The organism is Pseudomonas sp. V98_8, assembly GCF_029967975.1.
Taxonomy (GTDB): domain Bacteria; phylum Pseudomonadota; class Gammaproteobacteria; order Pseudomonadales; family Pseudomonadaceae; genus Aquipseudomonas; species Aquipseudomonas umsongensis.
In genome coordinates this window covers 1-56,623 of record NZ_JASCAE010000032.1, presented here as the reverse complement: position 1 = coordinate 56,623, position 56,623 = coordinate 1, and the positions used below count along the sequence as shown (strand labels likewise).

Genomic DNA, 56,623 nt, shown 5'->3' with positions numbered 1-56,623 from the left:
GCTGCGATCTTTTGATCTTGCTTTTAAAGATCAAGATCAAAAGATCGCAGCCTGCGGCAGCTCCTACAGGAATCGTGTCGTTTGGAAATGTTGTGCATTTACTCTTCAGGCTTGGGGGTAAGCGATGTACCACGGGGAAAGATTGAACGCCTGGACGCATCTGTTCGGGGCGGTGGCGGCGTTTGTCGGTGGAGTGTGGCTGATCGTGGCCGCCAGCCTCGACGGCGATCCGTGGAAAATAGTCAGCATGGCGATCTACGCCTTTACCTTGCTGGTGTTGTACAGCGCATCGACCGTGTACCACAGCGTGCGCGGACGCAAGAAGGCGATCATGAAAAAGGTCGATCACTTTTCGATCTACCTGTTGATCGCCGGCAGCTACACGCCATTCTGCCTGGTGACCCTGCGCGGGCCTTGGGGCTGGACGTTGTTCGGGATCGTCTGGGGGCTGGCGCTGATCGGCATCCTGCAAGAGATCAAGCCCAGGTCGGAAGCGCGGATCCTGTCGATCGTGATCTACGCGGTCATGGGCTGGATCGTGCTGGTGGCGGTCAAACCCTTGCTGGCGGCGCTCGGCAGCGCCGGATTTGCGTGGCTGGCGTCGGGCGGGATTTTTTATACCGTGGGGATTATCTTCTTTGCCCTCGACCATCGCCTGCGCCATGCCCACGGGGTCTGGCATCTGTTCGTGATCGCCGGGAGTTTGCTGCACTTCGTGGCGATATTCTTTTACGTCTTGTAGGCGAAACTGCCTTGTAGGTTTCAGGGTCAGCAGAGGCGATCCAATTGCTCCTGGGCTTGGCGGCCGAACACCTGCAACAGGTCGTTCAACGTGTGGGGCGGGGGTTCGGCGGCGCGGGTGACTGCGTACAGGGTAATGGGCAACGGCGGCGCCAGAGGGCGAATCGTTGTGGTGTCGGGAGACGCACCAAGGGCGGTGAACGGATCGATCACCGCCACACCCGCGCCAGATTCCACCATCGCCCGTGCCAATGAGTAGGTCTGCACGGCGATGCGTACGCGAGGAGGTGGTTCGACGGCTTCCAAGTAGCTGTCGAGCCGTGCGGCCAGAGGATCGGCACTGGATAAACCGATCAGCGGCGCATTCGCCAGCGCCATAAGCGGTAACGGCCTGCCTGCCTCTTGCGGCGGCCAGTAACCAATCGGCGCCAGCGCCACCAGCACGCCGCACGCCAGGGCTTGGGCCTTGAGTCCCGGGTGATCCGGGCGTTGCAGGGTCAGGGCGACATCCACTTCGCGCATCAACAGGTTCTGGACCAGTTCGCGACTGTGGGCGCTGGACAACTCGCAGACGATGTCCGGGTAGCGTCCGGTCCATTCGTGAATGGCCGGCGGCAGCAACGACAGGGCCAGTGCCGGGGTCGCGCCGATGCGCAGGCTGTGCCCCGGCTCGCGACGCAGGCTCTGGGCCAGGCGTCGTACGCCTTGCAGGCTTTCACTGACCTTGTCCACTTCGCGCTCCAGCTCCAGCGCTTCCGGTGTCGCCTGCAACTTGCCGCGCACCCGCAGGAACAACGGGAAGCCCAATTGCTGCTCGGCGTGCTGCAACACCTTGCTCACCGCCGGCTGCGAGACGTGCAGCAGCTGTGCGGCGGCGCTGATCGAGCCGGTCTGGCGGATGGCCTGGAAAATTTCGATATGGCGAAGACGCATGGCAAGTCCATAACCTTTGTTTATGGGTTTGACATATTTATGCATTGTTCAACGTCTGTCACCTGGCTCTAACCTCGGCCTTGTCTTCACAACGGTTTTAAGGACGGACATGGCTCAGCGTGTGTGCATCATCGGCGGTGGCGTGATTGGCCTGGCTACGGCGTATGCGCTGGTGCGCGACGGCTTTGAGGTCACGGTGGTCGAGGCTCGGGACTCATTGGGCAGCGAAACCAGTTTCGCCAATGGCGGCCAGTTGTCTTATCGCTACGTCGCACCCCTGGCCGACGCCGGTGTGCCATTACAGGCCATCGGCTGGATGTTGCGCGGCGATTCACCGCTGAAGCTGCGCCCGCGCTTCGACCTGGCGCAATGGCGCTGGATGGCATCGTTCCTCGGCGCCTGCCGCCGTTCGGTCAACCGCGCGAACGCCGCCCATTTGCTGCGCCTGGCGCTCTTGAGCCAGGCCACCTTGAAGTCCTGGCGCGAGGACGATGGACTGGCGGGTTTCCAGTGGCGGCGCAATGGCAAGCTGGTGACGTTCCGCCAGAACAGCAGCTTCGAACATGCGCGCCAGGGGCTGGCCGACCCGCAACAACAGCAGGTGTTGTCGGCAGCCGAATGCGCGCAGCTGGAGCCGGCGCTGATGGATGCACCCTTCGTCGGGGCGATCTACACCCCGGACGAAGAGGTCGGCGATTGCCACGGTTTCTGCCAACAACTGGCCGCCCGGCTGCAAGCGTCCGGTCGTTGCGAGTTTCGTCTCGGGCAAGCAGTGACCGGGATTCGCCATGACCACGGCAGCGTCAACGCCATCGAGTTGGGCGAACACCTGCTGCCGGTCGAGCAACTGGTGATCGCTGCCGGCCACCGCAGTCCGCTGTTGGCGCTGCCCGGGCTGCAACTGCCGCTGTACCCGCTAAAGGGCTACAGCTTGACCGTGCCCATCGGCGTCGGTCACCGGGTGCCCGACGTGAGCATCACCGACTACGACCGCAAGATCGTCTACGCCCGCATCGGCGAGCAATTGCGCGTGGCGGCGATGGTCGACATCGTCGGCTTCGACCCTGCGCTGGACCCCAAGCGCCTGGCACTGATCAAGCGTCAGGCCCAGGACACCTTTCCAAATGCCGGCGCTTATGACCAAGCCGTCGAGTGGGCCGGCATGCGCCCGGCCACCCCCAGCGGCGTACCGTTGCTGGGCGCGACGGCCTATCGCAACCTGTGGCTCAACCTCGGCCACGGTGCGTTGGGGTTCACCCTGGCGTGCGGCAGCGGGCGATTGCTCAGCGAGTTGATCGCCGAGCGTCCACCTTCCATCGACCTGCAGGGGTTCAATCACCGGGCCGCCTGAATAGCCATTTCTGAAGAGGACACTGCAATGAGCATTACCCGACTGCACAGCAACCCGCGCCTGTCAGGCGCCGTGACTTTTGGCGACCTGGTGTTTCTTTCCGGGCAAGTACCGGGCGATGCCCTGGATGCCAGCGGACAGACCCGGGAAGTACTGGGGAAAATCGACGCCTTGCTGGCCGAGGCTGGCAGCGACAAGGATCATCTGCTCAGCGCGACCATTTACCTGAAGAACATCACCGAGGATTTCGCCGCGATGAACGAGGAATGGTCGGCCTGGCTATCGCCGGGGCAGGCCCCGAGCCGCACCACCGTGCAGGCCGAGCTGGCTCGCCCGCAGGTGCTCGTGGAAATCACCGTCATCGCTGCACGCGTCTGATCAACCAACACCCACAACGGAGAATAACAATGCAAAAAATCACGTTGCTCGCTTGCAGCCTCGGCCTGTTGCTTGGCAGCCAGGTACAAGCCAATGAAACGCCGCTGACCGGCACCCTGGGCAAGATCGCCAGCACCAACAGCATTACCCTGGGTTATCGCGATGCGTCTGTGCCGTTTTCCTACGTGGGTGATCACAGCGGCAAGCCGATGGGTTACTCGGTGGATCTGGCGGGCAAGATCGTCGAGCGCATCCAGCAGCAACTGGCACGGCCTGACCTGAAGGTGAAGTACAACCTGGTCACCTCTCAGACCCGCATTCCATTGGTACAGAATGGCACCGTGGACCTGGAATGCGGTTCCACCGGCGTCACTGCCGAGCGGCAGAAGCAGGTGGCGTTCTCCTATGGCTTCATCTACGTCAAAGGCCAGCTGCTCACCGCCAAGGACAGCGGTATCAAGGGCTTCGCCGATCTGCGCGGCAAGAACGTGGTGACGACCGCCGGCACCACCAACGAGCGCTTCCTCAAAAGCTACAACGTCGATCACAAGATCGACATGTTCGTGATCAGCGCCAAGGACCACGGGGAAGCCTTCCAGATGCTGCAATCGGGCCGGGCCGCGGCGTTCTACATGGACGACGCGCTGCTCTACGGCGAGCGTGCCAAGGCCAATGACCCGCACAAGTGGGTGGTGGTCGGGGAGGAGCAATCGCGGGAGATCTACAGCTGCATGGTGCGCAAGGACGACCCGCAGTTCCTCGCCCTGGTCAACGGTGTATTGGCGGATCTGTACAGCTCGGGCGAGATCAATGGCATCTACCAGCGCTGGTTCGAGCAGCCAATCCCGCCGAAGGGTTTGAACCTTGAGTTCCCGATGACCAGCGAACTCAAGGCGATCATTGCCAAGCCGGTGAGTGATCCGGTGCAATAAAATCAAAAGATCGCAGCATTCGGCAGCTCCTACACGGGATTGCGCTCCAGCCTGTAGGAGCTGCCGCAGGCTGCGATCGTTTTAGAAATCCCCCCAGAGCTGCTGGGCAACCGCCAGTGCAACCACCGGCGCGGTCTCGGTGCGCAACACTCGCGGGCCGAGGCGGGCGGCATGGAAGCCGCTGGCCTTGGCCAGATCGACTTCGGCATCGGCCAAACCACCTTCCGGGCCGATCAGAAAGGCCAGGCTTGAAGGCTTGGCATGGCTGACCAATGGCTCGGCCACCGGGTGCAGCACCAGCTTCAGTTCAGCCTCAGTCTGTTTCAACCAGTCGGCCAACAGCACCGGCGGATGAATCACCGGCACCCGTGAGCGCCCGCATTGTTCGCAGGCACTGATCGCTACCTGGCGCCAGTGCAGCAGGCGTTTGTCGGCGCGTTCGTCCTTGAGTCGCACTTCGCAGCGCTCACTGAAAATCGGCGTGATTTGCGTGACCCCCAATTCGGTGGCTTTCTGGATCGCCCAGTCCATGCGCTCGCCACGGGACAAGCCCTGGCCGAGGTGGATCTGCAACGGCGATTCCACCTGGCCGGCAAACTCCTCATGGATCTGGACCACCACGCGTTTTTTGCCGACTTCAACGAGCGTAGCCCGAAACTCATGGCCGGAACCGTCGAACAGTTGCAACGCATCACCCTCGGCCATGCGCAGCACGCGCCCGATGTAATGGGCCTGGGCTTCGGGCAATTCGTGCTCGCCGGTGCTCAGGGGGGCGTCGATGAAGAAGCGGGACAGTCTCATGCTAAATCTCTGTAGTTGGATCGTTCCCACGCTCTGCGTGGGAATGCCTCATCGGACGCTCTGCGTCCGCTTTTGGGACGCGGAGCGTCCCGGGCTGTGTTCCCACGCAGAGCGTGGGAACGAGCAGGCGAACGCTAGCCCGGATCGCGGAAACCGGGGTGGAAGTCCTTCGGCACCGCCACGCTGACGCTTTCGCGGGTGGCAATGTCGATGCCCTCACTGGCGACCTCGGCGAGGAAGTCGATTTGCTCCAGGGTGATCACGTACGGCGGCAGGAAATACACCACACTGCCCAACGGCCGCAGCAAGGCACCGCGCTCCAGTGCATGCTGGAACACCTTCAGGCCGCGGCGTTCCTGCCAGGGGTAGGCCTCTTTGCTGGCTTTGTCCTTGACCATCTCGATGGCCAGCACCATGCCAGTCTGGCGCACTTCGCTGACGTTCGGGTGGTCGACCAGATGTGCAGTGGAGGAGGCCATGCGCTGCGCCAGGGCCTTGTTGTTCTCGATGACCTTGTCTTCTTCGAAGATATCCAGCGTTGCCAGGGCCGCCGCGCACGCCAAAGGGTTGCCCGTGTAGCTGTGGGAATGCAGGAAGGCGCGCAGGGTCGGGTAATCGTCGTAGAAGGCGCTGTAGACGTCATCGGTGGTCAGGCACGCCGCCAGCGGCAGGTAGCCGCCGGTCAGGGCCTTGGACAGGCAGAGGAAGTCCGGCCGGATACCCGCCTGTTCACAGGCGAACATCGTCCCGGTGCGGCCGAAACCGACGGCGATTTCGTCATGGATCAGGTGCACGCCATAGCGGTCGCAGGCTTCACGCAGCAGCTTGAGGTACACCGGGTGGTACATGCGCATGCCGCCGGCGCCCTGGATCAGCGGCTCGACGATCACCGCGGCGACGCTGTCATGGTTCTCGGCCAGGGTCTGTTCCATGGCGGCGAACATGTTGCGCGAGTGCTCTTCCCAGCTCATGCCTTCGGGGCGCAGGTAGCAATCGGGGCTTGGCACCTTGATGGTGTCGAGCAGCAACGCCTTGTAGGTTTCGGTGAACAGCGGCACGTCGCCCACCGACATCGCCGCCATCGTTTCGCCGTGGTAGCTGTTGGTCAGGGTAACAAAGCGCTTCTTGTTCGGCAGGCCGCGGTTAAGCCAATAGTGAAAACTCATTTTCAGCGCGACTTCGATGCAGGACGACCCATTATCGGCGTAGAAACACCGGGTCAGGCCCTCCGGCGTCATCTTCACCAGGCGCTCGGACAACTCGATCACCGGCTGATGGCTGAACCCGGCGAGGATCACGTGTTCCAGTTGATCAACCTGATCCTTGATGCGCTGGTTGATGCGCGGGTTGGCATGGCCAAACACGTTCACCCACCAGGAGCTCACCGCGTCGAGGTAGCGCTTGCCTTCGAAATCCTCCAGCCACACGCCTTCACCGCGCTTGATCGGGATCAGCGGCAGTTTTTCGTGATCTTTCATCTGGGTGCAGGGATGCCACAACACCGCGAGATCGCGTTGCATCCACTGATTGTTCAGGCCCATGTTCAGTCTCCTCGAGGCGGTCCGTGTCGTGCGCGGACATACAATCGCGCAAGCCTATGCAATGCGTGCCTCGGGAACAACCCATTGTGTTGTTTGAGCTACTTTGTATAGGACGGTAGACGTTGCTGGCGGGCGTCTGACGGCTGACGTATCCTTCGCGGTTCTGGAGCCGCCTGGCTCGCAAAAACCGCTATTTTTCCTGTATTTCCGGAGTTCGCTGAATGTCTGTCGGTTGGCTGCGCGCCTGTGCGCTGGTGATGTTGGGGCTGTTCAGCGTGTCTGCGCTGGCCAAGGATAAAACCGCGATCGTGATCGGCGGCGGGGTCTCGGGCCTCACGGCTGCTTATGAGCTGCAGAACAAAGGCTGGCAGGTCACGCTGCTGGAAGCCAAGCCAGGCCTGGGCGGCCGTTCCGGCATGGCCACCAGCGAGTGGATCGGCAACGACAAGACCCAGCCGGTCCTGAACAAGTACGTCTCGACGTTCAAGCTGAGCACCACGCCAGCACCTGAATTCGTGCGCACCCCGGGCTACCTGATCGACGGTGTGTATTACACCGCGGCCGACCTGGCCACCAAGGATCCAACCACTGCCGAAGCGCTCAAGCGCTACGAAAAGACGGTGGACGACCTGGCGCGCTCGATCGAAGACCCGCAGAACCCGTCAGCCAACAACACGCTGCACGCCCTGGACCAGATCAACGTGTCCAACTGGCTCGATCGCCTGAGCCTGCCGGCCACTGCCCGTCAGTTGGTGAACCAGCAGATTCGCACCCGTTATGACGAGCCTTCGCGTATCTCGCTGCTGTACTTCGCACAGCAGAGTCGCGTTTATCGTGGCGTTTCCGACCGTGACCTGCGCGCGTCGCGCCTGGTCGGTGGCAGCCCGGTGTTGGCCCAGGCCTTCGTCAAAGAACTGAAAACCATCAAGACCAGCTCCCCGGTCTCGGCCATCACCCAGGACAAGGACGGCGTCACCGTCAAGGTCGGCAGCGTGGGCTATCAGGCTGACTACGTCGTAGTGGCCGTGCCTTTGCGCGCCCTGAACAAGATCCAGATGACCCCGGCACTGGACGCCCAGCACCAGGCTGCCATCAAGGGCACCAACTACGGTTGGCGCGACCAGATCATGCTGAAGTTCAAGACGCCAGTGTGGGAAAGCAAGGCGCGCATGTCCGGTGAGATCTACAGCAACACCGGCCTGGGCATGTTGTGGGTCGAGCCGGCGCTGAAGGGTGGCGCCAACGTGGTGATCAACCTGTCCGGCGACAACTCGCGGGTCATGCAGGCGTTCGGCGACAAGCAGATGGTCGATCAGGTACTGATCCGCCTGCACGCGTTTTACCCACAGGCACGCGGTTCGTTTACCGGTTATGAAATCCGTCGCTACAGCACCGACCCTTCGATGGGCGGCGCTTACCTGGCCTTCGGCCCTGGTCAGATCAGCAAGTTCTGGCGCCTGTGGGAGCGTCCGGTTCAGCGTGTAGCCTTTGCTGGCGAACACACTGACACCCTGTACCCGGGCACCCTGGAAGGCGCGTTGCGCACCGGTCAGCGTGCGGCCAGCCAGGTTGAAGACCTGGCGGCGGGCAAGTCGTTTGACCCGGCGAAAGCCGCTCCAGTAGCCGCTGCAGCTGCAGCCGGCGCGGTGGCAGCGAAGAAGGGCAACTTCTTCAGCAACCTGTTCGGCGGCTCGGATGACGAGAAGAAGCCAGAACCGGTCAAGGCACCTGAGCCAGTCGCACCGGCCCCTGCACCAGCCCCGGCACCGGCGCCTGCACCTGCTCCGGTCGAAGCACCGAAGCCTGTGGCACCGGTGAAAGCCGAGCCTGCGAAGAAAGCACCGGCAAAAGCGCCAGTGAAGAAGACCGAGGCGAAGAAAACGTCGGCCAAGGCACCGGCGAAAAAGGCCGAACCGACCAAGAAGCCAGCGGTGACCACGGTTACCAAGGCCCAGTAACGTTCAGGCGTAAAAAAACGCGGCTCACGGGCCGCGTTTTTTTTTGCCAGATCTCGGCGTTGTCTCCCGTCCTACATGCGCCAGCGATATCAGAGACTTCCCACAAGCGAATCAGAAGGGGGTGATGGGTAGAGCTTGATCTTGGGCCCATGCTCTTCAAAAACTGGAGAGCATATGAAAGAACTGACAGTAATCATCATATTGATAACCCTTTTGGGTTGTGCAAATGCGGAGATATTTCATGAGGGATATCGCCGCGGATACGGGCATGAGCTGGCCTATAAATGCGATATGGATCCGTACAATCCTGACTGTCTGCAGCCCCTTCCGTGTACCACAATTAGGAAGTGCGATATCGCCCCGCTAAGTCTACGTAGCGTTCAAGCACAAACAAGCGCGGTTCCAGGCCGCGTTTTTTTACGCTTGAAAAAATGAGGCAAGAAGTCGAATAAACCTTTTGATACAGGTGTTCTCTGCTTTGTATTCACTTTTTTTCACAATTTCGACTTTAATCTTTCCTTAACCCGCGTGATTTAGGCTTTTGATCGCATTTCTCGATATTTCAAAGCGAAATTTTCCGCTTTAATCCGATAGATAAATCGATAGTCTTGGGCCAGCACTTACAGGGATCTGGGCAATGCAGCTACGAAATTCAACTTCCCGCTACGGCTGGGTCAGCATTTTCATTCACTGGAGTGTGGCGCTGGCGGTTTTTAGCCTGTTCGCGTTGGGGCTGTGGATGGTCGGGCTCGACTACTACAGCACCTGGCGCAAAGACGCGCCGGACCTGCACAAGAGCATCGGCCTGGTGTTGCTGGGTGTGATGGTGTTGCGGGTGGTGTGGCGTTTCATCAGTCCGCCGCCGCCGACCCTGTCGAGCTACAGCCGGATGACGCGCCTGGGCGCCAAGTTCGGCCATGGCTTTCTGTATCTCAGTCTGTTCGCTGTGATGATTGCCGGTTACCTGATTTCCACCGCAGAAGGTGTCGGTATCCCGGTGTTTGGCTTGTTTGAAGTGCCTGCGCTGGTGTCCGGGCTACCGGACCAGGCAGACACCGCGGGTGTGATTCACCTCTGGCTGGCGTGGGTGCTGGTAATTTTTTCCGGCCTCCATGCGTTGGCAGCATTGAAACACCACTTTATCGACCGTGATGTGACCCTCAAGCGAATGCTGGGTCGCAAAGCCTGAAGTTCAACCTCGACTCCAAAGGAAAACAAAGTATGTTGAAAAAGACTCTGGCCGCTCTGGCAATCAGTTCCGCCCTGTTGTCCGCCGGTAGCGTCATGGCCGCTGACTACGTGGTCGACAAGGAAGGCCAGCACGCCTTCGTTGACTTCAAGATCAGCCACCTGGGCTACAGCTTCATCACCGGTACTTTCAAGGACATCGACGGCAAGTTCAGCTTTGACGCTGCCAAGCCTGAAGACAGCAAGATCGAGTTCAACGTAAACACCGCCAGCGTGTTCACCAACAACGCTGAGCGCGACAAGCACATCTCCAGCAAAGACTTCCTGAACGGAAGCAAAGCCACCTTTGTTTCCACCAGCGTCAAGCCAACCGGCAAAAACGCCGCTGGCAAGGACACTGCCGATGTGGCTGGCGACCTGACTATCCTTGGCGTGACCAAGCCAATCGTGGTCAAGGCTACCTTCCTGGGTGAAGGCAAGGATCCGTGGGGCGGCTACCGTGCAGGCTTCGAGGGTACCTTCAGCCTCAAGCGTTCCGATTTCGGCAAGCAGAAAGACCTGGGCCCATCGTCCGATGCTGTTGAAATGTACGTGACCTTTGAAGGTGTCAAAGCGAAGTAATGCTGAGACTGTAGGAGCCGGCTTGCTGGCGATGGCGTCTTTTGAGACACAGCAGAAACCGAGTCGCCCCAATCGCCAGCAAGCCGGCTCCTACAGGTACTACGCATAAAAAATGCCCCAGACCTTTCGGTATGGGGCATTTTTCATTTCAGCGATGACTCAGCGATTGCGGGTCAGCAATGCCGGTTTTTCGCCACGAGGACGGCTTGGCAGTTGATCCAGTTGCTCAGGTGTCGGGAAGCGATCGGCCTTCGACTCCTTGTGCATGATCTTCGGCGCCGGACCACGCGGGTTCTGCACGGCCGGTTCCGAACGCGGTTGATCGTCACGGGCCGGACGGCGGTTACGGGAGTCTTCGCGACGGGCCTGGCCATCACGTGGAGCGCCGCTGCGTGGACCGCTGCGCTTGGCTGGCGGGGTGCCGGTGCTGGCGCCATCGCTGTTGCGCGGACCGTTCTGGCGACCGCCCTGCGGCTTGCCGCCACGTGGAGCGCCTGCGGCTGTGCCTTGAGCCGGAGCACCCGGACGACGGCCGCGGCCTTGGGCCGGTTTCTGCTGCGGAACGTAGTCGACGCGGTTACCGAAGTTATCGATATCGTCGTCCAGGAACTCGTCCGGCGCACGATCAGCTGCGGCACGCGGCGGCTGGCTTGGCTGACGCTGTTCGCGGGCCGGGGTGCCTTCACGGGGCTTCTGCTGACGGGCTGGACGCTCACCGCGCTCACCCGCCGGTTTTTCCTTGCCCTTGTCCTTGCCTTTGTCCTTGCGACCGCTACCACCACCGCCGCCATTCGGACCATCGCCACGCGGGCCACGTGGATTGCGCGGGTTGCGCATGTCCGGACGCTCGCGAGCTTCGGGTTTCTCGGCTTCCACGGCGCTGGCATCGAAGCCCATCAGGTCGCCGTCGGCGATTTTCTGCTTGGTCATGCGTTCGATGCTTTTCAGCAGTTTTTCTTCGTCCGGGGCCACCAGCGAGATCGCCTCGCCCGAGCGACCGGCACGGCCAGTACGGCCGATGCGGTGCACGTAGTCTTCATCGACGTTCGGCAGTTCGAAGTTGACCACGTGTGGCAACTGGTCGATGTCCAGGCCGCGAGCGGCGATGTCGGTGGCAACCAGGATGCGCACGGTACCGGCCTTGAAGTCGGCCAGGGCTTTGGTACGCGCGTTCTGGCTCTTGTTGCCGTGGATCGCGACGGCGCTCAGGCCGTGTTTGTCCAGGTACTCGGCCAGGCGGTTGGCGCCGTGCTTGGTGCGGGTGAACACCAGGACCTGTTCCCAGGCGCCGGCGGTGATCAGGTGCGCCAACAGCGAGCGTTTGTGGCTGGCCGGCAGGCGGAATACGCGCTGTTCGATGCGCTCGACCGTGGTGTTCGGCGGCGTGACTTCGATGCGTTCCGGGTTGTGCAGCAGCTTGCCGGCGAGGTCGGTGATGTCCTTGGAGAACGTCGCCGAGAACAGCAGGTTCTGACGTTTGGCCGGCAATCGGGCGAGGACTTTCTTCACGTCATGGACAAAGCCCATGTCGAGCATGCGGTCGGCTTCGTCCAGCACGAGGATTTCCACGTGGGACAGGTCGACACTGCCTTGGCCGGCCAGGTCGAGCAGGCGGCCAGGGCAGGCCACCAGCACGTCTACGCCACGGGACATGGCCTGAACCTGCGGGTTCATGCCGACGCCACCGAAAATGCAGGCGCTGACGAACTTCAGGTCACGGGCATAGACCTTGAAGCTTTCGTGCACTTGCGCCGCGAGTTCGCGAGTAGGGGTCAGGACCAGTACGCGCGGTTGGCGCGGGCCGTGACGCTGGGATTTGTCCGGGTGACCGTTGGGGAACAACCGCTCCAGGATCGGAAGGGCGAAGCCGCCGGTTTTACCAGTACCTGTCTGTGCCGCGACCATCAGGTCGCGACCTTGCAACACGGCGGGAATGGCCCGCTGTTGCACCGGAGTAGGCTCGGTATAGCCCGCTGCCTCGATGGCGCGGACTAAAGCCTCGGAGAGACCGAGGGAAGCAAAGGACATGAGTAATCCTGTTTTAAGTTAGGGCTTGGCCCAATGGGAGTCTTGCCTGGCGCGAATGGCGTTTATGAGGAACGCAATCCCGTCCGGTCCTGCTTCGGTCACGAAGGCTCGTCTGGAGCGCTCGCGCGGGCTGAAAAGCTGCGCTGTAGCGGGTTCGAGATGCCTTGAACGGTTCCGAGCGTCCGGGCGTGAGCCTGGCGGGAAGGCCGGAGTATAACAGAGCAATCACTGCGCGCCGCTTTCCTGCTGCTCAACGGTTTTTTCCGTGTTGGCCGTGGTCCGCCCGACGTTGATCGTAGCGGCCGGCGCGGCGCCATATCGGGCGCTGAGCTCGGCGTACGCGGGTTCGCGCTTGAAACGTTTGAGCTCGGCGCCGAAACGTTGCACCAGCAAGTCCATGCCGGCATTGCGGCGCACCGCCAGAAACTGGCTCTGTTGACTGATGACCGTGGGGTTTTCGGTAATTATGTTGCGGATATTCAGTTCGTCGAGCAAGTGCTGGCCCACCCTGCGGTCGGTGATCAGCAGGTCGATCCGCCCACGCACCAGTTTGCCGAAGTTCGCTTCGTGGCTCGGTGCCGGTTCCCGGGTGAACAGGGTCGAGTCCCTGAAATCCTGGCTGTACAGGTAGCCAGGAGAGATGCCGATGGTCAGGCCGCGCAGTTCGTCGAGGGTGCGAAACGGATGGGGCCTGGCGTTGGCGTAGAACATCACGAACTGGACATCGGAGAGCGGTTCGCTGGGGTAGAGCAGGGTCGCATCGCGTTCATCGCTATGGAAAATGTCCAGCGCGCCATCGGCCTGACCTGTTTCCAGCATCGACAGGCAGCGTTTCCATGGCAGGAATTGCCATTCCACTTCGATGCCCAGGCGCTTGAAGACGATGGCGGTGGTTTCGTAGTCCAGCCCCAGGGCCTTGCCGTTCTCCTCGTACACGTAAGGTGCCCAGGGTTCGGTGACAATGCGCAGCTTCTCGCCCCTAGCGGCAAAGCTAAGGCAAGTGAAAACAAGCAGGGCGACGAACTGCGTGATCAAAGGCATGGGCTTGAGATTACGACGAGAAACGCGAAAGAGCCAGAAACTGGCAGCAGATGCTCTAACTCCGAGTGTTACATCACAGTAAACGTGCGTTGAATGCAAAAGATCGCAGCCTTCGGCAGCTCCTACATTGGAATGTGTATTCCCTGTAGGCGCTGCCGCAGGCTGCGATCTTTTGATCTTGCTGTGTTTAACGCGGCAACTTCAGGTTGTTCCACACCGCCAGGCTCGCTTCAGCCTGGTTCAGTGTGTAGAAGTGCAGCCCTGGCGCGCCGCCCTGCAGCAGGCGTTCGCACATCTCGGTAATGACTTGCTCGCCGAAGCGTTGAATGCTTTGGGTATCGTCACCGTAGGCTTCCAGTTGCTTGCGGATCCAGCGCGGGATTTCCGCACCGCAGGCATCGGAGAAGCGTGCCAGCTTGCTGTAGTTGGTGATCGGCATGATCCCCGGCACGATCGGGATGTTCACACCCTTGGCCCGCACGCGCTCGACGAAGTAGAAGTAGCTGTCGGCGTTGAAGAAATACTGGGTGATCGCACTGTCGGCGCCAGCGTTGGCTTTGCGCACGAAGTTGTTGAGGTCGTCTTCGAAATTGCGTGCCTGTGGATGCATCTCCGGGTAGGCGGCAACTTCGATGTGGAAATGATCGCCGGTTTCTTCCCGGATGAATTCGACCAGGTCGTTGGCGTGGCGCATTTCACCGCTGGCCATGCCCATGCCCGAAGGCAGGTCACCGCGCAAAGCGACGATGCGCTGTATGCCGGCGGCCTTGTACTGGCTCAGCAGGCCGCGCAGGTCGGCCTTGCTGTCGCCGACGCACGACAGGTGCGGTGCGGCCGGGACTTTGACTTCGCTTTCGAGCTGCAACACGGTGTTGAGCGTGCGATCACGGGTCGACCCACCCGCACCGTAGGTGCAGGAGAAGAAATCGGGGTTGTACGTGGCCAGCTGACGGGCAGTGGCAAGCAGCTTTTCATGCCCAGCATCGGTCTTGGTAGGGAAGAACTCGAAGCTGTAGCGACGATCTTGGGACATGCTCATATCCTTTAAAACGCTTAAGCCTATGGGGCCGGTTTGCCCGCAATCGCCAGCAAGCCGGCTCCTACAGGGTTTGCGTCGTACACGTTACTTACGTACGACCGCTCCCCTGTAGGAGCCGGCTTGCTGGCGATGCAGGCAACGCGGTGTATCAGAACACCGCTATTGCCGGTCAAATCAGTAGCGGTAAGCGTGCGGCTTGAACGGGCCTTCGACCGTCACGCCGATGTAGTCGGCCTGGGTCTTGGTCAGTTTTGTCACGACACCGCCGAAACCGCGGACCATTTCCAGGGCCACTTCTTCGTCGAGTTTCTTCGGCAGTACTTCAACGGTCAGGCGCTCGGCTTTCTGGGCTGGCGACAGGTCGGCGTATTTCTGGCCGAACAGGAAGATCTGCGCCAGTACCTGGTTAGCGAACGAACCGTCCATGATGCGGCTCGGGTGGCCAGTGGCGTTGCCCAGGTTAACCAGGCGGCCTTCAGCCAGCAGGATCAGGTAGTCGTCGTTCTGCGGATCGAAGCTGCCAGCGCCGGTACGGTGGATCTTGTGAACCTGCGGCTTCACTTCTTCCCATGCCCAGTTCTTGCGCATGAAAGCGGTATCGATTTCGTTGTCGAAGTGGCCGATGTTGCAGACAACAGCGCGCTTCTTCAGGGCCTTGAGCATGTTCGCATCGCAAACATTGACGTTACCGGTGGTGGTCACGATCAGGTCGATCTTGCCCAGCAGCGCTTTGTCGATGCTTTCTTCGGTGCCGGTGTTGATACCGTCGATGAACGGCGAAACCAGTTCGAAACCGTCCATGCAGGCTTGCATGGCGCAGATCGGGTCGACTTCGGAAACCTTGACGATCATGCCTTCCTGACGCAGGGACTGGGCCGAGCCCTTGCCCACGTCACCGTAGCCGATGACCAGCGCTTGCTTGCCGGACAGCAGGTGGTCGGTACCGCGCTTGATCGCATCGTTCAGGCTGTGACGGCAGCCGTACTTGTTGTCGTTCTTGCTCTTGGTCACCGAGTCATTGACGTTGATGGCCGGGATTTTCAGCTCGCCCTTGGCCAGCATGTCCAGCAGGCGGTGCACGCCGGTGGTGGTCTCTTCGGTCACGCCGTGAACGCGGTCCAGCACCTGCGGGTACTTCTTGTGCAGCAGTTCGGTCAGGTCGCCGCCGTCGTCGAGGATCATGTTGGCGTCCCATGGCTGGCCATCCTTGAGGATGGTTTGCTCCAGGCACCACTCGTACTCTTGCTCGGTTTCACCTTTCCAGGCGAAAACCGGAATGCCGGCAGCGGCGATGGACGCAGCAGCCTGGTCTTGAGTCGAGAAAATGTTGCAGGACGACCAGCGTACTTCGGCACCCAGGGCAACCAGGGTTTCGATCAGCACGGCGGTCTGAATGGTCATGTGGATGCAGCCGAGGATCTTCGCGCCCTTGAGCGGTTGTTCTTCGGAGTACTTGCGGCGCAGGCCCATCAGGGCTGGCATTTCCGATTCGGCGATGATGGTTTCGCGACGACCCCAGGCAGCCAGGGACATGTCGGCGACTTTGTAATCGTTAAAATCTGCAGGCGTGATAACAGCGCTCATGAAGAGTCTCCATTCGTAATGTATGCGAATGGGCGCCGTTGTGCGTTTAGTGTCTGGCCGTTGATGGCCAAGCAACGCCCCATCCGAGCCTGACAGGTCTAGCCTGCTGCAGCGCCCCTCGGACAGGTGGCGGGAAAACGGTAGCAAATGAAGATTACCGTTTTGAAACGGGGGCGATTATAGCGGGCTATGCTGATCTTCCAAAGGGTTTCTGTCGGTCAATGTGCGAACGGTAATAGTGGCTATAGAAGATCCCGAATAGAGCTCTGGCCCGGGGTCTGCCAAGATACCGTCCATCATTCGGCAAGACGCTCAGGAGTGCATATGAATTTCCACACCCGCAAATGGGTCAAGCCCGAAGACCTCAACCCCAATGGGACGCTGTTCGGCGGCAGCCTGCTGCGTTGGCTCGACGAAGAAGCGGCGATCTATGCCATCGTCCAGCTGGGCAATCAACGCGTGGTCACCAAATACATTTCCGAGATCAACTTCGTCAGTGCCTCGCGCCAGGGCGACATCATCGAACTGGGTATCACCGCCACCGAATTTGGTCGCACCTCGATCACCCTCACGTGCGAAGTGCGTAACAAGATCACCCGCAAGAGCATCCTGACGGTGGAGAAGATTGTTTTCGTCAATTTGGGCGAAGACGGATTGCCTGCGCCACACGGGCGGACCGAGATCAAGTACGTCAAGGACCAGTTCAAGGATGAAGGCGCCGTCGAATAATTTGTGGATGACGAACGGAATCTGAACCGCGCGGGTCGTAACTAAATCGCACGCCAGCGGTTCAGGAGTTCCATGGACACTAAAAAAGACGGCAAGACCCCCGACCTTTCGGAAAAAGAGCAGCACGAAGTCGAAAAGAACCAACCGCCACGCGCGGCGGTGCTGCACGAAATTATCCGCACCCAGGGCGATCAGGAACTGGAGCGCAGCGTTGCCGCGCTGTGGTGGTCGGCGTTGGCCGCCGGCCTGACCATGGGGCTTTCGCTGATGGGCATGGGCTTGCTCAATTCCCGCCTGCCGGACGGCGAAGGTTTCAAGGTGATTACCAGTTTCGGTTACTGCGCCGGTTTCCTCGCGGTGATTCTTGCCCGCCAGCAACTCTTCACCGAAAACACCCTGACCGCCGTGCTGCCAATCATGAGCAAACCCACGCTCGGCAATTTCGGCCGATTGCTGCGACTGTGGGGGGTAGTGCTGGTGGGCAACCTCTGCGGCACCTTGCTGGTGGCTTACGTCATGCTGGAGCTGCCGATTTTCGACAGCAAGACCGACGAGGCCTTCCTCGACATCGGCCGCAAGGTCATGGAAAACGACGTCAGTCAGATGTTCGCCAAGGGCATCGTCTCGGGCTGGATGATCGCCACCATGGTCTGGATGATCCCGTCGATGGAGAGCGCCAAGATGTGGATCATCATCCTCATCACCTACCTCATGGCGCTGGGGGATTTCACGCACATCGTGGTGGGTTCGCTGGAGGTCGGTTATCTGGTGTTCGCTGGCGAGCTGCCGTGGAAAGATTTCTGGCTGGTGTTCGCAGGTCCCACGCTGGTGGGGAACATCGTGGGTGGCAGCTTTATCTTTGCATTGATCAGCCATGCGCAGATTCGCAGTGAGAGCGGGCCACCCAAAAGCGCGGCGGAGCAGGCTGAAAAACCTGATCCGCAAGCGCTCAAAAAGTAATCAACCCGGCGCATTTACCGCAACGGCACTGCGCCGTTGCAGGTAGATGAAATACAGCGCGGCCAACACCGTCAAGCCACTGACCAGTGCGCCGGTCCATGGCAGGTCCGCGAGATCTGCACCGCTGGCGACTACCAGCCCACCGATCCAGGCACCTGCTGCGTTACCGAGGTTGAATGCACTCTGGTTCAGCGTCGAGCCCAGGTTGGGCGCTTCATGGGCCTGATCGATAATCAGCAGTTGCAGGATCGGGCACAGGGCAAAGGCGAAGATGCCCCACAACACCAGGGTAATCGCCGCCGGTATTACCGAGTGGCTGGTCTGGCTGAACGCGGCCAGCACCACCACCACGGCCAACGCCATACCCACCAGTGAAGGCAGCAGGCGGCTGTCGGCCAATCGCCCGCCGAGCATGCTGCCCGCCGTCAAGCCTACGCCAAACAACAACAGCATGATGGTCACGCCATGGGGGCTGACACCGGTGATGTCCTGCAGGATAGGTGCGATGTAGGTGAATACGCTGAACAGGCTGGTCGAGGCCAATACGCTCATGCCCAATGCCAGCAGCACGTTGGGCTTGCCCAGTACTTTGAACTCACTTGCCAGGTTGGCTTTATCCATCACGATGTTCTTCGGCAGCCAGACCCATTGCGCAATGGCCGCGATCACGCCGATCGCCGACACCGCCCAGAACGTCGAGCGCCAGCCGGCGTACTGCCCCAGCGCGGTGCCCAGCGGCACTCCAAGCACGTTGGCCAGGGTCAGGCCGGTGAACATCATGGCAATCGCCTGGGCGCGTTTGTTCGGCGCCACCAGGCCGGCGGCAACCACCGAGCCTATGCCGAAGAACGCGCCGTGGCACAGCGCAGTCACTACGCGCGCGGCCATCAGCGTGGCGTAGTTCGGTGCCAGTGCGCAAAGCATGTTGCCCAGGATGAACATCAGCGTCATGCCCAGCAGTGTCGCTTTGCGCGGCATGTTGGCAGTGCCGACCGCGAGGATTGGCGCACCGAACACCACGCCCAGGGCGTAACCGGTGATCAGCAATCCGGCGTGGGGGATGCTGACCGCGAGGTCGCGGGCAACATCGGGCAGCAAGCCCATGATGACGAATTCAGTGGTGCCGATGCCGAACGCGGCAACAGCAAGGGCAAGCAAGGCGAGTGGCATGCGCAAGGTCTCTGTCGGTAGTCTTGACGCTGTGATCAGGCATACGCATGCCAAGACCGATCTCGATGAGAGCGGGTAAGGGCATTGTTATTGGAATTAGTCTGTGCGCAACTGAGTGCGGCGTGGTCGGTTGCAGTATAAACAGCTGCTGACATATGGCGAATCAATTCTCTCCCCAGCCCTTGTAGGCGCCGGCTTGCTGGCGATGGCGATCTCAGGAACGCTGTCGCCAGCACGCCGGCTCCTACAGGGGGGGCGGTCAACTAAAAAAGGAGTAGGCCGTGCTTGCGACGGCGTTAGTGTTGGTGGCGGCGCTGTTGCATGCGGCGTGGAATACCCTGATCAAGTTCAGCGCCGAGCGTTTGCTGGTAGTGGCCTGCATGGACAGCGTGGCAATGCTCTTCGTCGCGCTTATGTTGCCGTTCGTGGCGCTGCCGCCATTGGACATCTGGCCGTGGCTTCTCGCCTCGGCAGCGTTCGAGTTGCTCTACCGTTATTTGCTGATCCAGGCTTATCGGGTCGGCGACCTCGGGCTGGTCTACCCGCTGATGCGGGGGTTGTCGCCGCTGGTGGTGCTCGCGCTGACCCTGGTTTTTGCCGGGGAAGTGCTGACCCACCAGCAGATCTTCGGAATTCTGTTGATCCCGCTCGGCATGCTGTGCCTGCTCTGGCAGGGGGGCGGCGGCGCTCGCTTGCCGTGGTCGATGCTGCCTGTGGTCGCGTTGATCGGCTTGTGCATCGGTTGCTACACCTTCATCGATGGCCAGGCCTTGCGGCGCTGGTCGCATCCACTGGATTACCTGGTCTGGGTGACGTTGCTCAGTGCCTGGCCATTTCCATTGCTGGCCTGGGTGAGCAAACGGCCGGCGTTCAAGCTGTTCTGGCGTGAGCAATGGCGATTGGGGCTGGCGGTCGGATTCTGCGTGTTGTTCAGCTACGCTCTGGTGCTGTGGGCCATGCAGCTGGGCTCCATTGCCGAAGCGGCGGCTTTGCGCGAAATCAGCGTGATCCTGGTGGTGCTGTTCGGCATGCGTTACCTGAAAGAACCTTTCGGCGGGCCAAGGCTCTTAGCCTGTGGATTGGTTTTGATCGGCATGCTGGTAATGAAATTCTGACGGGTCTGTAACGTGAAGAAGGGACGGCTTTATGACGGTTGCTCTGTGGTGCATCTTGATCGCGATTTTCCTGCCTTATATCTGTACGGTCATCGCCAAGGCCAGTGGCGGGTTTCGTCTGAGTGACAACCACGATCCCCGTGACTTTCTAGAGTCGCTCAATGGTTTGGCCAGGCGCGCGCATGCGGCGCAATTGAACAGTTTTGAAGTCACCCCGGCGTTCGCGGCCGCCGTGATCGTGGCGCACCTGGTGGGCACTGCCGAACTGGTGACGATCAATGTGCTGTCGGTGTTGTTCATCACCAGTCGGCTGCTCTACATCATCTTCTATCTGACCGACTTGGCGATCTTGCGATCGCTGGCGTGGTTTGTGGGGATGGGGTTGATTGTCAGTTTCTTTGTCGTGTCGGTTTAAGGGCAAGATCAAAAGATCGCAGCCTCGTTTCACTCGACAGCTCCTACAGGCATTGAGAGCATCCGCGATAATGCGGCGGATGAGGTCAATGTAGGCGCTGTCGCAGGCTGCGATCTTTTGACTTTAAAGCTTGTCGGCGACTTGCGGCACTTGCGGCAGCGCCGCGCCTTTGGGCCACAGCATCCAGATCTGCCCCTGCTGCTTCATGTCGCCAGCCAGTTGCCCGGCCGCCTCGCCAGTACCGCAGAACAGATCCGCACGCACCTCGCCGGCAATTGCGCCGCCGGTGTCCTGGGCTGCCACCGGGCGTACCAGTGCCGTGCCATCCGGTTTGGTGGTGGATAACCACAATAGGCTACCCAGCGGAATCACTTTGCGATCCACCGCCGCGCTATAACCGGCCGTCAACGGCACGTTCAGCGAGCCGCGCGGGCCTTCGTTGCTGTCCGGGTTCTGGGTGAAAAACACGTAGCTTGGGTTGCTGCCGAGCAGCTCTGGAATGCGCGTTGGGTTGGCCTTGGCCCAGTTGCTGATCGCGCCCATGGTCACGTCTTCTTTCTTCAGCTCGCCTTGCTCCACCAACCAGCGTCCGATCGGTCGGTAAGGGTGGCCGTTCTGGTCGGCGTAAGCGATTCGCAGCTGACGACCGCTGTCGAGCTGGATACGACCCGATCCCTGGATTTGCAGGAACTGCAGGTTCATCGGATCGGTCAACCAGGCCACGACGGGAGCCTTGAGCCCCTTGCTGCCGATGGTCGCTGCATCGTCGTAGGGCTTGAGCACGCGGCCTTCAAGTCGGCCGCGCAGGCGTTTGCCCTTGAGTTCCGGGTAGATGCTGTCCAGCGAGACGATGATCATATCTTCAGGCACGCCATACACCGGGACGTTCGCCTTTGCGGTTTGGGTCAGGCTGCCGGGGTAGACCGGTTCGTAGTAGCCAGTGATCAAACCGTTGGGATTGTCGTTGGCGGCGCGCAGGCCGTAGACATCCAGGTTCTGCTTGAGAAATCCACGGATGTCGCTGGCACTCTGCGGCACGTTGGTCGCCGCTGCGCAGGTGGCGCCCCAGACCGGGTCAGCCTTGAGTCGGGTGCAGGCGCTGCGCCAGGAACCGAAACCGGCGACGAGGTCATTGTCGGAGACTGCCGGTAACGCTTCCCAGGTGGCGCTGGAGTAGGTGGCCAGGGCGTGGGTCTTCGGTTGTTTGTCTTCGCCACCGGTGCAGCCCGCGAGCACGGCCACAATAGGAAGCGTCCAGGCCAGGGGATGACGCCAGGCCTTGAAACGGCTGTTCATGGAGTATTTCCTTTGCCGGTTGCCTGAGCGTCGTGTGCACTCATGCAACCCGTATTGATAATAGGGGTATTGGTGTTTGCCGGTGACGCGAGGATACTGGCCCCCGTTTTCCGTGACCTGAAGCCACCATGACTCTTAAAAGACTTTCTGTTGTATTGCTGGCCTGCCTGACGCTTTGCGCTTGTGGCGGCGTCGATCCCAACTCGCCCCTCGGTCAGCGCAAGGCCATTTTCAAGCAGATGCTCAAGACCGGTGAAGACCTGGGTGGCATGTTGCGAGGCCGTATTGCGTTCGATGGCCCGAAGTTCGCTGACGGCGCCGTGAAACTCGATGCGCTGTCCCATGAGCCATGGAAACATTTCCCGCAGGTGCGTGAAGAAGACCACACCAGCGCCAAGAGTGACGTCTGGGAGAAGCAGGCACGCTTTGAGCAAATGGCTCGCAGTCTTGAAGCGGCCACCGGCGAGCTGGTGATCGCCAGTCAGGTTCAACCCTACAAGGCCAGTAACCTGGGGCCGGCGGTACAGAAGGTCGAAGATGCCTGCAGTGCGTGCCATAAAGAATTTCGGGATCATTGATCAACGATACCTGGTCTGATGTCTTCGCGAGCAGGGGCATGCGGTCAACTGTGGGAGCGAGCCTGCTCGCGAAGGCGGATTTTGCAACACCAGGGATTGCCGATCTTTACCTGTTCTTATTTATCCAGCTCGTCCACCGCTTCCTGCAATTCCTTGCGGGACTCGGCGAGTTTGTCCTTGCGCTTGTTGATCTTCTCGGGGTCGCCTTGTTTCATGGCTTTATCAAGGTCGGACTGACGCTTGCTGACTTCATGCTTGGCGTCGAGCACCTTGTTTTCCCGTTCTTTCTTCAGCGAGGCATCGGTGCAATTGGCGCTGACTTCGCTCAAGGCTTTCTCCAGGCCAGCCTGCTGCTCGGCATTGCCGTGGGATTTGGCCAGTTCGATCTGATTGATGATGCCTTGCTTCTTGGCGGCGCAGCCGGTCAGGCCTGGGGCGTCTTCGACGGCCATCAATGGAGTGGCCATAACGCTGCAAAGGGTCAACAGGACCAGCGGTGGAAGAAATTTCATAAAAGCTCCAGGTGAAAAGGCATTCGTGTCGATGCAGCGATGGCATGTTTGAGCCCATCGGGACTTCAGGGTTCCCGGGCGCATGGGCATCACCGGGGCTAAAACTAAAAACCGTCTATGGCAGCCCGGCGCAGTGTTTCACTCAGCGCCACGACCTGCGGATCGCGAAAAAATGCGCTTAATTGTGCGGCGCGTCCTGGTCCGATGTCGGGTTGGGCCTGCCATTGCTCGATGTCTCGTTGTGCCAGCTCCCGCCATGAATCGCCCGGGTGGGCCTGGCCGATCGGCGGCATACCCAGGGCTTTCAGCCAGCGGGCGAATGGGCGTTGCCGGGCATTGTCGAAGCTGCTGGCCAGCCGAGTAGCGCTGCGTTCGCCGAAACCGTCAATGTTAGCAAGCTCTTGGGCATCGAGGGTCAACCAATCCAACAGGCCGTTCAGGTGACCTGTTTCAAGAAGTTTTTCCCATGTGCCGGGGCCTACATGGGGCAGGTCCAATCCGTGTTTGCCGCTGAGCCATGTCAGGCGTGCGAGAAACTGGCTTTGGCATCCCGGCGTCGGCTGCCAGCAGCTCAATGGGTGAAAGTTGGCAGCCAGTGGAACGTCCATCTCAGGGCGCTCGGTATTGCGCAGCACAACGCCATCGAGCCTGGGAATGGTCAGGCCGGCCAGGCTGATGGCGACCTGGTCGCCCGCTCGGATATCCAGCGTTTGCCAGCGTTGCAAGGAGCTCACACTGACGCGCTTGATCTGCTGGTCATCGAGCGTCACCGGGATCAACTCCAGCACGGGGGTGATCCGTCCCGTGCGACCAATCTTGAAATGAACTTTTCGCACCTCGGCCAGTGCCTGGGCAAAGGGATACTTCCAGGCAACGATCCAGTATGGCGCTTTTGCCTGCCAGCGCTCGGCGGGCGGGCGCTGCTCTTGACGCAGGACAATCCCGTCGCTGGCAAACGGCAGGGGCGAGCGATACCAGTGATCACGCCAGCGCTCGACTTCGGCTATTGAACTGATGACCTGGGTGTACTGCGCGGAACTGGAAAAACCGAGTTTTTCCAGTTCCGCGATACGGGCCGGCAAGCTCGTCGGACCGTGGGGCCATTCCCAGGCAAACAGGCCGATCCCCTCAGCCTGCTCGACGCTCAATGTCTTGCGGGCCATCAAGCCGGCTACCGTGCCGCGGGCGTTCAGGCTGCCGGCGATGGCTTGCACATGGTCAGCCAGGCGCCAGTAGAGCTCGCCCTGTACCACCAGGTCCCGTGGCTCGGACAGGCGTTGAGGAATGGCGCCGACCTGGCGGGCCGAGGCGGTCCAGTCCTGACCATGCACACCATCGCCGCGACTGATCGCCTGGACCAGCAGGCCGTTGCGGTAGACCAGGGTCACCGCCACGCCGTCGACCTTGGGCTGGGCCCAGACCTGAGTTCGACCCCGCAGCCAATGCTCGACGGCGTCCGCGTCTGGCAGTTTTTCCAGGCCGGTATGCGGCACTGGATGGGCCAGTGGACCGCTTGCGGTGCGCAATGGATCGGTGGCCGGACCGGTGCTGAAGCATTGGCGCCATCGCGTCAGGCGCGCGAAGGACTGATCGTACAGTTCGTCGGCGATCAGCGAACGACCTTCGCGGTGATAGCTGTCATCCCAGAGGTCGATTTGTTTTTGCAGGGCGGCGAGTTCTTGCGCGGCACGAGCCGGCGGCCAGGCCGGGCATTCGCCAGCAACAGATCCCAGGCACAGGCAGGTCAGGAGTAAGCCGGTCAGCAGGCGGGGCAGCATAGTGAGCTTCCTTGCTCGATAGAGGTGCCTGAAGGTTAGTCAGCGGCAGGCTGATGGGTGTGCAGCTGTTTTTCGGATTGTTTCTACCTACTCAGTTTCAACCCATAAAAAAACCCCGCACGGCGGACCGTGCGGGGCTTCAGGTACCAACGGAAAGTCTTACAGGCCGGCAGCCGTGCGCAGGTGGTCGGCGCGGTCGGTTTTTTCCCAGGTGAAGGTGGTGAAGGTGTCATCACCAACCGTCTTGGTTGCCGGGGTACGACCGAAGTGGCCGTACGCAGCGGTTTCCTGGTACATCGGGTGCAGCAGGTCAAGCATGGTGGTAATTGCGTAAGGACGCAGGTCGAACACTTCGCGGACCAGTTTGACGATCTTGTCGTCGCTGATCTTGCCGGTGCCGAAGGTGTTCAGCGAGATCGAAGTCGGCTGGGCAACGCCGATGGCGTAGGACACCTGAATCTCGCAGCGCTCGGCCAGGCCGGCGGCAACGATGTTCTTGGCCACGTAACGACCGGCATAGGCAGCCGAGCGGTCAACCTTGGATGGATCTTTGCCGGAGAACGCACCACCACCGTGGCGGGCCATGCCACCGTAGCTGTCGACAATGATCTTGCGGCCGGTCAGGCCACAATCGCCCACCGGGCCACCGATGATGAACTGGCCGGTCGGGTTGATGTGGAACTGAGTGTCCTTGGACAGCAGTTCGGCAGGCAGCACGTGCTTGACGATCAGCTCCATCACGCCTTCGCGCAGGTCTGCGTACGACACTTCCGGGTTGTGCTGGGTCGACAGGACAACCGCGTCGATGCCGACAACCTTGCCGTTTTCGTAGCGGCAGGTCACTTGCGACTTGGCGTCCGGACGCAGCCAAGGCAGCAGGCCGGATTTACGGGCTTCCGCCTGGCGTTGCACCAGCTGGTGCGAGAACGTGATCGGTGCAGGCATCAGCACGTCGGTTTCGTTGCTGGCGTAGCCGAACATCAGGCCCTGGTCGCCGGCGCCCTGATCTTCAGGCTTGGCACGGTCGACACCCTGGTTGATGTCAGGGGACTGCTTGCCGATGATGTTCATCACGCCGCAGGTCGCACCGTCGAAGCCGACGTTGGAACTGGTGTAGCCGATGTTGGTGATGACGTCACGAACGATCTGCTCCAGGTCAACCCAAGCCGAGGTGGTGACTTCGCCAGCGATGATCGCCACGCCGGTTTTCACCAGGGTCTCGCACGCCACGCGCGCGAACTTGTCTTCAGCGATGATGGCGTCCAGCACCGCATCAGAAATCTGGTCGGCGATTTTGTCCGGATGCCCTTCAGACACGGACTCGGAGGTGAAAAGGGAGTATTCGCTCATCTCGATGTTTTCCTGAAATTACCGATGGTGAGTGTCGCCAGCCGACCGCTGAAAATGGCGGACCTGAATCTGGAAACCATTACGTAAGCCTACATAGAGGCTTTCTCCGGGGACGAGCCCCGCAGCGGTGGCCCAACGGGCCAGATCGTCCTGTTCAAACCCCAGCCAGAGATCACCGCAGGCCTCCTTGGCCCAACTCTGGTTGTGGCTACATAATTCTGTCACCAGCAGGCTGCCGCCTGGTTGCAGCAAATTGGCCATGTGCTTGAGCGCATCGGCCGGCGCGGCAAAGTGATGCAATACCATGTTCAGTACAACGCAATCGGCCTTGAGACTGACGCCGTTCAGGGCATCGGCCAGTTGCAGGTTAACGTTAGTCAGCGAATCGCGTTCGCACACCTGGCGTGCCAGCTCGAGCATGGCCTGGCTATTGTCCAGCGCCGTGACCTGAGTGAAGCGGCGCGACAGTTCCGGCAGGAATGCACCATCGCCGGGGCCGACTTCGATCGCGGTGGCAGCGCTGCCGAAGCTCAGTTTGTCGAGCAGGGCCACCACGCTCTCGCGGTACTGTGGCAGGCCGGCGATCAAGTCTTGCTGGGCGCGAAATTTCTCGGCGACCCGTGAGAAAAAGTCCTGGCTGGCCGCCTCGCGTTGCTTGTGAACCTGGGTGATGCGCATTTGCACGTCGACAGGCAAACGCAGGTTATCCACTTCCTCGAGCAACGCCGCGTGCAGTTTGCCCCCCGGCAACACGGTGTGTGGCAGGGCACGACGGTAGAAAATCGCATTGCCTTCACGGCGGGTCGCTACCAGATCGGCCTGGGCCAGCACCTTGAGGTGATGGCTCATGCCCGATTGGCCGATGCCGAAGATCTGCGCCAGTTCCAGTACGCCGAACGAATCGTTGGTCAAAGCGCGCAAGACATTCAGGCGCAAGGGATCGCCGCCGGCCTTGCACAAGGCCGCCAGCTCATCACAATCGTCCTGGCGAATGGAGGGCGCGCGTAAATTCATAGGCCGGCAGTCTAGTCACGCACCGGAAGCACCGCAAGATCAATATCAAAAAGTTTTGATATTGATCGATAGATGGCACTTCTTACGAACTGGTTAACTCTACAAACCGATAGCGGAAAGGTTTCACCCGCCTAATCTGTCGTCAAGCGTTGGAAAAACGCCTTCAGATGACTTTCTGTCATTGCCCCGAGGCGTCCGGGTGAGGGAAAATGCTCGCCTTTTTTCCGTTTCATTTTTATCACTCTCGATTCAGAACCCGCAGGAGAACAGCGATGCCTAGCCGTCGTGAGCGTGCCAACGCCATTCGTGCCCTCAGCATGGATGCCGTGCAAAAAGCCAACAGCGGCCATCCCGGTGCCCCCATGGGTATGGCGGATATCGCCGAGGTGCTTTGGCGCGACTACCTCAAGCACAACCCGAGCAATCCATCGTTCGCCGATCGTGACCGCTTCGTGCTGTCCAATGGCCACGGTTCGATGTTGATCTACTCGCTGCTGCACCTCACCGGCTACGATCTGTCGATCGAAGACCTCAAGCAGTTCCGCCAACTGCACAGTCGTACCCCGGGTCACCCGGAATTCGGCTACACGCCGGGCGTCGAGACCACCACCGGCCCGCTGGGCCAGGGCCTGGCCAATGCCGTGGGCTTTGCCTTGGCTGAAAAAGTCATGGCGGCGCAGTTCAACCGTCCTGGCCACAACATCGTCGACCACCATACCTACGTGTTCCTGGGTGATGGCTGCATGATGGAAGGCATCTCCCACGAAGTCAGCTCCCTTGCCGGGACCCTGGGCCTGGGCAAGCTGATCGCGTTCTACGATGACAACGGTATCTCCATCGACGGCGAAGTCGAAGGCTGGTTCACCGATGACACGCCAAAGCGGTTTGAATCGTACAACTGGCAAGTGATCCGCAATGTCGACGGTCATGATCCGGAAGAGATCAAGATCGCGATCGAGACGGCGCGCAAAAGCCCGCAGCCGACGCTCATCTGCTGCAAGACCACCATCGGCTTCGGTTCGCCGAACAAGCAAGGCAAGGAAGACTGCCACGGCGCCCCGCTGGGTGACGCGGAAATCGCCCTGACCCGTGCGGCGCTGAAGTGGAACCACGGCCCGTTCGAAATCCCGGCCGACATTTATGCCGAGTGGGATGCCAAGGAAGCCGGCCGCGCGGTCGAAGCCGAGTGGGATCAGCGTTTCGCTGCCTACTCCGCGGCTTTCCCGACCGAAGCCAATGAACTGATCCGTCGTCTGAGCGGTGAACTGCCGGCCGACTTCAGCGAAAAGGCCGACGCCTACATCGCCGAAGTGGCCGCCAAGGGCGAAACCATCGCCAGCCGTAAAGCCAGCCAGAACGCCCTGAACGCGTTCGGCCCGCTGCTGCCTGAGTTCCTCGGCGGTTCGGCTGACCTGGCCGGTTCCAACCTGACCCTGTGGAAAGGTTGCAAAGGCGTCACCGCCGAAGACGCCAGTGGCAACTACATGTACTACGGCGTGCGCGAGTTCGGCATGACCGCGATCATGAACGGTGTTGCCCTGCACGGCGGCCTGGTGCCTTACGGCGCGACCTTCCTGATGTTCATGGAATACGCGCGCAACGCGGTACGCATGTCGGCCCTGATGAAGCAGCGCGTGATCCACGTCTACACCCACGACTCCATCGGTCTGGGCGAAGACGGCCCGACTCACCAGCCAATCGAGCAACTGGCCAGCCTGCGCTGCACGCCAAACCTCGACACCTGGCGTCCGGCTGATGCCGTTGAGTCGGCGGTGTGCTGGAAGTATGCGCTGGAGCGTAAAGATGGTCCTTCGGCCCTGATCTTCTCGCGTCAGAACCTGCAGCACCAGGCCCGCAATGCCCTGCAGGTCGCCGACATCAGCCGCGGTGGCTACGTGTTGAAGGACTGCGCAGGCGAGCCTGAGCTGATCCTGATCGCTACCGGTTCGGAAGTCGGCCTGGCCGTTCAGGCCTACGACAAGCTGACCGAGCAGGGCCGCAAGGTGCGCGTGGTTTCCATGCCTTGCACCAGCGTGTTCGACGCTCAGGACGCTGGCTACAAGCAATCGGTCCTGCCGCTGCAGGTCAGCGCCCGTATCGCCATCGAAGCTTCCATCGCCGACTACTGGTACAAGTATGTCGGCCTGGAAGGTCGCGTGATCGGCATGACCACCTACGGCGAGTCGGCGCCTGCGCCTGCCTTGTTCGAAGAGTTCGGCTTCACCCTGGAAAACATCCTGGGTCAGGCTGAAGAGCTGCTGGAAGACTAAGCACTACCGCCGCGAACCCTGTAGGAGCGAGCATGCTCGCGATGGTCGTCAACGATAACGCTGGGTGTCTCAATGCCCGCGTTGTCTGGGCCACCATCGCGAGCATGCTCGCTCCTACAGTGGGTGGTGTAGTTAAAGAGAAATTCGTCTGACTGCGTCTATCGAGAACCCCCATGCCTCAACCGCGTCCCTACAAAGTTGCACTCAACGGCTACGGCCGGATTGGTCGTTGCGTATTGCGTGCGTTGTTTGAACGAGGCGATAAGGCCGGGTTCGAGATTGTCGCGATCAACGATCTGGCCGACATGGCCAGCATCGAATACCTGACACGCTTCGACTCCACCCACGGGCGCTTTCCCGGTGAGGTCAGGGTCGATGGCGATTGTCTGCATATTAATGGCGACTGCGTGAAGGTCCTGCGCAGTGCTACTCCCGAAGGCATCGATTGGGCGTCGCTGGGCGTCGATCTGGTGCTGGAATGCTCCGGCGCTTACCACACCCGCGAAGACGGCCAGCGGTTCCTCGACGCTGGCGCTCCGCGCGTATTGTTTTCCCAGCCGATGGCCAGCGAGGCGGATGTCGACGCCACTATCGTCTACGGCGTGAACCAGGATTGCCTGACGGGCGATGAGTTGCTGGTGTCCAACGCCTCTTGCACAACCAACTGCGGCGTGCCGTTGTTGCGACTGCTGGATCAGGCCATCGGGCTCGAGTACGTGTCGATCACCACCATCCATTCGGCCATGAACGACCAGCCAGTGATCGACGCCTATCATCACGAAGACCTGCGCCGCACCCGTTCGGCGTTTCAGTCGGTGATTCCGGTGTCCACTGGTCTGGCGCGCGGCATTGAACGCTTGCTGCCGGAACTTGCCGGCCGAATTCAGGCCAAAGCCGTACGCGTGCCGACGGTTAACGTGTCCTGCCTCGACATCACGATGCAGACCGTGAGCGACACCGACGCCACCGAGGTCAACCGGATCCTGCGCGAGGCTGCCACCCGCGGCCCGCTCAAAGGCCTTCTGGCCTACACCGAGTTGCCCCATGCAAGTTGTGATTTCAACCACGACCCACATTCGGCGATCGTCGATGCCAGTCAGACTCGAGTTTCCGGCCCAAGGCTGGTGAACATCCTGGCCTGGTTCGACAACGAATGGGGTTTTGCCAACCGAATGCTGGATGTTGCGGAACACTATCTGCACACAGCCTCAAAAAAACCTGCTCTCTAAGAACAGCTACTCAGGAAATGCGACCCATGACCGTGTTGAAGATGTCCGACCTCGATCTGCAAGGTAAGCGCGTACTGATTCGCGAAGACCTCAACGTCCCAGTCAAGGACGGTGTAGTCACCAGCGATGCGCGAATCCTGGCTTCGCTGCCGACCATCAAGCTGGCCCTGGAAAAAGGCGCGGCCGTGATGGTCTGCTCGCACCTTGGCCGTCCGACCGAAGGCGAATTCTCGGCCGAGAACAGCCTCAAGCCAGTGGCAGACTACCTGAGCAAGGCTCTGGGCCGCGAAGTGCCGCTGGTGGCTGATTACCTCGACGGCGTCGACGTGAAAGCCGGCGACATCGTGCTGTTTGAAAACGTGCGCTTCAACAAGGGCGAAAAGAAAAACGCGGACGAGCTGGCCAAGCAGTACGCGGCTCTGTGCGATGTGTTCGTCATGGACGCCTTCGGCACCGCGCACCGTGCCGAGGGTTCGACCCACGGCGTGGCCAAGTTCGCCAAGGTTGCCGCCGCGGGCCCACTGCTCGCCGCCGAACTGGACGCACTGGGCAAGGCCCTGGGCGCACCGGCCCAGCCGATGGCCGCGATCGTCGCCGGTTCCAAGGTATCGACCAAGCTTGACGTTCTTAACAGCCTGAGCCAGATCTGCGACCAGCTGATTGTCGGCGGCGGTATTGCTAACACTTTCCTGGCGGCGGCTGGTCACCCGGTCGGCAAATCGCTGTACGAGCCGGACCTGCTGGACACTGCTCGCGCGATCGCCGCCAAGGTCAGCGTGCCGCTGCCAGTGGACGTGGTGGTTGCCAAGGAATTCGCTGAAAGCGCGACGGCTACTGTCAAGTTGATCGCCGATGTTGCCGATGACGACATGATTCTCGATATTGGCCCGCAGACCGCGGCGAACTTCGCCGAACTGCTGAAGTCATCCAAGACTATCCTGTGGAACGGTCCGGTGGGCGTGTTTGAATTCGACCAGTTCGGTAACGGCACCAAAGTACTGGCCCAGGCCATCGCTGACAGCGCCGCATTCTCCATTGCTGGCGGCGGCGACACCCTGGCAGCCATCGATAAATATGGCGTTGCCGAGCAAATCTCCTACATTTCTACCGGTGGCGGCGCGTTCCTGGAGTTCGTCGAAGGCAAGGTGTTGCCAGCCGTTGAAGTCCTGGAAAGCCGGGCCAAGGCCTGAGGGTCGCCCGTTTGACCAGGCAAGGGAGTGTTGACATGGTCAAGACCTTAGCGCTGTTGATCGTAGCGGGATTGCTGGCGGCTTGCGGGAGTAATTCCAAGGCTACGTTGGAACCCGCGCCGTCGGCGCCCCAGAACGGTTGCTATCAAGCCGACTGGCAGGCAGAAACCAATCCTGTGCTCAACAAGCGTTCCGGGCCTGATGGCCTGGACAAATACGAGACACAGACTCCCGCCAAGGAACATGGTTGTCCTTGACGGGTCTGACTCTTTACTCAGCGCTGGCGGTGTCTGCCGTCAGTCGAGGGACACGGATGAAAGGCTTTATCGCCATTACGGCGTTGGTATTGCTGGGCGGGTGCGCGAACTGGAACCCGTTCCAGTCGTCCACCCCTGCGGATGACTGGACTACCTGGACCTGCGACAGCCAGGCCAAGGTGGTTTGGCGCTACACCGACGACAGCCGCCAGGAAGTCGACGTGCGCCTGGGCGGAGCCGATCAGGTCCATCGCCTCAAGCAGGAGCCGGGCGCGTCGGGTTCGCTGTACAGCGACAACATGCTGGCGTTTCACATGAAAGGTGAGGAAGGCCTGGTTTACTGGGTCGCCACCAATGATTTGATTGGCCGCGGTTGTAAAGCCGAATAACAACGGCTCACGCAGACCCTGTAGGAGCTGGCTTGCCAGCGATGAGGCCCTTGAGGCGTATGGTGTTTGTGACGACGCCATCGCCAGCAAGCCGGCTCCTACGGGGAATGTGTTGATAAGTAATGCATTGACCGAATTCGCAGCCCGGGATCAACCCCCGATCTGCAATAACTTGAATAGCCGCCGCCGCTACGGCAGGCTGGCACGATTAACGACCCAAACCGGGAGAGACACACACAATGGCACTTATCAGCATGCGCCAGATGCTGGACCACGCAGCCGAGTTCGGCTACGGCGTTCCAGCCTTCAACGTCAACAACCTTGAGCAGATGCGCGCCATCATGGAAGCCGCTGACAAGACTGACTCCCCGGTGATCGTCCAGGCTTCGGCCGGTGCTCGCAAATACGCCGGCGCACCGTTCCTGCGTCACCTGATCCTGGCGGCCATCGAAGAATTCCCGCACATCCCGGTGTGCATGCACCAGGACCATGGCACCAGCCCTGACGTCTGCCAGCGTTCCATCCAACTGGGCTTCAGCTCGGTGATGATGGATGGCTCCCTTGGCGAAGACGGCAAGACCCCGACCGATTACGACTACAACGTACGCGTTACCCAGCAAACCGTGGCCATGGCTCACGCCTGCGGCGTATCGGTAGAAGGTGAGCTGGGCTGCCTGGGTTCGCTGGAAACCGGCATGGCCGGTGAAGAAGACGGGATCGGCGCCGAAGGCGTTCTGGACCACAGCCAGATGCTGACCGACCCGGAAGAAGCCGCCGACTTCGTCAAGCGCACCCAGGTCGATGCCCTGGCCATCGCCATCGGCACCAGCCACGGCGCCTACAAGTTCACCAAACCGCCGACCGGCGACGTGTTGGCGATCGACCGCATCAAAGAGATCCACAAGCGCATTCCGAACACTCACCTGGTGATGCACGGCTCGTCTTCGGTTCCGCAAGAGTGGCTGGCGATCATCAACCAGTACGGCGGCGACATCAAGGAAACCTACGGCGTACCGGTTGAAGAGATCGTCGAAGGCATCAAGCACGGCGTGCGCAAGGTCAACATCGACACCGACCTGCGCCTGGCGTCCACCGGTGCGATGCGTCGCCTGATGGCCACCAACCCGAGCGAATTTGACCCCCGTAAATTCTTCGGCGCCACTGTGACTGCCATGCGCGATGTGTGCATCGCCCGTTACGAAGCCTTCGGTACCGCAGGCAATGCTTCGAAGATCAAGCCGATCTCCCTGGAAGGGATGTATCAGCGTTATCTGAAAGGCGAGTTGAACGCCAAGGTGAACTAAGTCTTCAGTTTGGGAGCGCCTCGCGAGCTTCCGTGAATGACTGACGGTTGACAAAAAATGCCCTTGTCGCAAAGACAAGGGCATTTTTTTATGCTCGTTGAAAATTGTTTGCAATTTTATGTTTCGTAGTTTGTTGGCTGTATATTTAAGTAAATATTAATGTTGTTGAGGTTTGAAATAAGCTGTCAAACTGAGGGTGGACAAGTTTTTTCGTTGGTGTTTAGGAACTGGGTTCAATTCAATGCGTGGAGTAGTTGGCGGCGCGCGTGGTCGATAATTCAGAATGCTAAACGTTCTTCTTTGTCAGAGAGCGGGATTTCTGACAAATTCTATGTCAAGTATGTAGAGCGACTGGGTATGAGGGTCGCTATATATGCGTTTTCCCTTGAGGGATTCATAACGCCGATCGATGGCTTCGAGGATGAAGTATCCAGAACGCGCGTTGTGGTCACGGGTGTTTGAGCCGGCAAAGTAAATGTCGGTTTGAATGCCGTTCGCGTTTCTGAAGCGATAGTCCCCGACCAGACCGTATTCGATCACACCAATACGTAGAGTACCTGTCATGGCGCCGCTTCTGTCCGTGCTGGACGTGATGTTCAGTTCGTAGGTTGTTCCCGCTTTATCCGTAGCGTTATAAACGGCAGTGATGCGGCCCAGCATGCTGATGTCTTCCCTGGCACTCATGGAGTCTGTTCCCGGTAATCTGCAGAAGGAAAACGGTAATGGGGTGTCAGCCAAGAATAATTTCCGGATGGTGAATTTTCACCTGTCATAAATGACAGGTGTTTATTCGATTTTATTATGTTTATGCAGGCTTTTAGAAATAAGAACTACCGCGCATGAATAAAATGCGCCGATTCGGCTAGATAAACCCTTGCCTGTTAATTTTGACAGTAGACATACGCTTGGCGACGGTATTTCATGTTTTTGCGGTGCTGTATATCCTGAAATGAAATAGCATGATTTTTTTAGTAAGGCACGATTATGAATGCCGGAGTCATTAAAGAGGCTTAAGCATCAGCTATTTAAGAGCGTATTCAATCCCGAGGTTCATTCCCGCGTGAGCGGAAATGAAACAATGGGAAGTGCTTTTTACTTATCGTGATCGATATCGAGTTTGCTGAATGTCACCTTGCCGCCCTCCGTGGTGTATCCCGTGTTGTCCTGCACATACACCCCGGCCTTGAAGTACAGCGGTTTGACGCGCCAGGTCTGGCTGATGTTGGTGTCCCATTGGTAACCCGCGGCGCTGACCCCCAGCGCGCCGCCAGGACTGAGGTGAATGAGGTAGGAAAACTCCTGGTCCAGTTTCACGCCGGAGGCGACAGTGATTACCCGACCTTCGTCGTCATCGGGGTGCATGCGTACTTTGGCGACGATGTTGCCGCTCTTGGTGCTGGTCGTATATTGATACTCGACCTTGACCAGAGGTTTCTGGCTTTGGTAGGCATGGATCTGACCTATGACGATCTTTCCAGAGCTAGGCACCTGGTTCACCGCCAGGGTGGCACGCAGGAAGTTGTCGGCGTCAGGGTAGTACCAGTTTTTCAGGGTGCCGTTGCTGTAGGTTTCCCGCAGTTCGGTACGTGGATATTTAGCATTTTCAGTGCGCGTGCCGGTCACCGGTGACCAGAAAAACAATGTGCCCGTGTCGGAATGGAAATATTGATCCTTGAAGCCGTCAACCAGTTTGGATGTTTCAACGGTATAAGGCGGGCTGCCGACGGGAACGCTGAGGTTCCAGGTTGCGAGATCGATCATATGCAAAAGCTTCCACGAATTCATACTGCACGGGCGTGCCAAACGCTCTGGCACGCACTTTTTGGGCGGCCTTTATAAGCGCAGTGAACTATTTTGTTAACGCCCGTCGGGCAGGTTTCTGGCGTCAACAACCTGTCGAAATGCCATCCCTCCCGGTTTTAGCGGGCTGTAGCGCCGACCGTTAGTCGGCTAAATCTGCTTCGGTCGAATGATGGCGCACTGACACCTACTGCTTTCACTGATCCCGGTCTAGAGTGAAGGCACAGAATCTGTCCGGTTTTCACCCCAAAGCCGGCCTGACATACAGACCTAGAGAAGCAGCATGGAATGCGCGCACCCAATGCCAGCTGAAGGCCATTCAACCCTGTTGATCGTCGATGACTACCCTGAAAACCTGGTCAGCATGCGGGCATTGCTGCAGCGCCAGGATTGGCAGGTCATCACCGCTGCCTCCGGTTTCGAGGCGCTCGGGCTGTTGCTTGAGCACGATATCGACCTGGTGTTGCTGGACGTGCAGATGCCGGGCATGGACGGTTTCGAAGTGGCGCGCCTGATGCGCGGCAGCCAACGGACGCGCCTGACGCCGATCATTTTCCTGACCGCCAATGAACAGTCCCAGGACGCCGTGATCAAGGGTTACGCCAGTGGCGCCGTGGATTACCTGTTCAAACCCTTCGACCCGCAGATTCTCAAACCCAAGGTCCAGGCGCTGCTCGAACATCAGCGTAATCGCCGGGCCTTGCAGCGACTGAGTCATGACCTGGAGGTCGCTCGCGCGTTTAACGCTTCTGTGCTGGACAATGCCGCCGAAGGCATCCTGGTCCTTGGCGAGGATGGCCTGATTCGTTTTGCCAACCCGGCGATGTCGCGTTTGCTCAGTGCTACGGTGCAGGAGCTGGAGGGCAAGGAGTTCCTGGATTTCCTGCAAAAACCACACATACCGGTGTGGGCCGATTCTGACCTGTTGAGTGGCTACAAGCGCGGCGAAACCTTGCGCCTGCACGACGCTTTGCTGCGTACCGCGCCCGGGCAACAGGTGCCGGTGGCACTGTCTTGCGCGCCACTGCCCTCGGACCAGCACGCGATGGTCGTGACAGTGCTGGACATGTCGGTGGTACGTCACCTGCATCAGCAACTTGAATTCCAGGCGGTCACCGATCCGCTGACCGGGCTGCTCAACCGTCGTGGCTTTTACCAGACCGTGGAAAACCTGCTGTTGCGCGGCGAACGCTCGGACAGCGCATGGGTCCTGCTGTACCTGGACCTCGATGGCTTCAAGCGGGTTAACGATTCCCTCGGCCACGATGCTGGCGATCGGGTATTGCGGTGGGTGTCAGAACAGTTGAAGGCCTGTCTGCGCCCGTTCGATATCCTGGCACGCATGGGGGGCGATGAGTTCACCGCGCTGCTGGACCTGGAATTTCCTGAGCAGGCGGCAAAAATTGCGGAAAAACTCATCGAGCGGGTATCGATCTGCCAGCAAATCGACGGTCTGGATATCGTCCTTGGTGCCAGTATTGGTATTGCCACCTTTCCCGACTGTGGTGCCAATCTCGATGGTTTGATGCGTGCGTCCGATATTGCCATGTACGAGGCCAAGCGCGCCGGTCGTCAACAGTATCGGTTTTACGATCACGAAATGAACGGTCGGGCACGCTCGCGCCTGATGCTCGAAGAAAGCGTGCGCACGGCCATCGAAAACCGTGATTTCAATCTCGTGTATCAACCGCAGGTGGCTGTTGCCGATGGGCGAACTCGCGGGTTCGAAGCGTTGCTGCGTTGGCAGCACCCGAGCGTCGGCGACGTTCCACCAGGATTGTTTTTGCCGCTGCTGGAAGAAGCGCGATTGATCAGTCGCCTGGGCAGCTGGATTTACCAGAACAGTGCCGGGCAGCGCAAAGCCTGGGAGACCCTGTTTGGCGAGGATCTGGTGCTGAGCGTCAGTTTGAGCAGCACTCAGTTTGCCATGCCCAATCTGGTCACCGAATTGCGCCAGGTCGTGGAGCGCCATGGCTTGAAGCCGCGTCATCTGGAAGTCGAAGTGACGGAAGCGGCCTTGATGCACAACCCTGATGAAACCCGCAAACAGCTGCGGTTGCTGCGCAATCTGGGGGTGCGGGTGGCGCTGGATGATTTCGGTTCCGGCCCGTGTTCCTTGTCCCACTTGCGCGATCTGGAAATGGATACGCTGAAGCTTGACCGCCATCTGATCAGCCGTATTCCTGAGTCTTCAAGGGATGCGGCCCTGGTGCGTAATGTGATCGACCTGTGCAAAGAGTACGGGATGCTGGTGATTGCCGAAGGGGTCGAAACCATGGCGCAATACCAGTGGCTGCACGCCAATGGTTGTGAATATGTGCAAGGTTTCCTGGTCGCCCGGCCGATGATGGCCGAAGACACCGAAAGCTTTGTGCAGCCCTTCGACTGGGGCGCGCTGACCCGCTGAATTCGCTACACTGGCTACCTTTTGCTGATTTGCGTTGCTGTTCCGATGACCGCGTTGAAATACCTCCAGGCCTATCCGGCTACCTTGCAGGACCAAGTGCGCCAGTTGATCGCCGAAGGCCGGCTGGGCGATTACCTGAACCAACGCTATCCGCAAAAGCATGCGGTGCAGAGCGACAAAGCGCTGTACGCCTATGCGCTGGACCTCAAGCAGGAATACCTGCGTAACGCTCCCTCCATCGACAAAGTACTCTTCGACAACCGTTTGGACCTGACCCATCGTGCACTTGGCCTGCACACCACGATCTCCCGGGTGCAAGGTGGCAAGCTCAAGGCCAAGAAAGAAATCCGCATTGCCTCATTGTTCAAGGAGGCGCCGTCGGAATTTCTTAAAATGATCGTGGTGCATGAACTGGCGCACTTCAAGGAGTCCGACCACAACAAGGCCTTCTACAAACTGTGCGAGCACATGTTGCCCGGGTATCACCAGGTGGAGTTCGATGTTCGGGTGTACCTGACCTGGCGGGATATGCGGGCGCCCACAGGCGTGTAGGATCTGCCGCAGGTTCGGGCCGCGATCGGACGATCTTTTGATCTTAACAGGAGCAAACGTGACAGACGTAAGCAAGACCAAGAGCAGCTTCTACCGCCGCCTGTACGTGGCGTACCTGATCGACAGCGGCCTGGCCAGCAGCGTTCCGGCATTGACCGAAGTCACCGGTATGCCCCGGCGCACAGCCCAGGACACCATTGCCGCCCTGGCGGATCTGGATATCGTTTGCGAGTTCGAACAGGAAGAAGGCGCGCGCAACCACGCCGGGCGCTATCGGATTCGCGGGTGGGGAGCAATCGATCGCGGCTGGATCGAGCGTAACCTTCGGCAGATCAAGGCGGTGCTGGAGTATCCCTGAGTTTCTGCGGTGTTTGATCTGACGCCTTCGCGAGCAAGCCCGCTCCCACAGTAGATCTTCGGCATGACAAAGATCTGCGGGCTTGCTCGCGAAGGAGCCCTTACGAACGACGCATACCGATATGTGGAATCCCGTCCTCGACATACACTTCGCCTGCGACTTCAAACCCGTACCGCCCGTAATACCCCTGCAAATGCGCCTGGGCCGAGAGATAGACCGGCATCTCAGGCCAGCGTTTTTCAATCTGCTTCAGCGCTTGGGCCATCATTTCATGGCCCAGCCCGGTGCCTCGGGCCTGTGGCGCAATGATCACGCGGCCGATGACGACATCACCGCCCTGTAGCTCGGGGTCGAGCAGGCGCAGGTAGCCCACCAGCCGATCTTCGTCCCAGGCCATCAAATGACAGGTGTCGCCCTCCAGGTCCTGGCCATCGATGTCCTGATAAATGCATTTCTGCTCCACGACGAACACCTCGGCGCGCAGTTGCAAAATGGCATACAGCTGCTCTTTGCCCAGATCGCTGTGGTGTTTGCAGACCCAGTTGATTGTCATGTGCCGATTCCCTGAAAACGTCCTTGTGATACTAAGCGCCTGGACGATAGATGTCTCGGTGGCGTAGTAATCTGTGACAAAGACCAAAATGCCATCATTCATTTAGCGCGGCACTGTCTTCTTTGTGTAATCTGAAACGCAGCGATGTGCAGTGCTGCAACGAGCTGACATCGAGTGCCTGGGGGTGCCGGTACGGAGTCTTGGCGTTTTCGCTGAAAACATGTCGGGCCGCCGCCCGCTAAGGATTTTCTGGCATGCCGCGATTGCATCGAGCCTTTGCCTTGTTTGGATTGCTGTTGCTGACTGAAGCGGTGGCAGCAGAAAAATTGCGGCTGGTGGCGGACGCCTGGCCTCCTTTCACTGACGCCACGTTGTACAACGGTGGGTTGGCCACGGATATTGTCAGTACCGCCTTGGCTCGAGCCGGCTATGCCAGTGATTTCGAGCAGGTGCCCTGGGCGAGGGCGTTGCTGGGGGTGGGCGAGGGTCGCTATGACGTTCTGGTCAATGCCTGGTTCGATGAGGAGCGCACACGGCTCGGCCAGTTTTCGGGCGAGTACCTGATCAATCGCGTGCGTTTTCTCAAGCGTAAGGATGTACCCATTGAATTCAGCAACTTGCAGCAGCTATATACGTATCCGATCTCGGTGGTGCGTGGCTACGCCTATTCCCCAGCCTTCGATCAAGATGTTTCATTGCAGAAGATTCCGGTACATAGCTTCGCCATGGCCGTACGCATGGTTGCTGCCGACAGGGTCAAGTTGACCCTGGAAGACGAATACGTCGCTCGTTATTACCTGGCCCGCGAATCTCCCAAAGTCCGTAACGCCGTGGAGTTCTTGCCCAAACCGCTGAGCGAGAACGGCCTGCACATTTTGGTCAGCTTGAAGAATCCGCAGCATGAGCAGATTGTCGCCGGTTTTGACCGCGCCATTGCGGCAATGAAGGCCGACGGCAGTTATGCGCGGCTGATGAAGCAACACGGCATGTAGGCGGTGGCTGTTGGTCCGGGCACTACCGTTCTCAATCCTCGCTGGTGTCCTTGATCAAATGCGCCGCCAGCGTACGCAATGGCCCCAACTGCCGGCAGATCAACGCCAGTTGCGTCTGCACCAATCGCTGGCCCTCGTCGATTTCATCGGGCATCTGCTCGAGCGTATTGGCCAACGCTTCCTCCTCATCGCTCTGAATGGCAATGGCGGATTTACTCGCCAGGCCTTGGGCAATTTCATCGATGCTGGCCGCCAGTTTCACTCCCGCGCCTTCGATCAGGTGTTCGCGTACATCCTGCGGTAATTGGGTTTCCCGGTGCGCGCCCAGCCCGGACAAATAACTGAGCAAGGTGTGCGACAACACCAGGAAGCGGAACCCCACATCCGCTTCCTTACGGAAATGCCCTGGCTCCATCAGCATGTTGGCCAGGGTGGTCGACAGCGCCGCATCGGCGTTGTGAGCGTTGCGCCGCGCCAGGCGATACGCCAGGTCGTCGCTTTTGCCGGCGGCGTATTGCTGCATGATCTGGCGCAGGTAGATGCTGTTGCAGGTCAGGGTGTTGGCCAGCACTTTGTTCAGGCGACGACCCTGCCAGTCCGGGAGGAACAGGAACACCGCCAACCCGGCGATCAGGCTGCCGAGCAGGGTATCGAACAGGCGAGGCAGGAACAGTCCGTAGCCGTCGCCCACCTGGTTGAAGCAGAACAGTACCATCAGGGTGATCGCCGCCGTCGCCAAGGTGTAGCGCGTGGTGCGGTTGGTAAAGAACACCACCCCGGCGGCAATCGCGAAACTCGACTGGATCAGCGGGTTCGGGAACAGGTCGAACAGGGCCCAGGCCAGGGTCAGGCCGATCGCGGTGCCGATGATCCGCTGGCCGAGCTTGCGCCGGGTTGCACCGTAGTTCGGTTGGCAAACAAACAGCGTCGTGAGGATGATCCAGTAACCTTGGGACGGGTGGATCAAGTGCACCATGGCGTAGCCGATGCTCAAGGCCAGGGGCAAGCGCAGGGCATGGCGGAACAGCAGCGAGGTCGGCGTCAGCTGTGTGCGCAAGCGTACCCAGACATCCTTTAGATTGCGCGGCGAGCGGTCGAGCAGGCTGCTGTCGGTGGCGTCGGCGAGGGTGTCGGGGTTGCTGGCATCGCTGAGCAGGCGGTCCAGTGTGGCCAGGTTCGCCGCCAGTGCCCGCAGTGAGCGCAACAGCCCGCGCCAGGCGGGATTGCTCTGAATACGCAGGTGTTCGAGGGACGCGTGCAGGTCGCCCAGGGCTTCGGCGAAACTCGCGTCATAGGTGAACGGCTGGCGCATCTGGATCGATTCGGCCAGCGCACGGCAAGCCTTGCCTTGCTGGCGCAACAAGCGCTGGCAGCGGAACAGCACGTCACTGTGGAAGAATGCTTCGGCCAGGGCGTTGTAAGGGTAGTGCGAGGAACTGGCGCGTTCGTGGATGTCCTGGGCCAGGAAGTACAGCTTCAGGTAACGGCTGACTTTCGAGCCAGGTCGACCGTTGCCCACCCGGTGCAGGATGATTTCCTTGGCGGCGTTGAGTGCCGCAACCACGCGGCCGTTCTGCTGGGCCAGCTCCAGTCGCCGCGCCTCCACGTCCATCTGCCGGATCGGCTCGAAAAGCGACGACTTCAACTTCAGGTAATAACCCAGCTCCCGGAACAGTTTCGCCAGGCTCTGCTGCACGGGCTGATTGGAAAACAGTGCCTGCCACAACACCGAGAGCAACCCGTACCAGGCGGCACCCGCCACCAGCAGCACCGGCTCATGCCAGAAATCGGTGACCGCACCGCCGCGCTGATCGACACCGATCATGGTGTAGACCGAAAGAATCAGCGTCGCCGAGGCAATCGCCCCGTAACGCTCGCCAAGGGCGCCGAGCATGGTCAGGCAGAAGGCGGCCAGGGCGAAGGCGATGATAAAGAGTATGGGGTAGGGGAACAGCAGTTCGACCGACAACGCGGCGACGGCAAAACACACCAGTGTCACCGCCAGCGCGTTGAGGCGCCCCTGCCAGCTGTCATCGGTTTCGGCCAGGGCGCTGGCGATAATTCCCAGGAACAACGGGATCAGCAGCCCCATTTCATCCTGATACCAGCACAACGCCATGGTGCCGGTCAGGGCGATGAATACGCGCACGCTGTAGCTGAATTTATCCAGTGCCCAAAGGCGGCGCAGAGACTGACGGAGCGAGGTCGATGACATGAAGTGCGAAGGCCTTCCGAGGCAATGACGCTAAATTGAGCCAGTAATGACGCCGACGCAATGGCGGCGATCACATCTGACAGCAAAATCTGTTCCTTTATCGATCAGCACGCAGTCAGTGTGGGAGCGAGCCTGCTCGCGAAAGCGCTGGGTCAGCCAACATCAATGGGGGCTGACAGATTGCATTCGCGAGCAGGCTCGATCCCACAGTTTTGATTCGTGTTTGTCAGACGTACTGCGCAGCCGCGTAACCCGAGGCCCAGGCCCACTGGAAGTTGAAGCCGCCTAGGTGCCCGGTGACGTCCAGCACTTCACCGATGAAATACAGGCCAGGGCTTTTAAGCGATTCCATGGTCTTGGACGACACCTCGTTGGTGTCGACGCCGCCCAACGTCACCTCGGCAGTGCGATAGCCTTCGGTGCCTGCCGGCACGACTTTCCAGCTCGCCAGTTTTTCGGCGATGGCGGCGATTTCCGCGTGGGTGTACTGCTTCATCGGTTTGGAAACGAACCAGTTGTCCGCCAGCAGGTTGGCCATCTTCTTGGTGAAGATTTCACCGAGTAGGGTTTTCAGTTCACTGTTCGGGCGTTCGGCTTGTTGCTGTTGCAACCAGCTTGGTACGTCGTGGTCGGGTAGCAGGTTGATTTCGACCGTGTCGCCGGATTCCCAAAACGATGAAATCTGCAAAATCGCCGGTCCGCTGAGACCGCGGTGGGTGAACAGGATGTTCTCGCGAAAGCTCTGGTCATTGCAGCTGACCAGGCAATCGACCGAGGTGCCGGACAGCTCGGTGCATAATTCCTTAAGCTGATCGGTGATGGTGAATGGCACCAGCCCGGCGCGCGTCGGCAGCAACTCATGACCGAACTGTTTGGCCACTTGATAGCCGAAGCCGGTGGCGCCCAGGGTCGGGATCGACAAGCCGCCCGTGGCGATCACAAGGGATTGGCAGGTAACCTGCCCCAAGGTGGTGTCCAGCAAATAGCCCTTTTCAAGCTTCTCGATGGTCTGGATCGAGGTGTCCAGGTGCAGGCTGACGCCGACCTGATTGCACTCATCGAGCAACATTTCGAGGATGTCGCTGGACTTGTTATCGCAGAACAGTTGGCCGAGCTTTTTCTCGTGGTACGGCACACTGTGCTTGGCCACCATGCCGATGAAGTCCCACTGGGTGTAGCGTGCCAGTGCGGATTTGCAGAAGTGGGCGTTCTGCGAGAGAAAATTGCCAGGTTCGGTGTACATGTTGGTGAAATTGCAGCGGCCACCGCCCGACATCAGGATTTTCTTGCCAGCCTTGTTGGCGTGGTCGAGCAGCAGCACCTTGCGCCCGCGCCCGGCGGCGGTCAGTGCGCACATCAAACCTGCGGCGCCAGCGCCAATGATCACGACTTCGGTAGAGCGCAAAACGGTGTCCTCTAAATGTGTCACCACAAAGCAAACTGTGGGAGCGAGCCTGCTCGCGAAAGCGGTGTGTCAGGCACCTTAATGTTATCTGACACTCAGTCTTCGCGAGCAGGCTCGCTCCCACAGGGGGGAGATGCGTTGTTGTTACAGGATGCGCACGCGCAACGAGCGGCCCTTGATCTTGCCGTCGTTCAGGCGCTGCAAGGCCTGCTTGGCGACGCCGCGCTCCACGGCCACATAGGCCTGGAAGTCGAAGATCGCGATCTTGCCGACTTGGGCGCCGGGAATGCCAGCTTCACCGGTCAGTGCGCCAAGGATGTCGCCTGGACGAACCTTGTCCTTACGGCCGGCAGCAATGCACAAGGTGCTCATCTGCGGCAGCAGCGGGCCGCCACCCTGGGAGGTGAGGTTGTCCACCTGATCCCAGGTCAATGGGGATTTCTGCAGCTGTTCGATGGCTTGGGCGCGTTGGGCTTCAGACGGTGCGACCAGGCTGATGGCGAGGCCTTTTTCACCGGCGCGGCCAGTACGGCCAACGCGGTGGATGTGGATTTCCGAATCACGGGCCAGCTCGACGTTGATCACCATGTCCAGCGAGTCGATGTCGAGGCCACGGGCGGCGACGTCAGTGGCAACCAGGACGGACGTGCTGCGGTTGGCGAACATCGCCAGCACCTGGTCGCGATCACGCTGTTCAAGATCGCCGTGCAAGCCGACGGCGGAGATGCCTTTGGCCGTCAGGTGATCGACGGTTTCCTGGACCTGCTGCTTGGTGAAACAGAATGCCACGCAGGACGCCGGGCGGAAATGGCCCAGCACCTTGGTCACCGCGCTCATGCGATCGTCCGGGGAGATTTCGTAGAAGCGCTGTTCGATCTGGGTGTCGTCGTGGAACGCCTCGGCCTTCACTTGCTGCGGGTTACGCATGAATTTCGACGCCAGCTGCTTGATGCCCACCGGGTAGGTGGCGGAGAACAACAGGGTCTGACGGCGCTCGGGGGCCTGCATGATGATTTCTTCGATGGAGTCGTAGAAACCCATGTCGAGCATGCGGTCGGCTTCGTCGAGGATCAGGGTGTTGAGGCCATGCAGGACCAGCGAACCCTTGCGCAGGTGTTGCTGGATGCGTCCCGGGGTGCCGACGATGATGTGCGCGCCGTGTTCCAGCGAAGCGATCTGCGGGCCGAGGGATACGCCGCCGCACAGGGTCAGGACCTTGATGTTGTCTTCGGCACGGGCCAGGCGACGGATTTCCTTGGCGACCTGGTCAGCCAGTTCCCGGGTCGGGCACAGGATCAGTGCCTGGCAACCGAAGTAGCGCGGATTGATCGGGTTCAGCAGGCCGATGCCGAACGCAGCGGTCTTGCCGCTGCCGGTCTTGGCCTGGGCGATCAGGTCCATCCCCTTGAGGATCACCGGCAAGCTTTGCGCCTGGATCGGCGTCATCTGGGCATAACCGAGGGAGTCGAGGTTAGCCAGCATGGCGGCGGACAGCGGCAAAGTATTAAATTCGGTGGCGATGGTGGTCACGGGACTGGCCTGCAAAACAAAATGTCGCGCAGTGTACCAGTCCGATGGCCATTCGCCCTAAGGTTCGATGTGCTCTTCCGGACGCTTGACGCGCCGTCCGTCTTCCTTTGAGAGCTGGGAGAAGATCGCTGCCGCCAGCATGGCCATGATTCCGACGGTCACAAACGTCAGTTGGAACGCGCCCAGCACCGTCTCCACGCCGTCATTGCCGATCCCCGCCGTGAAACCGCCGAGCAATGCGCCGGCGCAGGCCACACCCAGGCTCAGGGACAATTGCGCCACCACCGACAGCAGGCTATTGCCGCTGCTGGCACTGGCGTCGTCGAGATCGATCAGGGTCACGGTGTTCATCGCGGTGAACTGCAAGGAGTTGATCGCCCCCAGGACGGCCAGCAGGCACAACAGCAGCCAGTACGGTGTCTGTTCGCTGACCAGGCCCATGCTCGCCAGCATGATCCCCAGCGCCAGCGTGTTTCCGGTCAGCACGATGCGGTAGCCCAGGCGTTCGATCAGCGGTCGCGCCACCCCCTTGGCGATCATCGCGGCGGCCGCCAGTGGCAGCATGCTCATCCCGGCCTGGGACGGTGAATAACCCAGCGCCACTTGCAGCAGCAGCGGCACGAGGAACGGCAGGGCGCCACTGCCGAGCCGGGCGAAGAGGTTGCCGAGAATGCCGACGGCAAAAGTCCGGGTCTTGAACAGCGACGGCGCAAACAGCGGATTATCAACGTGGCCGGCGCGCAGCCAGTAGGCTGCCAGGCAAGCCATGCCGCCGAACAGCAGCAGCATCACCCGCAGGTGCGGCAGGTGCAGTTCGCCCAGGCCTTCCATGGCGATGGTGATCAGGATCATCGCCGCGCCGAACAGCAGGAAACCCAGGCTGTCGAAGCGGGTACGCTCGGAGCCGCGCAGGTCCGGGATGAATTTCCACACGGCGTAGCAGCCCACCAATCCCACCGGCAGGTTGATCAGGAAGATCCAGTGCCAGGTCAGGTATTCCACCATCCAGCCACCCATGGTCGGGCCGATCAACGGCCCGAGCAGGCCGGGGATGGTGATGAAGCCCATGATCCGCACCAGTTCCGAGCGCGGGTAGGCACGCAGCACCACCAATCGCCCGACCGGCAACATCAGTGCGCCGCCCAACCCCTGGATAACCCGGGCGCCGATCAGCATGCTCAGCGTGTTCGACATTGCACAGAGCAACGAGCCGAGGCTGAACAGCAAGATGGCGCCGAAGAAGATTTTGCGGGTGCCGAAGCGGTCGGCGATCCAGCCCGAGGCGGGGATCAGCAAGGCGACCGTGAGCATGTAGGCAATGATTACGCCCTGCATGCGCAGGGGATCTTCCGCCAGGTCGCGGGCCATGGCGGGCAGGGCGGTGTTGAGGATCGTCCCGTCCAGGGACTGCATGAAGAAGGCAATGGCGACGACCCAGGGCACCCAGCGGGCGGTGGCAGGATCGAGAGGCGGGCGGTTGGGCATGGGACCTCTTGTAGTTGAAGTTGTTAATGCAAGGCCATTGTCGGTCGCAGTCCCTGTGGGAGCGGGCTTGCTCGCGAAGAGGTCATCACGTTCAACATCAATGTTGACTGACCCACCGCCTTCGCGAGCAAGCCCGCTCCCACAGGGTTGCCCTGTGTGCTGGGGATTTGTGTTTACAGGGTCAAGGTCAACCGGCTGACAAGCGCCCCCGGCAACAACGCCGAAGCTGTCGCCCGCTGGCTGTAGGTGCTCGCCGACAGTAGCAATTCGCGCTCCGCGGTCAGCGCTTCCAGTTGTGAGCCCAGCAGACTGTAGGCGCTGTCATCGAAACGCATGGTGCTGACCGGAGCCTGGATCTTGCCATCTTCGACCCAGAAGGTCGCAAACCGCGTCATGCCGGTCAGGCGTGCTGCCGGTTGATCCGAGAAGTTCAGGTACCACAGGTTGCTGATGTACAAGCCGGTACCGAGTTGCTGGAGGATTTGTGCTTCAGGCAAATCCCCGGCCTGCATGTTCAGGGCCGTTGGCGACTCTCCACCACTGGCGCCGTTGGCGGTCAATCCGTATTCCGCGGCGCTACGTGAACCCACGAGTTGCGCGCCGGCCTTGCCCTCGACGATTAATCCAAGGTCGCTGCGCGGATAACCTTCGTCGGAGAACGCCGGGCTCAGCGAACCGCTGACTTTTTCGTCCAGCGAGACCAACGGGCTGAATGCTTGATCACCCCCGTAGAGCTTTTGCAGCGGACTGCTTTTGCTGGCAATCGACTGCGCCGAAAAACCGCCCCAGCACAGCATGCCCATGATTTCCTCCAGCGCAGCGGGTGCCAGGTAGGCACGGTACTGGCCCGGCGCCAAAGTGCGCAGCGGCCGTCCCAGGTATTCCAGCTGTTCACGTGCCTGCTGAAAGCGTCTGGCAAAGCCTTCGGTGTTCCAGTCGTGCCCGGCATAGCTGGCCTTGACCGCTTGGCCGTTTTCATGGAACAGGCTGAAATCGAAGTTGAAACTGTTGGCCTGATGCCAGCCGAAGGCCCCGGCGGAACTGGCGAAACCGCGGCTGATCGGCCCTGCCGCATAGAACCCCACCAGGTCCAGGCCTTCGGCGGCCCGGGTGATTTCGCCGACCACTTGCTCGGTGTCCGGTAGCGGGTGCTCCTGCACGTTCTGGCTTTGCCAACCGTTGTGATTGAGCAGCAGGTACGGGTCCTGGGGCAACAAAGGCAAGGTTTCGCGCAGTTGTTGCAGACCTTCGGCCAGACGCTCATGGTCGACTGCAGGGTCGCCTGCCAAGGTGATTTGCAGGTCGGCGTGGCGGCCATCGTTGATCAATTTCAAACCGATGCTGGCCTGTTGCACCTGTCCGGCCTGACGCACCTTGGCGTGGTTGAAACGCACGAAGGCCGATGATTCGGCGGCGTAGCTCAGTGTGAACTGTTCCGGTTCGCGTAACGCTTCGCGCAATCGGGCGATCAAAGCCTTGAACGAATCGGCCTGGGCTTTCGACGTAGTCATCAGCTGTCTCCCCCAAAAACATCAACGTTGCTGAATACGCAGGCCGGCGAGGCATGGCCGACGCGAATCACCTGGTTTGGTTCGCCCTTGCCGCAGTTGGGCGTACCCAGGACCTTGAAGGTGCTGGCATCGCCGACCGCGCTGAGGCTTTTCCAGAACTGCGCGGAAATCGCCCGGTAATTCGGGTTCTTCACCACGCCCTTTAATTCGCCGTTTTCGATCAACTGACCCCATTCGCAACCGAACTGGAATTTGTTGCGCGCATCATCAATGGACCACGAGCGGTTGGTGCTCATCAGGATGCCGTGCTCGATGTTGCCGATCAGTTGCGCAAGCGGCTGGTCGCCAGGCTCGATATTGAGGTTGGCCATGCGGTCGATCGGCGGGCGGTTCCAACCGCAGGCACGGCTGTTGGCGACACCGTCCAGGCCCGCGCGAAATTGCGAGAGTGCACCGCCCAAGGGGCGCAGCAACAGGCCTTCGCGAATCAGGAACTGTTTGCTGGCGGCCGTGCCGTCGTCGTCATGGCCATAGCTGGCGAGCTGTTCGGGTATGTCGGGATCGAAGGTCACGTTGAGAAGTTTAGAGCCGTATTGCAGGCGGCCAAAGTCTTCTGCCTTGACGAAACTGGTGCCAGCGTAATTGCGTTCGTCGCCGAGGATGCGGTCCAGTTCCAACGGATGGCCGATGGATTCGTGGATTTGCAGCATCATCTGGTCGGGCATCAGCAGCAGATCGCGTGGACCTTGCGGCGTGTTCGGTGCCAGCAGCAGTTGCAGCGCCTGATCGGCGACCAGCGGGCCAGCACCGACCAGGCCGCAGCGACTGATCACATCCGCGCCACCCTGCTGGCCGAAATTCTCGCGACCCAGGCTGCGGGTCTGGCTGTCGTTACCGTCGTAGGCGGTGACATCGAGACCCGGGTAGACGAATCGCTGGGCCTGGCGCAGTTCAGCGCCGGCGCTGTTGAGGTAGATCTGCTCGACGTGGGTGATGCCGAGGCTGACCTGCCAGCTCACCAGGCGCTCGTCCTTGGGCACGGCGGCGGATTCGGCCCCCAGCAGCTGATAGCAGTCGCTCAGGGAGGGGAAAGGCTGGTCGAGGGTCGGCGAGAAATAGTCGGCACGGTCGCTGGAAACGGCGTGTTCGCGCAGGTCCAGCAGGGCATGGGGCTTGAGTCGGCGCGCCTGCTGTTCGGCGCGTTCGAGGGCGGCTTGCAGGCCCTGTTGCGACAGGTCATTGGTGGCTGCATAGGCTTCGACGCCATTGACACGCACGGTCAGCATCGCGCCTTCGTCGCGGCTCAGGCTTGGCGGTTCGGCGACGTTCTTGCGCACCGACAGGTACTGGCCGGACTCGCGCACATAACGCAGGGAAAAGAATTCGGCGCCCGTGCGCAAGGCAGCAAAGCGCTGCTTGAGCTGAGGGTGGAAATCGAACATTCGGGAACCTCCTTGGTATGGAGTGGCGGTGCAGCGGTGCAGCGAGGGGATGAAACGATTGCGCGGCACTAGAGTAGGCCTGCATGGGGGATGGATCAAGGGAAGGGTTGGAAGGATGTGTTGTTTCATCAGGCCCCGTCGCGAGCAAGCCCGCTCCCACATTTGATCGTGGTGTACACAAAATCTGTGTCCGCTGGAGATCAATGTGGGAGCGGGCTTGCTCGCGAATAGCCGTGACGCGGTGTTATGCCTTACGCCGGCTGGCTGACTTCCCGCACTGGCTTGCCCTTCACCGGCGCATCGCCTGCTACGTAGTACTTGGCGTTGCTGCGCGGCAATGGCTTGCGACCACGGATCTTGTCGGCGATTTTCTCGGCCATCATGATCGTTGGCGCGTTCAGGTTGCCGGTGGTGATGATCGGCATGATCGAGGCATCGACCACGCGCAGGCCTTGCATGCCATGCACACGACCCTCGCCATCGACCACGGCCATCTCGTCGGTGCCCATCTTGCACGAGCAAGACGGGTGGAACGCAGTTTCGGCGTGCTCGCGGATGAACTTGTCCAGCTGCTCATCGGTTTGCACTTCGATGCCCGGGCTGATTTCGCGCCCGCGGAAGGCGTCCAGTGCCGGTTGCTGCATGATTTCACGGGTCAGGCGGATGCCGTCGCGGAACTCCTGCCAGTCCTGCTCGGTGGCCATGTAGTTGAACAGGATGCTCGGGTGCTGGCGCGGGTCCTTGGACTTGGCCTGGATGCGCCCGCGGCTTGGCGAACGCATGGAGCCCATGTGTGCCTGGAAACCGTGTTCTTTCACACCGTTGCTGCCGTTGTAGTTAATCGCTACCGGCAGGAAGTGATACTGGATGTTCGGCCATTCGAATTCCGGACGGGTACGGATGAAACCGCCGGCTTCAAACTGGTTGCTGGCACCGATGCCGGTGCCGTTGAACAGCCATTCGGCACCGATCGCCGGCTGGTTGTACCAGAGCAGCGACGGGTACAGCGAGACGGGTTGAGTGCACGCGTACTGCAAGTACAACTCAAGGTGATCCTGCAGGTTTTCACCGACGCCCGGCAGGTCGTGGACCACTGGAATGTCGAGCTTTTTCAGCAGTTCGGCCGGGCCAACGCCGGAGCGTTGCAGGATCTGCGGCGAAGCGATGGCGCCGGAGCACAGCAGCACTTCCTTGCGGGCCTTGGCTTCAACACGCTCTTCGGCGGAGCCAACCAGGTAGCGCACGCCGACCGCACGCTTGCCTTCGAACAGGATCTTGTCGGTCAGGGCGTGGGTGACGATGGTCAGGGTCGAACGCTTCTTGGCGATGTCCAGGTAACCGCGGGCGGTGGAGGCACGACGGCCTTTGGGCGTCACGGTGCGGTCCATCGGGCCGAAGCCTTCTTGCTGGTAGCCGTTCAAGTCTTCGGTGCGTGGATAACCGGCCTGTACGCCCGCTTCGACCATGGCGTGGAACAGCGGGTTGTTGCCGGCTTTCGGCGTGGTCACGCTGACCGGGCCGTCGCCACCGTGGTAGTCGTTCGGGCCGATGTCGCGGGTTTCCGCCTTGCGGAAATACGGCAGGCAGTCCAGGTACGACCAGTCCTCAAGACCTGGCAGTTTTGCCCAGCCGTCGTAATCCATGGCGTTGCCACGGATGTAGCACATGCCGTTGATCAGCGAGGAGCCGCCGAGGCCCTTGCCGCGGCCGCATTCCATCCGGCGACCGTCCATGTGCGGTTCTGGATCGGTTTCGTAGGCCCAGTTGTAGCGACGGCCTTGCAGCGGGAACGCCAGGGCGGCCGGCATCTGCGTACGGAAGTCCATGCGGTAGTCCGGGCCGCCGGCTTCGAGCAGCAGGACGGTGACGCCTTCGTCTTCAGTCAGACGGGTCGCCAGGGTGTTACCGGCCGAGCCGGCACCGATGATGATGTAATCGAATTCTTGGGACATTGAATGCACCCTCTTGGAAGTTGGTCAGGTCAGGCCACGGCGAGTGCTGCGCACTCGATTCGCGAGAAAGCCCGCTCCCACATTTGATCTGTGGTGTACACAGGATCTGTGTCCACCTCTGGCCCCTTGTGGGAGCGGGCTTGCTCGCGAATAGGCCCTCGCGAGCAATACAGGTCTCGGGTCTTAGAACACCGAGACGTAATCGCCCAGCTCGACCTGTACCGATTTGATGCGGGTGAAGTTGTTCAGCGAGCTGATACCGTTCTCACGGCCAACACCCGACTGCTTGTAGCCGCCAACCGGCATCTTCGCGTCGGATTCGCCCCAGGCGTTGATCCAGCAGATACCGGCTTCCAACTGGTGAATCACGCGGTGGGCGCGGTTCAGATCCTTGGTGACGATACCGGCGGCCAGGCCGAAGTCGGTGTCGTTGGCGCGGCGGATCACTTCTTCTTCGGTCTCGTAGGTGAGGATCGCCATCACCGGGCCAAAGATTTCTTCGCGCACGATGGTCATGTCATCGGTGCAGTCGGTGAACACGGTCGGTGCGACGAACGCGCCCTTGGCGAATTCGCCTTCGGTCAGGCGCTCGCCGCCGCACAGCAGGCGGGCACCTTCTTCCTTGCCCTTGGCGATATAGCCCAGCACGCTTTCCATGTGGGCGAAGCTGACCAGCGGGCCGAAGTTGGTGTTTTCATCTTCCGGATTGCCGACGCGGATGCGCGCAACACGTTCAACGATCTTGGCTTCGAAGGCGGCTTTGAGGTGCGCCGGTACGAACACGCGAGTGCCGTTGGTGCAGACCTGGCCGGAGCTGTAGAAGTTGGCCATCATCGCGGTATCGGCAGCGCGGTCGAGGTCGGCGTCGTCGCAGATGATCAGCGGCGACTTGCCACCCAGTTCCATGGTCACGTCCTTGAGCGAAGAGCTCGAAGCGCTGGCCATGACTTTCTTGCCGGTGTCGGTGCCGCCGGTGAAGGAGACTTTCTCGATGCGCGGGTGCTCGGTCAGCCAGGTGCCGACTTCACGGCCGCTGCCGGTCAGGACGTTGAACACACCCGCTGGCAGGCCGGCTTCGGTGTAGATCTCGGCCAGCTTCAGGGTGGTCAGCGAGGTGACTTCGCTTGGCTTGAAGATCATCGCGTTACCGGCGGCCAGGGCCGGTGCGGATTTCCACAGGGCGATCTGGATCGGGTAGTTCCACGCGCCGATACCGGCCACGACGCCCAGTGGCTCGCGACGGGTGTAGACGAACGAAGTGGTGCGCAAAGGGATCTGCTCGCCTTCGATGGCGGGTACCAGGCCTGCGTAGTATTCCAGCACGTCGGCGCCGGTGACGATGTCGACGTAGCGGGTTTCGGAGTACGCCTTGCCGGTGTCCAGGGTTTCCAGGGCGGCCAGTTCATCGTTGCGCTCGCGCAGGATGTCCACGGCGCGACGCAGGATGCGCGAGCGCTCCATGGCGGTCATCGCGGCCCAGATTTTCTGGCCCTTTTCGGCGCTGACCACGGCGCGCTCGACGTCTTCCTTGGTCGCACGTTGTACTTTTGCGAGGACTTCACCGTTAGCCGGGTTGATGGCTTCAAACGTGGCATCGCTGCCAGCGTCACTGTAGCCGCCATCGATGTAGAGTTTTTGCAGTTCGAAACGGGCCATAAAGTCCTCGCAAGTGCATTGGTTATTGGCACGGTGCAGGTGTCGAGCGTTCTATGTGTGCTCTAACTCACCTGCTTGGCCAGTTGGATATCCATGTATTCGTAAGCGATCTGTTGCGCCTGCTCGGTGTCGAAAGCGTCTCCCGACAGCGCACCGCGCAACCACAAGCCGTCGATCAACGCTGCCAGGCCTCGGGCTGCACTGCGCGCATCATGGAGCGGCAGCACACGGCGGAACTGGCAGCACAGGTTGGAATACAGGCGGTGATCGTTGATCCGCTGCAACCTGTGCAAAGACGGCTGGTGCATGCTGGTTGCCCAGAAGGCCAACCAGGTTTTCATTGCCGGGCCGTTGACCTGGCTGGCGTCGAAGTTGCCTTCGATGATCACCTGCAGATGCGCCCGCGGGCTGTCATCTGTCAGCGCCAATCGGCGCGCGGTGACGTTCTCGCTCAGGACGGTCATCAGGTACCCCATGGTGGCGGCGATCAGGCCGTTTTTGTCCTGAAAGTAATGACTGATGATGCCGTTCGAGACACCGGCCAAACGGGCGATCAGCGCAATGCTGGCGTCCCCCATTCCGACCTGGTCGACCGCCAGCAAGGTGGCTTCGATCAACTGCTGGCGACGGATGGGTTGCATACCGACCTTGGGCATCTTGCACATCTCCTTAGGCCTTCCGGCAGACGCAAGACGTCTATCGGTTTGAGGGCCAGTCTATTTTGTTTTGATTGAACGTTCAATCAACAAAGAATAAGATCTGCGACAAATCGTCGCTGCCTACAGATTTTTCCTACGCGTAGCGGCGAAAAAAACGACTTCCGAAATTGCTCGAAACCCACGCGCCACGGCGTTAAGGGGGGTCGAACTTTATCGGGTTGTCTTTATATCACCCGCTGGTCGGCTGCCCACTAAGCGATTGGTCGGGTACCTCGTTTGTCTTGCGTTCTTCTCTCGCACTGCCCGGAGCATCTGTGCCATGAGTTCTGCCTCGCTAATAAAGACCCCACCCGAGAAGGTGACGGTCAACGGTTGGGTGTTCTACACCTCTACCGCGTTGATTCTGTTGTTGACCGCCATTCTGATCATTGCCCCGCAAGAGGCCGGCAGACTGCTCGGTACGGCGCAAGCCTGGTTGTCCCGCAGCTTCGGCTGGTACTACATGGTGGTGATTGCCGCCTACCTGATCTTCGTCGTCGGCCTGGCATTTTCGTCCTACGGCAAATTGAAACTGGGCAGCAAGGACGATACCCCGGATTTCAGCTACGGCGCCTGGGCGGGGATGCTGTTCTCCTCGGGTATCGGCATCTCGCTGTTGTACTTCGGTGCGTCCGAGCCGCTGGATCACTATTTCAACCCACCCGAAGGCGTGGCCGGCAGCAACCTGGCCGCCCGTCAGGCGGTTCAGCTGACGTTCCTGCACTGGGGCCTGCACGGCTGGGCGATCTACGCCTTGGTTGGCCTGGCGGTGGCTTACTTTGCCTACCGGCACAACCAGCCGCTGGCGCTGCGTTCGGCGCTGTATCCGCTGGTGGGTGAGCGCTGGGTCAAGGGTGCGGCCGGTCATGCGGTAGACGGCTTCGGCATGTTCGTGACCCTGCTGGGCCTGGTGACCAACCTGGGGATCGGTTCGCTGCAGGTGTCGTCGGGCCTGGAAAACCTGTTCGGCATGGAGCACAGCAACACCAACCTGCTGATCGTGATCATCGTGATGAGCACCGTGGCGACCATCGCTGCCGTGTCGGGTGTGGAAAACGGCATTCGTCGTCTGTCCAACCTCAACATCATCCTGTTCAGCGGCCTGTTGATTTTCGTCCTGTTGTTCGGTCCGACCCTGCACTTGCTCAACGGCTTTGTGCAAAACGTCGGTGATTACCTCAACGGCGTGGTGCTCAAGACCTTCGACCTGTACGTGTATGAAGGCGACAGTGAGAAGTCCGACCGCTGGTTGGGCCTGTGGACCCTGTTCTACTGGGCCTGGTGGATCTCCTGGGCCCCGTTCGTAGGCATGTTCATCGCGCGTATTTCCCGTGGTCGCACGGTGCGTGAAATGGTTGCTGGCGTGCTCCTGATTCCGCTGGGTTTCACCCTGGCGTGGCTGTCGATCTTCGGCAACTCGGCGCTGGACCTGGTGATGAACCACGGCGCGGTGGAGCTCGGCAAGACGGCGCTGGAGCAGCCGTCCATGGCGATCTACCAGTTGCTGGAGCATTACCCGGCATCGAAAGTGGTGATCGGTGTCTCGATTTTCGTGGGCTTCGTGTTGTTCCTGACGCCGGCGGATTCGGGTGCGGTGATGATGGCCAACCTGTCGTGCAAGGGCGGTAACGTCGACGAAGATGCGCCGCACTGGCTGCGAATCTTCTGGTCGGTGGTGATCACCCTGGTGACCATCGGCCTGCTGTTCGCGGGTAACTTCGAAGCCATGCAAACCATGGTGGTACTGGCCGGCCTGCCGTTCTCGGTGGTGTTGGTGTTCTTCATGTTCGGCTTGCACAAGGCCATGCGCCAGGACGTGCAGATCGAACAGGAGCAGGCGGAGTTGGCGGCGCGCGGTCGTCGTGGCTTCAGCGAGCGCTTGACGCAGCTGGACCTGCAGCCGAGCCAGTCGGTGGTCCAACGCTTCATGGACAAGCATGTGAGCCCGGCACTGCAGGACGCGACGACGCAAATGCGTGCACAGGGCCTGGAAGTGCAGACGCTGCTGGGCAAGTCCAAGCGCTGCATGGGCGTGCGGGTCGAGATGGAAGAGGGTAACCCTTTTGTCTACGAAGTCAGCCTGGACGGGTATCTGGCTACGCCAACCGAGTCAGCCCAGTCCGATGAGGCGCGCCAGCGTTACTACCGCGCCGAGGTGTACTTGCACAACGGCAGCCAGGACTACGACTTGATGGGCTTCACCCAGGATCAGATCACCCGTGACGTGCTCGATCAGTTTGAAAGCCATCGCCAGCTGCTTGGCCGGGTGTATAGCTGAGTTGTGAAGTGATGCGGTGTTTCAGTGACACCGCGTCGCCTTCTTCGCGAGCAAGCCCGCTCCCACATTTGGATTGCATTCCCCTGTGGGAGCGGGC

The 56,623-nt window shown here is 60.2% G+C and carries 48 protein-coding genes and 1 riboswitch; of the genes, 23 read left to right on the top strand and 25 right to left on the bottom strand.

Annotated elements, in window-relative coordinates; all coding sequences use genetic code 11:
• Nucleotides 1-124 precede the first annotated feature (124 nt).
• A complete protein-coding gene (locus QLG10_RS09205; protein WP_020797403.1) occupies nt 125-742 on the top strand; it encodes a hemolysin III family protein in 618 nt (205 codons plus the stop codon).
• A gap of 26 nt (nt 743-768) precedes the next feature.
• On the opposite strand, the gene QLG10_RS09200 is transcribed toward QLG10_RS09205, so the two are convergent.
• Nucleotides 769-1,674: a LysR substrate-binding domain-containing protein gene (locus tag QLG10_RS09200; protein ID WP_020797405.1), complete on the bottom strand. Its 906-nt coding sequence runs from the start codon at nt 1,672-1,674 to the stop codon at nt 769-771.
• Nucleotides 1,675-1,783: 109 nt separating this feature from the next.
• Here QLG10_RS09200 and QLG10_RS09195 point away from each other — a divergent pair, with 109 nt between their 5' ends.
• The 3 genes from QLG10_RS09195 to QLG10_RS09185 are packed head-to-tail and all read left to right on the top strand — an operon-like array spanning nt 1,784 to nt 4,335.
• The gene (locus tag QLG10_RS09195) at nt 1,784-3,025 is read left to right on the top strand and encodes a D-amino acid dehydrogenase (RefSeq protein ID WP_282486999.1); all 1,242 of its coding nucleotides are present in this window, start codon (nt 1,784-1,786) and stop codon (nt 3,023-3,025) included.
• A gap of 27 nt (nt 3,026-3,052) precedes the next feature.
• Nucleotides 3,053-3,403: a RidA family protein gene (locus tag QLG10_RS09190; protein WP_110750327.1), complete on the top strand. Its 351-nt coding sequence runs from the start codon at nt 3,053-3,055 to the stop codon at nt 3,401-3,403.
• A gap of 29 nt (nt 3,404-3,432) precedes the next feature.
• Entirely contained in the window at nt 3,433-4,335 is a 903-nt protein-coding gene (locus QLG10_RS09185; RefSeq protein ID WP_110750329.1) for a transporter substrate-binding domain-containing protein, read from the top strand.
• Nucleotides 4,336-4,416: 81 nt separating this feature from the next.
• Here the strand turns inward: QLG10_RS09185 and QLG10_RS09180 are convergent, their stop codons facing one another.
• Both QLG10_RS09180 and QLG10_RS09175 read right to left on the bottom strand, forming a co-directional pair.
• A complete protein-coding gene (locus tag QLG10_RS09180) occupies nt 4,417-5,136 on the bottom strand; it encodes a 16S rRNA (uracil(1498)-N(3))-methyltransferase (protein ID WP_188263458.1) in 720 nt (239 codons plus the stop codon).
• A 134-nt stretch (nt 5,137-5,270) separates the two neighbouring features.
• A complete protein-coding gene (locus QLG10_RS09175; protein WP_282486998.1) occupies nt 5,271-6,677 on the bottom strand; it encodes an adenosylmethionine--8-amino-7-oxononanoate transaminase in 1,407 nt (468 codons plus the stop codon).
• 221 nt (nt 6,678-6,898) lie between these two features.
• On the opposite strand from QLG10_RS09175, the gene QLG10_RS09170 reads away from it, so the two are divergent.
• The 3 genes from QLG10_RS09170 to QLG10_RS09160 all read left to right on the top strand — a co-directional run bounded on the left by QLG10_RS09170 (nt 6,899) and on the right by QLG10_RS09160 (nt 10,444).
• Nucleotides 6,899-8,635, top strand: coding sequence for a flavin monoamine oxidase family protein (locus QLG10_RS09170; protein ID WP_110750335.1), 1,737 nt, complete (start codon nt 6,899-6,901; stop codon nt 8,633-8,635).
• Nucleotides 8,636-9,272: 637 nt separating this feature from the next.
• Nucleotides 9,273-9,824 carry a cytochrome b gene (locus QLG10_RS09165; RefSeq protein WP_110750337.1) on the top strand — a complete coding sequence of 184 codons (552 nt, stop codon included), beginning with the start codon at nt 9,273-9,275 and terminating at the stop codon, nt 9,822-9,824.
• Nucleotides 9,825-9,856: 32 nt separating this feature from the next.
• The gene (locus tag QLG10_RS09160) at nt 9,857-10,444 is read left to right on the top strand and encodes a YceI family protein (RefSeq protein WP_008057034.1); all 588 of its coding nucleotides are present in this window, start codon (nt 9,857-9,859) and stop codon (nt 10,442-10,444) included.
• 159 nt (nt 10,445-10,603) lie between these two features.
• On the opposite strand, the gene QLG10_RS09155 is transcribed toward QLG10_RS09160, so the two are convergent.
• The 4 genes from QLG10_RS09155 to ahcY form a co-directional block, all read right to left on the bottom strand.
• Complete coding sequence (locus tag QLG10_RS09155; protein WP_188263460.1) at nt 10,604-12,472, bottom strand: DEAD/DEAH box helicase; 1,869 nt, start codon at nt 12,470-12,472, stop codon at nt 10,604-10,606.
• Between the two features lie 225 nt (nt 12,473-12,697).
• Nucleotides 12,698-13,513, bottom strand: coding sequence for a transporter substrate-binding domain-containing protein (locus tag QLG10_RS09150; protein WP_110750341.1), 816 nt, complete (start codon nt 13,511-13,513; stop codon nt 12,698-12,700).
• Nucleotides 13,514-13,700: 187 nt separating this feature from the next.
• Nucleotides 13,701-14,546 (bottom strand): methylenetetrahydrofolate reductase [NAD(P)H], encoded by an 846-nt coding sequence (metF, locus tag QLG10_RS09145; protein ID WP_020797416.1) that lies wholly within the window; start codon nt 14,544-14,546, stop codon nt 13,701-13,703.
• A gap of 180 nt (nt 14,547-14,726) precedes the next feature.
• Entirely contained in the window at nt 14,727-16,136 is a 1,410-nt protein-coding gene (gene ahcY / locus QLG10_RS09140) for an adenosylhomocysteinase (protein WP_188263461.1), read from the bottom strand.
• 23 nt (nt 16,137-16,159) lie between these two features.
• Nucleotides 16,160-16,262: riboswitch (S-adenosyl-L-homocysteine riboswitch) on the bottom strand.
• 198 nt (nt 16,263-16,460) lie between these two features.
• Here ahcY and QLG10_RS09135 point away from each other — a divergent pair.
• The gene (locus QLG10_RS09135; RefSeq protein ID WP_020797418.1) at nt 16,461-16,865 is read left to right on the top strand and encodes a hotdog domain-containing protein; all 405 of its coding nucleotides are present in this window, start codon (nt 16,461-16,463) and stop codon (nt 16,863-16,865) included.
• Between the two features lie 72 nt (nt 16,866-16,937).
• A complete protein-coding gene (locus QLG10_RS09130; protein WP_188263463.1) occupies nt 16,938-17,825 on the top strand; it encodes a formate/nitrite transporter family protein in 888 nt (295 codons plus the stop codon).
• Here QLG10_RS09130 and QLG10_RS09125 read toward each other — a convergent pair whose 3' ends face one another.
• The gene (locus QLG10_RS09125; RefSeq protein ID WP_282486997.1) at nt 17,826-18,995 is read right to left on the bottom strand and encodes an MFS transporter; all 1,170 of its coding nucleotides are present in this window, start codon (nt 18,993-18,995) and stop codon (nt 17,826-17,828) included.
• Nucleotides 18,996-19,276: 281 nt separating this feature from the next.
• On the opposite strand from QLG10_RS09125, the gene QLG10_RS09120 reads away from it, so the two are divergent.
• Nucleotides 19,277-20,110, top strand: a complete 834-nt coding sequence (locus tag QLG10_RS09120) for an EamA family transporter (RefSeq protein WP_282486996.1) — start codon at nt 19,277-19,279, stop codon at nt 20,108-20,110.
• Between the two features lie 31 nt (nt 20,111-20,141).
• Nucleotides 20,142-20,525: an MAPEG family protein gene (locus tag QLG10_RS09115; protein WP_110750350.1), complete on the top strand. Its 384-nt coding sequence runs from the start codon at nt 20,142-20,144 to the stop codon at nt 20,523-20,525.
• A gap of 123 nt (nt 20,526-20,648) precedes the next feature.
• Here QLG10_RS09115 and QLG10_RS09110 read toward each other — a convergent pair whose 3' ends face one another.
• Complete coding sequence (locus QLG10_RS09110) at nt 20,649-21,821, bottom strand: MltA domain-containing protein (RefSeq protein ID WP_282486994.1); 1,173 nt, start codon at nt 21,819-21,821, stop codon at nt 20,649-20,651.
• A gap of 128 nt (nt 21,822-21,949) precedes the next feature.
• Between QLG10_RS09110 and QLG10_RS09105 the strand changes: the two genes are divergently transcribed.
• Nucleotides 21,950-22,399, top strand: a complete 450-nt coding sequence (locus QLG10_RS09105; RefSeq protein WP_110750354.1) for a cytochrome c — start codon at nt 21,950-21,952, stop codon at nt 22,397-22,399.
• A 116-nt stretch (nt 22,400-22,515) separates the two neighbouring features.
• Here QLG10_RS09105 and QLG10_RS09100 read toward each other — a convergent pair whose 3' ends face one another.
• The 4 genes from QLG10_RS09100 to QLG10_RS09085 all read right to left on the bottom strand — a co-directional run bounded on the left by QLG10_RS09100 (nt 22,516) and on the right by QLG10_RS09085 (nt 27,053).
• Complete coding sequence (locus QLG10_RS09100; protein ID WP_110750355.1) at nt 22,516-22,911, bottom strand: DUF1090 domain-containing protein; 396 nt, start codon at nt 22,909-22,911, stop codon at nt 22,516-22,518.
• Between the two features lie 104 nt (nt 22,912-23,015).
• Entirely contained in the window at nt 23,016-24,689 is a 1,674-nt protein-coding gene (gene ligB, locus QLG10_RS09095; protein WP_282486991.1) for an NAD-dependent DNA ligase LigB, read from the bottom strand.
• A 159-nt stretch (nt 24,690-24,848) separates the two neighbouring features.
• Nucleotides 24,849-26,039, bottom strand: a complete 1,191-nt coding sequence (gene metK / locus QLG10_RS09090) for a methionine adenosyltransferase (protein WP_110750359.1) — start codon at nt 26,037-26,039, stop codon at nt 24,849-24,851.
• Between the two features lie 18 nt (nt 26,040-26,057).
• Nucleotides 26,058-27,053, bottom strand: a complete 996-nt coding sequence (locus QLG10_RS09085) for a metalloregulator ArsR/SmtB family transcription factor (protein ID WP_110750361.1) — start codon at nt 27,051-27,053, stop codon at nt 26,058-26,060.
• A gap of 272 nt (nt 27,054-27,325) precedes the next feature.
• Between QLG10_RS09085 and tkt the strand changes: the two genes are divergently transcribed.
• The 6 genes from tkt to fba all read left to right on the top strand — a co-directional run bounded on the left by tkt (nt 27,326) and on the right by fba (nt 33,692).
• Nucleotides 27,326-29,323, top strand: coding sequence for a transketolase (gene tkt, locus QLG10_RS09080; RefSeq protein ID WP_110750363.1), 1,998 nt, complete (start codon nt 27,326-27,328; stop codon nt 29,321-29,323).
• Between the two features lie 173 nt (nt 29,324-29,496).
• The gene (epd, locus tag QLG10_RS09075) at nt 29,497-30,552 is read left to right on the top strand and encodes an erythrose-4-phosphate dehydrogenase (RefSeq protein WP_033044723.1); all 1,056 of its coding nucleotides are present in this window, start codon (nt 29,497-29,499) and stop codon (nt 30,550-30,552) included.
• Between the two features lie 26 nt (nt 30,553-30,578).
• The gene (locus tag QLG10_RS09070) at nt 30,579-31,742 is read left to right on the top strand and encodes a phosphoglycerate kinase (protein ID WP_020800881.1); all 1,164 of its coding nucleotides are present in this window, start codon (nt 30,579-30,581) and stop codon (nt 31,740-31,742) included.
• Between the two features lie 35 nt (nt 31,743-31,777).
• The gene (locus QLG10_RS09065; RefSeq protein WP_282486987.1) at nt 31,778-31,999 is read left to right on the top strand and encodes a hypothetical protein; all 222 of its coding nucleotides are present in this window, start codon (nt 31,778-31,780) and stop codon (nt 31,997-31,999) included.
• Between the two features lie 56 nt (nt 32,000-32,055).
• The gene (locus QLG10_RS09060; RefSeq protein WP_110750367.1) at nt 32,056-32,388 is read left to right on the top strand and encodes an MliC family protein; all 333 of its coding nucleotides are present in this window, start codon (nt 32,056-32,058) and stop codon (nt 32,386-32,388) included.
• Nucleotides 32,389-32,627: 239 nt separating this feature from the next.
• Complete coding sequence (gene fba, locus QLG10_RS09055; RefSeq protein ID WP_007975467.1) at nt 32,628-33,692, top strand: class II fructose-bisphosphate aldolase; 1,065 nt, start codon at nt 32,628-32,630, stop codon at nt 33,690-33,692.
• Between the two features lie 303 nt (nt 33,693-33,995).
• Here fba and QLG10_RS09050 read toward each other — a convergent pair whose 3' ends face one another.
• Together QLG10_RS09050 and QLG10_RS09045 are read right to left on the bottom strand one after the other, a co-directional pair.
• A complete protein-coding gene (locus QLG10_RS09050; RefSeq protein WP_282486983.1) occupies nt 33,996-34,376 on the bottom strand; it encodes a hypothetical protein in 381 nt (126 codons plus the stop codon).
• Nucleotides 34,377-34,784: 408 nt separating this feature from the next.
• Nucleotides 34,785-35,453, bottom strand: a complete 669-nt coding sequence (locus QLG10_RS09045; RefSeq protein ID WP_110750373.1) for a polysaccharide lyase family 7 protein — start codon at nt 35,451-35,453, stop codon at nt 34,785-34,787.
• Nucleotides 35,454-35,775: 322 nt separating this feature from the next.
• On the opposite strand from QLG10_RS09045, the gene QLG10_RS09040 reads away from it, so the two are divergent.
• Genes QLG10_RS09040 through QLG10_RS09030 form a run of 3 tightly spaced genes read left to right on the top strand, consistent with a single transcriptional unit; the run spans nt 35,776 to nt 38,809 of the window.
• Nucleotides 35,776-37,899 carry an EAL domain-containing protein gene (locus QLG10_RS09040; protein ID WP_188263467.1) on the top strand — a complete coding sequence of 708 codons (2,124 nt, stop codon included), beginning with the start codon at nt 35,776-35,778 and terminating at the stop codon, nt 37,897-37,899.
• 45 nt (nt 37,900-37,944) lie between these two features.
• Nucleotides 37,945-38,451 (top strand): M48 family metallopeptidase, encoded by a 507-nt coding sequence (locus tag QLG10_RS09035; RefSeq protein WP_110750377.1) that lies wholly within the window; start codon nt 37,945-37,947, stop codon nt 38,449-38,451.
• A 58-nt stretch (nt 38,452-38,509) separates the two neighbouring features.
• Complete coding sequence (locus tag QLG10_RS09030) at nt 38,510-38,809, top strand: winged helix-turn-helix domain-containing protein (RefSeq protein ID WP_020800873.1); 300 nt, start codon at nt 38,510-38,512, stop codon at nt 38,807-38,809.
• Nucleotides 38,810-38,909: 100 nt separating this feature from the next.
• On the opposite strand, the gene QLG10_RS09025 is transcribed toward QLG10_RS09030, so the two are convergent.
• Nucleotides 38,910-39,362 carry a GNAT family N-acetyltransferase gene (locus QLG10_RS09025; protein ID WP_110750378.1) on the bottom strand — a complete coding sequence of 151 codons (453 nt, stop codon included), beginning with the start codon at nt 39,360-39,362 and terminating at the stop codon, nt 38,910-38,912.
• 254 nt (nt 39,363-39,616) lie between these two features.
• Here QLG10_RS09025 and QLG10_RS09020 point away from each other — a divergent pair, with 254 nt between their 5' ends.
• Nucleotides 39,617-40,354: a transporter substrate-binding domain-containing protein gene (locus QLG10_RS09020; RefSeq protein WP_188263468.1), complete on the top strand. Its 738-nt coding sequence runs from the start codon at nt 39,617-39,619 to the stop codon at nt 40,352-40,354.
• Between the two features lie 31 nt (nt 40,355-40,385).
• On the opposite strand, the gene yccS is transcribed toward QLG10_RS09020, so the two are convergent.
• From yccS to betI, 9 genes are all read right to left on the bottom strand, one after another.
• Nucleotides 40,386-42,569, bottom strand: a complete 2,184-nt coding sequence (yccS, locus tag QLG10_RS09015) for a YccS family putative transporter (RefSeq protein ID WP_110750382.1) — start codon at nt 42,567-42,569, stop codon at nt 40,386-40,388.
• Between the two features lie 226 nt (nt 42,570-42,795).
• The gene (locus QLG10_RS09010; RefSeq protein WP_110750384.1) at nt 42,796-43,974 is read right to left on the bottom strand and encodes an NAD(P)/FAD-dependent oxidoreductase; all 1,179 of its coding nucleotides are present in this window, start codon (nt 43,972-43,974) and stop codon (nt 42,796-42,798) included.
• A gap of 144 nt (nt 43,975-44,118) precedes the next feature.
• Nucleotides 44,119-45,456: an ATP-dependent RNA helicase DbpA gene (dbpA, locus tag QLG10_RS09005; protein ID WP_231989930.1), complete on the bottom strand. Its 1,338-nt coding sequence runs from the start codon at nt 45,454-45,456 to the stop codon at nt 44,119-44,121.
• Between the two features lie 105 nt (nt 45,457-45,561).
• Nucleotides 45,562-46,989, bottom strand: a complete 1,428-nt coding sequence (gene mdtD, locus QLG10_RS09000; RefSeq protein WP_110750386.1) for a multidrug transporter subunit MdtD — start codon at nt 46,987-46,989, stop codon at nt 45,562-45,564.
• A 173-nt stretch (nt 46,990-47,162) separates the two neighbouring features.
• The gene (locus QLG10_RS08995) at nt 47,163-48,500 is read right to left on the bottom strand and encodes a TldD/PmbA family protein (protein WP_188263471.1); all 1,338 of its coding nucleotides are present in this window, start codon (nt 48,498-48,500) and stop codon (nt 47,163-47,165) included.
• Nucleotides 48,500-49,942 (bottom strand): TldD/PmbA family protein, encoded by a 1,443-nt coding sequence (locus tag QLG10_RS08990; RefSeq protein ID WP_020796095.1) that lies wholly within the window; start codon nt 49,940-49,942, stop codon nt 48,500-48,502. The genes QLG10_RS08995 and QLG10_RS08990 overlap by 1 nt, the downstream gene beginning before the upstream one ends.
• A 251-nt stretch (nt 49,943-50,193) precedes the next feature.
• Nucleotides 50,194-51,894: a choline dehydrogenase gene (gene betA / locus QLG10_RS08985; RefSeq protein WP_110750392.1), complete on the bottom strand. Its 1,701-nt coding sequence runs from the start codon at nt 51,892-51,894 to the stop codon at nt 50,194-50,196.
• A gap of 183 nt (nt 51,895-52,077) precedes the next feature.
• A complete protein-coding gene (betB, locus tag QLG10_RS08980; protein WP_248678067.1) occupies nt 52,078-53,550 on the bottom strand; it encodes a betaine-aldehyde dehydrogenase in 1,473 nt (490 codons plus the stop codon).
• A 62-nt stretch (nt 53,551-53,612) separates the two neighbouring features.
• Entirely contained in the window at nt 53,613-54,206 is a 594-nt protein-coding gene (betI, locus tag QLG10_RS08975) for a transcriptional regulator BetI (RefSeq protein ID WP_188263473.1), read from the bottom strand.
• A 379-nt stretch (nt 54,207-54,585) separates the two neighbouring features.
• On the opposite strand from betI, the gene QLG10_RS08970 reads away from it, so the two are divergent.
• Complete coding sequence (locus tag QLG10_RS08970; protein WP_282487001.1) at nt 54,586-56,526, top strand: BCCT family transporter; 1,941 nt, start codon at nt 54,586-54,588, stop codon at nt 56,524-56,526.
• Nucleotides 56,527-56,623 lie beyond the last annotated feature (97 nt).

Bases quoted from the DNA above. Each gene is read 5' to 3' on its own strand.
- QLG10_RS09205 (WP_020797403.1), top strand. From the start codon at position 125: ATGTACCACGGGGAAAGATTGAACGCCTGGACGCATCTGTTCGGGGCG.
- QLG10_RS09200 (WP_020797405.1), bottom strand. From the start codon at position 1,674: ATGCGTCTTCGCCATATCGAAATTTTCCAGGCCATCCGCCAGACCGGC.
- QLG10_RS09195 (WP_282486999.1), top strand. From the start codon at position 1,784: ATGGCTCAGCGTGTGTGCATCATCGGCGGTGGCGTGATTGGCCTGGCT.
- QLG10_RS09190 (WP_110750327.1), top strand. From the start codon at position 3,053: ATGAGCATTACCCGACTGCACAGCAACCCGCGCCTGTCAGGCGCCGTG.
- QLG10_RS09185 (WP_110750329.1), top strand. From the start codon at position 3,433: ATGCAAAAAATCACGTTGCTCGCTTGCAGCCTCGGCCTGTTGCTTGGC.
- QLG10_RS09180 (WP_188263458.1), bottom strand. From the start codon at position 5,136: ATGAGACTGTCCCGCTTCTTCATCGACGCCCCCCTGAGCACCGGCGAG.
- QLG10_RS09175 (WP_282486998.1), bottom strand. From the start codon at position 6,677: ATGGGCCTGAACAATCAGTGGATGCAACGCGATCTCGCGGTGTTGTGG.
- QLG10_RS09170 (WP_110750335.1), top strand. From the start codon at position 6,899: ATGTCTGTCGGTTGGCTGCGCGCCTGTGCGCTGGTGATGTTGGGGCTG.
- QLG10_RS09165 (WP_110750337.1), top strand. From the start codon at position 9,273: ATGCAGCTACGAAATTCAACTTCCCGCTACGGCTGGGTCAGCATTTTC.
- QLG10_RS09160 (WP_008057034.1), top strand. From the start codon at position 9,857: ATGTTGAAAAAGACTCTGGCCGCTCTGGCAATCAGTTCCGCCCTGTTG.
- QLG10_RS09155 (WP_188263460.1), bottom strand. From the start codon at position 12,472: ATGTCCTTTGCTTCCCTCGGTCTCTCCGAGGCTTTAGTCCGCGCCATC.
- QLG10_RS09150 (WP_110750341.1), bottom strand. From the start codon at position 13,513: ATGCCTTTGATCACGCAGTTCGTCGCCCTGCTTGTTTTCACTTGCCTT.
- metF (WP_020797416.1), bottom strand. From the start codon at position 14,546: ATGTCCCAAGATCGTCGCTACAGCTTCGAGTTCTTCCCTACCAAGACC.
- ahcY (WP_188263461.1), bottom strand. From the start codon at position 16,136: ATGAGCGCTGTTATCACGCCTGCAGATTTTAACGATTACAAAGTCGCC.
- QLG10_RS09135 (WP_020797418.1), top strand. From the start codon at position 16,461: ATGAATTTCCACACCCGCAAATGGGTCAAGCCCGAAGACCTCAACCCC.
- QLG10_RS09130 (WP_188263463.1), top strand. From the start codon at position 16,938: ATGGACACTAAAAAAGACGGCAAGACCCCCGACCTTTCGGAAAAAGAG.
- QLG10_RS09125 (WP_282486997.1), bottom strand. From the start codon at position 18,995: ATGCCACTCGCCTTGCTTGCCCTTGCTGTTGCCGCGTTCGGCATCGGC.
- QLG10_RS09115 (WP_110750350.1), top strand. From the start codon at position 20,142: ATGACGGTTGCTCTGTGGTGCATCTTGATCGCGATTTTCCTGCCTTAT.
- QLG10_RS09110 (WP_282486994.1), bottom strand. From the start codon at position 21,821: ATGAACAGCCGTTTCAAGGCCTGGCGTCATCCCCTGGCCTGGACGCTT.
- QLG10_RS09105 (WP_110750354.1), top strand. From the start codon at position 21,950: ATGACTCTTAAAAGACTTTCTGTTGTATTGCTGGCCTGCCTGACGCTT.
- QLG10_RS09100 (WP_110750355.1), bottom strand. From the start codon at position 22,911: ATGAAATTTCTTCCACCGCTGGTCCTGTTGACCCTTTGCAGCGTTATG.
- ligB (WP_282486991.1), bottom strand. From the start codon at position 24,689: ATGCTGCCCCGCCTGCTGACCGGCTTACTCCTGACCTGCCTGTGCCTG.
- metK (WP_110750359.1), bottom strand. From the start codon at position 26,039: ATGAGCGAATACTCCCTTTTCACCTCCGAGTCCGTGTCTGAAGGGCAT.
- QLG10_RS09085 (WP_110750361.1), bottom strand. From the start codon at position 27,053: ATGAATTTACGCGCGCCCTCCATTCGCCAGGACGATTGTGATGAGCTG.
- tkt (WP_110750363.1), top strand. From the start codon at position 27,326: ATGCCTAGCCGTCGTGAGCGTGCCAACGCCATTCGTGCCCTCAGCATG.
- epd (WP_033044723.1), top strand. From the start codon at position 29,497: ATGCCTCAACCGCGTCCCTACAAAGTTGCACTCAACGGCTACGGCCGG.
- QLG10_RS09070 (WP_020800881.1), top strand. From the start codon at position 30,579: ATGACCGTGTTGAAGATGTCCGACCTCGATCTGCAAGGTAAGCGCGTA.
- QLG10_RS09065 (WP_282486987.1), top strand. From the start codon at position 31,778: ATGGTCAAGACCTTAGCGCTGTTGATCGTAGCGGGATTGCTGGCGGCT.
- QLG10_RS09060 (WP_110750367.1), top strand. From the start codon at position 32,056: ATGAAAGGCTTTATCGCCATTACGGCGTTGGTATTGCTGGGCGGGTGC.
- fba (WP_007975467.1), top strand. From the start codon at position 32,628: ATGGCACTTATCAGCATGCGCCAGATGCTGGACCACGCAGCCGAGTTC.
- QLG10_RS09050 (WP_282486983.1), bottom strand. From the start codon at position 34,376: ATGAGTGCCAGGGAAGACATCAGCATGCTGGGCCGCATCACTGCCGTT.
- QLG10_RS09045 (WP_110750373.1), bottom strand. From the start codon at position 35,453: ATGATCGATCTCGCAACCTGGAACCTCAGCGTTCCCGTCGGCAGCCCG.
- QLG10_RS09040 (WP_188263467.1), top strand. From the start codon at position 35,776: ATGGAATGCGCGCACCCAATGCCAGCTGAAGGCCATTCAACCCTGTTG.
- QLG10_RS09035 (WP_110750377.1), top strand. From the start codon at position 37,945: ATGACCGCGTTGAAATACCTCCAGGCCTATCCGGCTACCTTGCAGGAC.
- QLG10_RS09025 (WP_110750378.1), bottom strand. From the start codon at position 39,362: ATGACAATCAACTGGGTCTGCAAACACCACAGCGATCTGGGCAAAGAG.
- QLG10_RS09020 (WP_188263468.1), top strand. From the start codon at position 39,617: ATGCCGCGATTGCATCGAGCCTTTGCCTTGTTTGGATTGCTGTTGCTG.
- yccS (WP_110750382.1), bottom strand. From the start codon at position 42,569: ATGTCATCGACCTCGCTCCGTCAGTCTCTGCGCCGCCTTTGGGCACTG.
- dbpA (WP_231989930.1), bottom strand. From the start codon at position 45,456: ATGCTGGCTAACCTCGACTCCCTCGGTTATGCCCAGATGACGCCGATC.
- mdtD (WP_110750386.1), bottom strand. From the start codon at position 46,989: ATGCCCAACCGCCCGCCTCTCGATCCTGCCACCGCCCGCTGGGTGCCC.
- QLG10_RS08995 (WP_188263471.1), bottom strand. From the start codon at position 48,500: ATGACTACGTCGAAAGCCCAGGCCGATTCGTTCAAGGCTTTGATCGCC.
- QLG10_RS08990 (WP_020796095.1), bottom strand. From the start codon at position 49,942: ATGTTCGATTTCCACCCTCAGCTCAAGCAGCGCTTTGCTGCCTTGCGC.
- betA (WP_110750392.1), bottom strand. From the start codon at position 51,894: ATGTCCCAAGAATTCGATTACATCATCATCGGTGCCGGCTCGGCCGGT.
- betB (WP_248678067.1), bottom strand. From the start codon at position 53,550: ATGGCCCGTTTCGAACTGCAAAAACTCTACATCGATGGCGGCTACAGT.
- betI (WP_188263473.1), bottom strand. From the start codon at position 54,206: ATGCCCAAGGTCGGTATGCAACCCATCCGTCGCCAGCAGTTGATCGAA.